Source organism: Citrobacter sp. Res13-Sevr-PEB04-36, assembly GCF_015672735.1.
Classification (GTDB): domain Bacteria; phylum Pseudomonadota; class Gammaproteobacteria; order Enterobacterales; family Enterobacteriaceae; genus Citrobacter.
The window spans coordinates 1-57,671 of the sequence record NZ_JADABY010000003.1; the positions used below are offsets into that span (position 1 = coordinate 1).

A 57,671-nucleotide genomic window follows, 5' to 3' on the forward strand; every position below is an offset into this window, starting at 1 on the left:
AAAATTATTCAATGGTGCTGACCAATATGAAGAAATTAACCCCACTGTAGGTTTTAATGCACGATTAAGCGGATCTTTTTTAATTTTTGCATTATAGGAATTTAGTTGTTTTTCGTAATTTTTGTTCGGAAAAAGAAATCACTATCTGGATATTTTTTCGCTTATTCGTCCAGTGTTTTTTAGCCGATTCGCAAATGTATACAACATTACTCCTATTTAATTTGGTAAATTCTTTCGAAATGGTTAGTTTATTATTATCAGCGTCATATAAGCTTTTTTGTGCATGTGCCAGTTCAAAAGGTCGTTGACCACAAGTGTAAATACCTAGCATCAGTAAAGACTTTAAATCTTGTTCTAATTCAAAGGGAGACTCTTTAAAAATTAAGTCAATTTTTCTTATTTCAGCGAATGATAGATAACGTTCTCCAGGTTTACTCGCATTCATTTTTTGAATGTTAGTTGTTGGATTATGAGGGATGTTAAATTCGATTCCATTTGCTACAGATGTTCCTAGTGGATCATTGTCAGCAACTATTCCATAAGCGAACACTGCATGAAGTTTTTTTCTTATCTTATCAGCTTGTGCCAGAAAACCATTTTTAGCCCAACTTTGAAGCCATTGCGTGACTTGTGCTGGTGTGATTTCGTTTGCTGTTTCATTTCCAGTTATCAACTTTCGTTTGATTAGTTGATCCAGCAATATTTTGTATTCGTTAACAGTGCTTCTATGTCCCTCTCTTTCTTTGTATGCGATAAAAGCCGCAAATAGCTCTCTTAATGTCCCATAGCTCATTTTCTTAACGAAATTTTCAGTTCTTACTTTGTGCGTCATGCCTGCTAACTCAGCATAGCGCTGGCTGGCCTGATCAAGCGTGTAGTGAGGCCAATCTCCCAATGTTTTAAATTTACGTTTACCGTCTAACTGGAAGCGATAGACAAAAGATTTACGCCCTGATGGAAAAACCTTGATCCCGAGTCGCCCTGTTCCGCGAGTCCCATCATTTCTAAAAACGTAGTAAGATTGGTCAGTAGCTTTAAGGTTTTTTATAACGCTATCGTTTAACCGCATGTTGTTTCTCCTTTGCATAACGATTGCATACAATCTGCATAACAGCGGGTGATGTTGTGGGTGCTGTTACTATAAAATCGTATGCACGTATTTGAGATTTCACAATCTGTTAAATCAACTATAAAATCATAGTGTTATGATTGAGTTGCGATTAAATTACAGTCAATAATTTTGAACGATGTAGGCCTTATCCGGCCTACAAAATCTGCGCCATCAGGCAATAACAAACTATACGGTCAGCGATTCAACCACTTCAATCCAGCCATGCTCGGTGGCAATATCCTGATCGTTAAGCCAACGACGTAGCATATTCAGTGCCATCATCGCGCAAATCTCCTGACGTACCGGCAGGCTGTAGCGATTAGCGCTAAGTCGCACGCGCAACGCGTGTGTACCTTCAGGCGTTGCCAGCGCAAAGTTAATATGTTCGTTTTCGAACCCCGATACCGCCAGTGCCAGCTCGGCATAATGTTTGCCGCGTCGCTCGGTTATCCAGTGCGCGGTTTGCGCCAGCGTCTCTTCCTGAGAAGGCACCACTTCACTGGCTAACAGCGGGGCGTTGACGCGAGAAAGCTGGAGGGCAACCAGGCCCGCGGTAAATTGTTCACTGAGCGTCAGGCTGTATTGCCGTTCCTGCAACGTGCGTGCAATTTGCGCGGGCAGCCCTTCCGTGCCTTCAAAAATCATATTCTGCCCGGCAACCCGCTTCACTTCCGGCCAGAGCGCCAACATCGCTTCACGTTGGGAATCCGGCCCAGTCAACTTCAACTCGATAATCGGCATTGATGAGCGATACCCCATCGTGACCCCGGCAGGCAAGGGCAGCGGATCCAGACTTTGCGCCAGCTCGCTTTCAGAACGGCCAAAGGTGGTTAGTCGCAGGCATAGCGGAGGTTGGGAGAGTGAGAATCGCTCCCGCAAGCGCGGCAGGATCTCATGCTCGATCATCACTTTAAACTCTGACGGAACGCCCGGCGTAAAGAACATCAAACAGCGGTTGAGCTTCACGGCGAATCCGCAGGCGGTACCCACTGGGTTATTGATAAACTCGGCGCTGGCAGGTAATTCAGCCTGCTTACGGTTACTCGGTGCCATAATACGACCGCGTTCGCGGAAGTAATGCTCCATCTGAGCAAGCCATGCCTCGTGCAGCACCAGCCCTTCGCCTTTTGCCGTTGCCGCAGCCAGCGCGCTCAAATCATCGCTGGTTGGCCCTAAGCCACCATTCACAATCAATACATCGGCATGTTCGCTGCGTTCGCGCAAAATGGCGACCAGGTCGTCGAGATTGTCGCCCACCGTGTTGCGACGCGTTAACGGTAATCCCTGATTGAAGAAAAAATCAGCCAGCCAGGCGGCATTGGTGTCGACGATCTGGCCGTGCAACACTTCATCCCCGGTGGATAGCATCTCCACGTTTAACATTGTGTTCTCCTGCTTATGCAATGAAAACACTATAACGCAATGGCGGGGGAACATGGAGGATGGAAAGAAAATGAGAAGTAAAAACAGGCGCAGCAGAACGCCGCGCCAGGGACATCAGAAGCTGGCATTAACCCCAACGTATGGGCCATCAGCAATCGCGTTGTCACGGTTGCCATCTTTACCCGCCAGGTTCAGGTAGCGATAACCGGCTTCGATGCTCAGCGGACGAATAATGGTCAGACGCGCGCCAGCATTGGCTTCTTCATAGCTATCAATGCCGCTGGAAAGCGAATCCGGAGAGTAGTAGTACTCACCAAACAGACGGAAGCTGTCACCAATCGGCCACTGTAAACCGCCACCAACCGCCGCCGCATAGCCTTCATCGCCATCGTTTGGATTCGTGTAAACGCCTTTACCGCCAACGGTAGCCAACATAGGACCAATCGGGATATTCAAGCCCAGGCCAAGCCCGGCAACATCACCATCGTCATCGTTATGCATCCAGTTGCCACTAACAGCCAAACCAGAGGACTCGGTACCCATGCCAAATCCAAGATTGGTATAATCTTCACCGGCCTGGCCGCTGATGCTTATCGCGTTAGCCGACGCACTAACAAACAGCATTCCGGCAAGACCCAATAAAATACTTTTTTTCATTTTCTATCCTTTCCAGCAAGAAACTAAACATAGCCCCAAAACCGCTGGATTGTACTGCCTGATGGCGAGGAATCAATGAGCTAAAAAAGCGATGCAATAACATATTGTAACCAGATACTACTCAGAATGTTTAGTAAAGGTTAAGTTAACGGCCAATTTACGCCGCAGCAAGGGCCTGAGGCAGATTTTCCGTCATCGCATTTATTTAATCCCTCTTCTCCTTTAAATCGGCAATCACGCATTTTTTCTGCCCCTGGTAACAGGTAAGATGAGTATAAGATGGACTCACTGAACAGACCCACTAAGGAACAGGCTGATGCGTCAAAGAACGATTGTTTGCCCATTAATTCAAAATGAAGGGTGTTATTTACTGTGTAAAATGGCCGACGATCGCGGCGTGTTCCCCGGCCAGTGGGCGCTTTCAGGCGGCGGCGTTGAACCCGGTGAGCGTATCGAAGAGGCCTTGCGTCGGGAAGTGCGTGAAGAGTTAGGCGAGCAGCTGGTGCTCACAGAGATTACTCCGTGGACCTTTAGCGATGATATTCGCACCAAAACCTATGCTGATGGTCGCCAGGAAGATATCTACATGATTTATCTTATCTTCGATTGTGTTTCAGCCAATCGCGCGGTGCAGATTAACGAAGAGTTCCAGGACTTCGCCTGGGTTAAACCGCAAGATCTCGCCCATTACGATTTGAACGTCGCCACACGCAAAACGTTAAAACTGAAAGGACTACTGTAGTTTTTGTCACGATGAAATTGGCTGTATGTGTACCGGCATTGCTTAATTTTTTAATAAAAGGAAGCCATGCCGGCATGGGCATTGCGAAAAAACAAAATAAAAAACATTTAATATTCAATTCCATAGATATAAAACCCAACAAACATCACATTATTTTCCAACCTTAAACTCTTAAGGATAAATTAACCTTCAATCATTAACCTTTGCAGCCTGATGATGTAATTAACGACGACCCTGTTTATTACCAAAATAAATATGCGACGACGTTTAATGGCTTGAAGGAATAATGATGTCTGACTTTTTGCCTTTCTCTCGCCCAGCCTTCGGTGCTGAAGAGCTTACCGCCGTCAAGGCCGTTCTGGACTCTGGCTGGATAACTACCGGCCCTAAAAATCAGCAACTGGAAGAGGCATTCTGTCGGCTGGCGGGAAACCAACATGCCATTGCTGTCTGCTCTGCTACAGCCGGTATGCATATCACGCTGATGGCGCTGGGGTTGGGCCAGGGTGATGAGGTTATCACCCCATCGATGACATGGGTTTCCACTCTCAACATGATTGTCCTGCTGGGTGCGACGCCAGTGATGATCGATATCGACCGTGATACGCTGATGGTCACCCCCGCACAGATTGAAGCCGCGATAACCCCGCGTACCAAAGCTATCATTCCGGTGCATTATGCAGGCGCCCCAGCCGATCTTGATGCAATTTATGCTATCGGCGAACGTTATGGCATCCCGGTCATCGAAGACGCCGCCCACGCGGTGGGAACCTTATACAAGGGCCGTCATGTTGGCGCGCGCGGTACGGCAATTTTCTCCTTTCACGCCATCAAAAATATCACCTGCGCGGAAGGGGGTCTGATTGTTACCGACAACAGCGCGCTCGCCCAACATCTGCGTAGCCTGAAATTCCACGGTCTGGGCGTGGATGCCTATGACCGGCAAACCTTTGGTCGTGCACCGCAGGCGGAAGTTATAACCCCGGGGTACAAGTACAATCTGACCGACATCAATGCCGCTATCGCCCTGACGCAACTGGATAAACTCGCATCATTGAATACGCGTCGCGCTGAAATTGCGCACCACTATCAGCACGCGCTGGCCGACACACCTTTTCAGCCACTGAGCTTGCCGCAATGGTCGCACGTTCACGCCTGGCATCTGTTTATTATTCGTGTTGACGAGGCGCTCTGCGGCTTGAGCCGGGATGCCTTAATGGAAGCACTGAAGGCTAACGGTATCGGTACGGGTCTGCATTTTCGCGCGGCGCACACGCAAAAGTATTATCGCGAACGCTTCCCCGCCCTGTCGCTCCCCAACACAGAATGGAATAGCGCACGCATCTGTTCGCTGCCGTTATTTCCCGACATGACCGACGACGACACCCAACGCGTCATCACGGCACTTCACCAGATAGCAGGATAATGACCATGTTTGAAGCCACGCCGATCAAAAAAGTCTCGGTGGTCATTCCCGTTTATAACGAACAGGAAAGCTTGCCAGAGTTAATCAGACGTACCTGTGCCGCCTGCGAAAAACTGGGGAAAGACTATGAAATCCTGCTTATTGATGACGGCAGCAGCGATGACTCCGCACAGTTGATGATGGAAGCCTCACAGGCTCGCAGCAGCCACATTGTCTCTATTCTGCTGAACCGAAATTACGGGCAACACTCGGCGATTATGGCCGGTTTCAGCCACGTCACTGGCGATTTGATCATCACACTGGATGCAGACTTGCAGAACCCACCAGAAGAGATCCCACGTCTGGTCGCCACCGCAGATCAGGGCTTCGACGTGGTCGGAACGGTACGCCAGAACCGGCGGGATAGTCTCTTTCGTAAGACCGCATCAAAGATGATCAACCATTTGATTCAACGTACCACCGGCAAAGCAATGGGGGATTATGGCTGCATGCTGCGCGCCTATCGCCGGCATATCGTCGATGCCATGCTGCATTGCCAGGAGCGCAGCACCTTCATTCCCATTCTGGCCAATATCTTTGCCCGTCGCGCGACGGAAATCCCGGTGCACCATGCAGAACGTGAATTTGGCGACTCTAAGTATAGTTTTATGCGTCTGATTAACCTGATGTATGACCTGGTGACCTGCCTGACCACCACGCCGCTGCGCATGCTGAGCCTGCTGGGTAGCGTGATTGCCGCAACGGGTTTCACCCTGTCCGTCCTGCTGGTCGTGCTTCGCCTGACGCTAGGTCCGCAGTGGGCTGCTGAAGGGGTATTTATGCTGTTTGCCGTGCTGTTTACGTTTATCGGCGCACAGTTCATTGGTATGGGTTTACTCGGCGAATATATCGGTCGCATCTATAACGATGTCCGCGCCCGCCCCCGCTACTTTGTTCAACACGTTATTCGTCCACACACTACGCAGTCAACCGAGGAAAACCACGCATGAAAGCTGTCGTATTTGCTTATCACGATATGGGATGTCAGGGGATTCAAGCTTTGCTGGATGCGGGTTATGACATCACTGCTATTTTCACACACACCGATAACCCAAGTGAAAAAGCGTTTTTTGGCTCCGTTTCCCGGCTTGCCGCCAGCGCAGGGATCCCGGTCTACGCCCCGGACAACGTCAATCATCCGCTGTGGGTTGAGCGTATCAGCCAGTTCGCCCCTGATGTCATTTTTTCGTTCTATTATCGCCATTTACTCAGCGATGAGATTCTTAGCCTCGCCCCTGTGGGCGCATTTAATCTGCACGGCTCGCTGCTGCCGAAATATCGCGGTCGCGCCCCGCTGAACTGGGTCCTGGTCAATGGCGAAAAGGAAACGGGGGTCACGCTTCACCGCATGGTCAAACGTGCTGATGCCGGTGCCATTATTGCCCAGCAGCGTGTTGCTATTTCACCCGATGATGTGGCGTTAACATTGCATCATAAACTGTGCCAGACTGCCCGCCATGTTCTGGAACAGGCGCTGCCCACCATCAAAACGGGTAACATTCAAGAAATGCCACAACAGGAAACCGATGCCACCTGCTTCGGTCGCCGCACGCCGGACGACAGCTTCCTCGACTGGAGCTCTCCTGCGGCGCAGTTGCATAATCAGGTACGTGCGGTCTCCGATCCCTGGCCCGGCGCGTTTAGCTATGCAGGAACACAAAAATTTACCGTCTGGTCATCACGCCCATGTACGAATACCATCGGCGCACAACCGGGCACCGTGATAAGCGCATCGCCATTGCAAATAGCCTGTGCCGATGGCGCACTTGAAATCATTACCGGGCAAGCGGGCGATGGCATTGCCATGCAAAGTTCACAGCTGGCGCAGGTTCTGGGTCTGGTCGTGGGGTCTCGCCTGAACGGCCACCCGGTATGCGCCAGCAAACGTCGCACGCGTGTCCTGATCCTCGGCGTGAACGGTTTCATCGGTAACCACCTGACCGAACGTCTGCTGCAGGAAGATAACTACGAGGTTTATGGGCTGGATATCGGCAGCGATGCGATTGGACGATTCTTGCAACACCCTCGCTTCCATTTTGTCGAAGGCGACATCAGTATTCATTCTGAATGGATTGAATACCATGTAAAAAAATGCGACGTCGTACTGCCGCTGGTGGCGATTGCCACGCCAATTGAATATACCCGCAACCCGCTGCGCGTCTTTGAGCTCGATTTCGAAGAAAACCTGAAAATCATTCGCTACTGCGTGAAATACCGCAAGCGCATCATTTTCCCGTCAACGTCCGAAGTGTACGGCATGTGTAGCGATAAGGTCTTTGATGAAGACAGCTCAAACCTTACCGTCGGCCCGGTCAATAAGCCGCGTTGGATCTATTCCGTTTCTAAGCAGCTGCTGGATCGCGTTATTTGGGCATATGGCGAAAAAGAAGGACTGCGCTTCACGCTGTTCCGTCCGTTTAACTGGATGGGACCACGCCTCGACAGCCTGAATGCTGCCCGTATCGGGAGCTCACGCGCCATTACTCAGTTGATACTCAATCTGGTGGAAGGGTCGCCCATTAAGCTGATTGAAGGCGGTAAGCAGAAGCGTTGCTTTACTGATATTCGTGACGGCATTGAAGCACTGTTCCGCATCATAGAAAACGCCGGTGGACGCTGCGACGGCGAGATTATCAACATCGGTAACCCGGATAACGAGGCCAGCATCCAGGAACTGGCAGAAATGCTGCTGAGCTGCTTTGAAAAACATCCACTGCGCCAGCACTTTCCGCCGTTCGCCGGTTTCCGTGACGTTGAAAGCAGCAGCTACTATGGTAAAGGTTATCAGGACGTTGAACACCGTAAACCGAGTATTGGTAATGCCCGACGCTGCCTGAACTGGGAGCCGACCATCAACATGCAGGAAACGGTAGAAGAGACGCTCGATTTCTTCTTACGCAGCGTGGACATCACGGAACATGCCTCATGACTCACGTTGGCTTGCGCATTGATGTCGATACCTTCAGGGGGACGAGCGAAGGCGTGCCCCGCCTGCTGGAGACATTAAACCGACATAACGTTCGGGCAAGTTTTTTCTTTAGCGTTGGACCTGACAACATGGGACGCCATCTCTGGCGTCTGGTGAAACCGCAATTTTTGTGGAAGATGCTGCGCTCAAACGCCGCCTCCCTCTATGGATGGGATATTTTACTGGCCGGTACCGCGTGGCCAGGAAAAGAAATAGGCCAGGCAAATGCCGCCATTATTGCGCAAGCCGCCCGGGTTCACGAAACCGGCCTGCACGCCTGGGATCACCATGCCTGGCAGGCGCGAAGTGGCAACTGGAATGACAAACAACTGATTGATGATATTTCACAGGGTATTACCGCGCTCGAGACCATCACCGGACGCCCCGTCACCTGCTCTGCCGTTGCCGGCTGGCGAGCCGATGAACGCGTCGTCCACGCAAAAGAAGCCTTTAACCTGCGCTACAACAGCGACTGTCGTGGCACTTCAATATTCCGCCCGCTGCTTGCGACGGGGAAAGCCGGCACGCCGCAGATTCCCGTCACCTTACCAACCTGGGATGAAGTTATTGGCCGGGAAGTACAGGCTGTCGACTTCAATGCCTGGATCCTGTCCCACATGCTGATGAACACAGGAACCCCGGTGTACACCATTCATGCGGAAGTTGAAGGGATCGCCTGTCATCACGATTTTGACGACTTGCTGACTCGAGCCGCTGATGCAGGCATTACGTTTTGCCCGCTCGGTGAACTTCTGCCGGACGATATCAGTACGCTGCCGACAGGCCAGGTCGTTCGCGGCAAAATACCCGGCAGAGAGGGATGGCTCGGCTGTCAGTACCCGTGGAGTGCGCCACGATGAGATATCTACGTTATACCGTGGCGTTTATCGCTTTTATTGTGCTGTATTATATTTTTCCCATCAATAGCCGCCTGCTGTGGCAGCCTGACGAAACGCGCTATGCTGAAATTAGCCGGGAAATGCTCAACTCGGGCAACTGGGTAGTCCCGCACTTTTTAGGATTACGCTATTTTGAAAAACCCGTTGCCGGGTACTGGCTGAACAGTCTTGGGCAATGGCTGTTTGGTGCCACCAATTTTGGCGTCAGGGCGGGCGCTATTTTTGCCACGCTCCTCACTGCGCTACTGGTGGCCTGGCTTGCCCTGCAACTATGGCGAGATAAGCAGACTGCGATACTCTCTTCGCTTATATTTTTAACGTTTTTTTCAGTCTACAGCATCGGCACCTACGCGGTACTCGACCCGATCATCGCGCTATGGTTGATGGCAGGTATGTGCTGTTTTTGGCAAGGTATGCAGGCCACCACGAAAACCGGCAAAATCATCGCATTTTTGCTGTTGGGACTGACCTGCGGCATGGGGGTGATGACCAAAGGTTTTCTCGCCCTTGCGGTCCCGGTTCTCAGCGTGCTGCCGTGGGTATTTGTACAAAAACGCTGGAAAGATCTCTTTATCTACGGCTGGCTGGCAGTGATCGGCTGTATTGCCATCGTCCTGCCGTGGGGAATCGCTATTGCACAACGCGAGCCTGACTTCTGGCGTTACTTTTTCTGGGTCGAACATATTCAGCGCTTCGCGCAGGCGGATGCCCAACATAAAGCCCCGCTCTGGTACTACCTGCCCGTCCTTATCGCAGGCAGTTTGCCCTGGCTTGGTCTTCTTCCTGGCGCGCTGCGAACGGGCTGGCGTGAACGGGATATCCCGCGTAGCGCGCTATATCTGCTGGGCTGGATTGTCATGCCGATTCTGTTTTTCAGCATCGCCAAAGGAAAACTACCCACCTATATACTTTCCTGCTTCGCGCCGTTGGCTCTCCTCACCGCGCGTTTCGGCCTGCAGGCGGCTGAGAAAGGTTCTGTTGCCCTGCGCGTTAATGGCGGGATCAACATCCTCTTTGGGGTGTTCGGCATTGTCGGCACCTTCGTTGTTTCTACGCTGGGGCCGTTGTCGTCCCCTGTCTGGACGCATATTGAAACCTATAAGGTTTTTCATTCGTGGGGCATCTTTCTCATCTGGACTTTTTTTGGCTGGTATACACTCACCAATAGCGAAAAAACGTGGAAATATGCCGCATTGTGCCCGCTGGGTCTGGCGCTGTTGTTTGGATACGCGGTACCCGACAGGGTCATGGAAGCGAAACAACCGCAGTTTTTTGTTGAGATGACAAAAGAGTCAATACAATCAAGTCGTTACGTGCTTGCAGACAACGTTGGCGTCGCCGCGGGCCTCGCCTGGAGCCTGAAACGCGATGACATCATCCTGTACGGGCAAATGGGCGAGCTAAAATATGGCCTGAATTATCCCGATGCCCGTGGCCGTTTTGTCAGTCAGACTGACTTTCCCGACTGGTTAGCACAACATCGTCAGGAGGGTATTATTACGCTGGTGCTGTCGATTGATAAGAACGAAGATATTAATCAACTTGCCATTCCACCCGCAGATTACGTTGATAATCAGGGGCGTCTGGTCTTGATTCAGTACCGGCCCAAATGATCTGGCTGGCGTTAGTCCTCGCCAGTCTGCTCAGCGTAGGCGGGCAACTGTGCCAGAAGCAGGCCACCCGCCCGATGCCTGTCCGCGCGCGCAAACGCCACATTGCGTGGTGGATTAGCCTTGCTCTGGCAAGCCTTGGGGGGGCGATGCTGTTATGGCTGGTGGTATTGCAGAACATCCCGGTTGGCCTGGCCTATCCGATGCTGAGCCTTAACTTTGTCTGGGTCACGCTGGCCGCCTGGAAAATCTGGCAAGAGCCCGTCACGAAGCGCCACTGGCTGGGCGTGGGGCTGATTATCACCGGTATCTTTATTCTTGGGGGCGCGGTGTAATGGGGATATTCTGGGGGCTGTGTAGCGTCATTATCACCTCTGTTGCCCAGTTAAGTCTGGGCTATGCGATGAATAACCTGCCGCCGATGCTGCATCCGTTGCGATTTATGGAGGTGCTATCTTCTGCAAACGTCGGGGCGTTAACGCTGTACGCAGGGCTGGCGGGATATTTACTCTCGGTTATCTGCTGGCACCAGGCCCTGCACCGACTGGCACTGAGCAAGGCCTACGCCTTGCTCAGTCTGAGCTACGTGCTGGTGTGGCTCGCCTCAATGTTCTTACCTGGCTGGCAGGGAACATTTTCATGGCAGGCGCTCATCGGCGTGCTGTGCATTATGGCAGGTCTTATGACGATTTTTCTCGGACCCAGTCCAGCAACGCGCGGCGAGAAACCTTAATGCCGCCATTTTTCAGCTCTGGCGGTAATTCCAGCCAGCGCACCGGCTGCTGAAAACGGGCCAGCTTATCTTTCACCCATTCAGCAAGGTTGGCATCATCCGCACGGGCATCGTATTCAACGACCGCCACCGGACGATGACCAAACTCATGGTCTTCCAGTGGAACAACAAAAGCTTGCAGCACCTGTGGATGCGCGGCGATCACGCGTTCCACCTCTTCTGGCTGAATACCTTCCCCGCCGCTAAAGAACAGGTTGTCCATGCGACCGACAATCGTGAGCTTACCGTCGTTTAACATGCCGCGATCGCGGGTAGCAAACCAGCCCTCGCCATTAACCAGCGGAATAAGCTGTCCGTTACGCCAGTAACCTGATGCCATGCTGGCAGCGCGCAGCCAGACTTCGTCCTCCACGATTTTGATCTCTCTACCCGGCAAGGCGGAACCGACATCGCCCAGGCCATCGGCTTCTTTAGCGCAAACCGTGGAAGCAAACTCCGTCAGCCCGTAACCGCACCAACAGCGAATCCCTTGCTCGCGCGCCTGCTCAGTCAGCTCAACCGGGATGGCCGCGCCCCCGAGCAGTACCGCTTTCAACGTGACCGGCGCGTTGTTAACCAGCAAACGCCAAAGCTGCGTCGGCACCAGCGAGGCATGGGTACAGCCCGCCAGCATCTTTTCCAGCGGTTGTTTGTCGCGCACGGTCATGCGCGCACCGGCCAATAACCAGCGCCACAAAATACCCTGACCGGAAACATGAAACAGCGGCAGCGAGAGCAGCCAGTCATCTTCTGTACCAAACGGTATTAAAGACAACACTCCCTGCGCGCTCGCCAAATGAGCCTGACAGGTATGTACCGCTGCCTTGGGCAACCCGGTTGAACCCGATGTGAGCGTCATTGAACTCAAACGCAGAGGCAGCCAGTCGGCGGCATATTCGCCAGACGATTGTTGGATCTGCAGCGGCATCAGCCCCGGAAAGGAGCTTTCGCCTTGCAGATCCAGCGAAAAACGCAGCGTTAAATCAGGGATCAACGCATCCAGCAGTAGCCGCGGCAGCTGCGGATTCACCGGTAGCACTCGCGCCCCACTCTGCAACAACGCCAGCCAGGTAAGCGTTGACGAAGGGGTATTCCAGGCACGCAGCAGCACGCCGTCGCCCTCTTTCACCCCCTGAGCGGCAAACCCCGTGGCCAGCGCGTCGACGCGCGCACAGAGCTCGCGCCAGTTCAGCACCTCATCATTGAGGCGTAACGCTGGCGCCTCTGCCCGAACCTGCCGCCAGTGACGCCACGGCCAGTCGGTAAACGTCGTCGCCAGGCCCGATAAGCGAGTGTTATCGGGCATGTCCTGCACGGTCATAGCAGTTGTTCCAGCGCGTCCACGTCGATACACGGCAAGGTACTACCAGGCCAGCTTCGAACCTGCTGGCACTGCATCAGGCTCAGCGTATCCAGACCCGGTATGGTCTGCGGTGTCAGCCAGGCGGCAATCCGCGCGAGTTGGGTTAACCCCAGGCTCGACTCAATAGACGAACTGATCACCGCAGTGAGTCCGAGCGCATGCGCGGCAGCAACCTGCTCGCGAACCTTGTCCAGACTGCCGGTGAGCGTAGGCTTGATGATCACCGCACTTACGCCTTCTTCCGCCATAAAGGTAAAGTCGGATTCACGCAGACTTTCATCCCATGCAATGGCAATCCCGGTTTCCCGCGCAAAGGCGCGAGAATCATCACGGGTTTTGCACGGCTCTTCGAGGAAGGCAATGCGCCCGCGATAATCCGGATTGACGTATTTCGCAAACTGCTGTGCCTTCAGTGGTGTCCAGGCGCGGTTAGCATCAAGACGTAAATGCAGATCGGGGATCGCCTCCAGCAGCAGGTTGGCCACCATGCCGTCACGTACAGCTTCATACAGGCCAACTTTGATCTTCGCGACTTTTTCACCCGGCATGTCCGCCAGTTGCAGCACCAGATCGTCAGGATCTCCAGTACACAGCGGCGCGGCGCGATAATTCGCCGCCTCCGGCAATGTCCCTTCAAGCTCGGCGAGTGCACAACTTGTCCCAAAGGCCACCGAAGGCAGCTGTGGTAAAGAGGAATCCCCCTGCAGCCAGCCGTTTACCCAGGCCAACAGAGCCGTTTGCGCCTCTTCCCAGGTTTCCTGGCTGAAGCCCGGCAAGGGGGAGATCTCTCCCCATCCTTCACGCTCACCGTCACGAAGACAAACATACAGCCCGTCACGCGTTTTTAACCGCCTGTCACGCAAAATCACCCCCGCGTCCATGGGGATCTGCCAGCGGTATACCTGCGCGCTACGCATTACGGATTCCGTTTGAATTTGCTGAAGTCAGGCTGACGTTTCTGGTTGAACGCGTTACGGCCTTCCTGACCTTCTTCTGTCATGTAGAACAGCATGGTGGCGTTACCGGCCAGTTCCTGCAGACCCGCCTGACCATCGCAGTCGGCGTTCAGCGCCGCTTTCAGGCAGCGCAGCGCCATTGGGCTATTTTGCAGCATTTCACGACACCAGCGCACGGTCTCTTTTTCCAGATCCGCCAGCGGAACTACGGTGTTGACCAGGCCCATATCCAATGCCTGTTTCGCATCGTACTGACGGCACAGGAACCAGATTTCACGCGCTTTTTTCTGACCGACGATACGGGCCATATAAGACGCACCCCAACCGCCGTCAAAGGAACCCACTTTCGGGCCCGTCTGACCAAAGATGGCGTTTTCAGCCGCGATAGTCAGGTCACACATCATGTGCAGCACGTGGCCGCCACCAATGGAATAACCCGCAACCATCGCTACAACCGGCTTCGGACAGGTACGGATCTGGCGCTGGAAGTCCAGCACGTTCAGGTGATGTACGCCGGAGTCATCCTGGTATCCGCCGTAGTCGCCGCGTACTTTCTGATCGCCGCCCGCACAGAATGCTTTGTCGCCAGCACCGGTCAGGATAATCACGCCGATATTGTCGTCATAGCGCGCATCAGACATCGCCTGAATCATCTCTTTGACGGTAACAGGACGGAAAGCATTGCGTACCTGCGGACGATTGATGGTGATTTTTGCGATACCGTCGGTGGATTTTTCATAGCGAATGTCGGTATAGCCTTCAGAGCAATCGAGCCATTCTACCGGTGCGTAAAGCATTGTTTCATCAGGATAGATCATAAAATGTCCTTTAGTCAGCGACGCAGAATCTGAGCCAGACAGTCTACCACGCCCGCGGGATTGTCCCGGTGCGCGTTGTGTCCGGCGTGAGGAATCACATGGTTCGGTACAGACATTTCCGTCGCCAGAGCGCGGAATTTATCGTCACGTTCACCACATAAATAATAAAACGGAAATGTGCGCGTGGTGAGCGGCGCACGTAAATCGGGTTGACCCGCCAGCGAGGTGGCCTCCAGCATGGCGGCAAGCGTAACGCCATTGTTCTGGCTACGCAGCTCAACCAGCGCCTGGCGTTGCACAGGGCTTAGCGAGGCGAAAACCGGCTGTTGATACCAGTCGTTAAAAACATCCCGTAACGGTTCGTGGCGAAAACGTGCGGCCCAGCGACTGTCACCAAGGCGACGTTGCGTGCGCTCGTCTTCACTTTGCAGCCCCGGATGCCCGCCTTCGACCACCAGGCCGCAAAGCCCTGACATCCCCTGGCAAGCCGCCATCATCGCCACTCTGCCACCAAGAGAATATCCCACCAGCCAGTAGTTAAGTATGTTGTAACTAAATAAAGTGTTACGCAGCAATTCGCTGACATCATCAAATCCGCTGACGTGAATATCCGCAGAACCGCCGTGTCCGGGCAAATCAATATACAGCCGTGAACAGTCCGCAAACTGCTCCCCGACCGACTGCCATTCCCGGCAATCGCCGGAGAAGCCGTGCAGGAAAACCAACCAGGGGGCATCCGCCTGGCCCGTGTTCACCTGCGCGTGCAGGATCATAGATGACTCACCTGCGCCAACAGTTGCTGCAGGGTTTGCGCCCCGTCAGTTTCATTAACCACCAGCTCAATCACCGTGGCGGCCGGAGTACGCCAGGCTCCCGCCAGCACGCGCTCCAGCTGTTCCCAGTTTTCCGGACGGTGATATTTTAGGTTAAACATCGCTGCCGCATGATCAAAATGGACGTTCTGCGGCATCAGATAGAACCGTTCACGCTCACTTTGCGGCGTCGGCAGCAGGGAGAAAATCTGCCCGCCGTTATTGTTCACCACAATCAGGACAAACGGTGCGGAGACCTGGCGCAATAAGGCCAGCGCATTCAGATCATACAGCGCCGATAAGTCACCGACGATGGCCAGCGTCGATTTCGCGCTGGCTCGCTGTACACCTGCCGCGGTTGACAGTAGACCGTCAATACCGCTGGCCCCGCGATTACTGTATACCGGGTACCCTGCCGGAAGCTGCGACAATGCGTCAATCAGACGTACCACCAGGCTGTTACCGACAAACAGCTGGCCCTGTTCAGGCAGATACTCGCGAATGCGGTGCGCCAGCTGCGCTTCACCAAACGCCTCGCGACGTGCTGCCACCGTCTGCCATGCTTGTTCCGCGAGGCGCGGAATATCGACGCACCAGGGCTGACGTTTCTCTGCCGGATGCAGATCCAGCCAGTCGCCAACCTTCGCGACTAACCTGCGCCCACGATGATGAGCGGGATCCAGCCGTCCTTCGATATTGTCGACAATCCAGTATTCTTGCGGGTTACAGGTGGCCTGCCATTGCAACAGACGTTTTCCGGTCAGGCTGCTGCCCAACTGCACCACAATCTGTGCCTGCTGTAATTCGGTCACCGCTTTCGCATTGCCCAACCACAGGTCGGCACACGGCAGCGGCTGTCCGGTTTGCGACAGCACATCGCCAATCAGCGGCCAGCCTAACGTCTGTGCCCACAGCGCGACTTTCTTACCCTCTTCCGCCGTCATGCGCCCGGCAATCACCACACCGCGCTTTTGCCGCCAGAAGAACCAGTCGCGCTGTTTGTCACTTTCCAGCCGACGCGCTTCGCGCAGCCAGGGCTTATCATCCTGCCACCAGTCACCCAGGCGCTGCTGCCACTCAATGCCCGTGTCGTCCATCTCGCCATACAGCGGCTCCGCAAACGGGCAGTTAATGTGTACCGCACCGCTGTGCAGTGAAGCCATGGCATTATCGAGGGTGGAAACCAGCCAACTGGCGGGAATGTCCTGCGTCGGACGCGGTAAAGAGAGCGTTTGCGATGGATGAGAAGCAAACATTCCCGGCTGACGAATCGCCTGATTCGCCCCGCAGTCGATAAGCTCAGGCGGTCTGTCCGCCGTGAGTAAAATCAGTTTTTCACCGGTCAGACCGGCTTCGATAAGCGCCGGATACAAATTCGCTACTGCCGTACCGGAGGTCACAATCACCGCCACCGGCTGCCGGCTGACCTTGGCCAGACCTAAAGCCAGATGCCCCAACCCGCGCTCGTCAAAGTGGGTATGGTGGATAAAGGCAGAATTTACCGCTGCGGCCAGCGTCAATGGCGTCGAACGAGAGCCAGGCGCAATGCAAACATGCCTGACGCCGTGGCGAGTGAGTGCTTCCAGTATGACCGCCGCCCAGCGTCGGTTAAATGCGCTTACTGACATAAGATTGTCCGGTATCAATATTGCGACACAGTATAAAGAATCGAATAAATGGATTTTTGATATGAGTCGATAATGTGTGACTCATTAGGCTTCCATCTGTAATAAAGTACGTAAACCCGCCGCTTTATTGTCTATTTCCTGCCATTCTTGTTCGGGATCAGAGCCGCGTACAATCCCGGCCCCGGCGTACAGACGCACCACGTTACCGCTAATTTTCGCTGAACGTAGCGACACGCAAAACTCGCTTTGCCGCAGGGAGAGATATCCCGCAGAGCCTGCATACCATTCCCGTTCAAAAGGTTCATTATGCTGGATGAATGCGCGCGCCCGTTCACGCGGAATGCCCGCCACTGCCGCGGTCGGCTGAAGCTGCATCAGGCAAAGTGTGTCATCCGGCTGATTCAGCGCCGTCCAGATACAGCGGCGCAGATGCTGTACTTTGCGCAGTCTGAGCACCTGCGGCGGCAGCACGTCGAGGGTTTGCGTACAGTTTTGCAGTCGCTGACAGATATCTTCCACCACCAGCATATTCTCACGCTGGTTTTTATCGTCCTTCATCAGCCACTCACCGAGCTGCCAGGCCCGGTGGTCGTCAGGATGATTAGCGACGGTTCCGGCCAGCGCCTCGGTACGCAGCGCCGTATCACGCCGTCGATACAGACGTTCAGGCGACGATCCCAAAAAAGCGCACTCGGCGGAAAACGCCATAAAGAAATGGTAGCAGTTAAGGTTTAAGCGACGACTGGAGGCCATCACCGACGCGGCGTTCACCGGCTGTGAGAACTGTAAATCGGTCGCCCGCGCCAGCACCACTTTGTCGAGCGCTTCCCCGGCAATGGTTTGGGTAGCAAGTTCAATCAGGCGCGTCCATCCCGCTTTATCTGGCCAGTGCTGTTCAGCGGTTAAATTCAGGCGCAGGGCGGGAAGCGGCTTCACGTTGGCAAGCGTTGAGAGAAATGCGCGCGCGTGGACGGCATCTTCTTGCAGCGACACGTCGCTATACAGGTGTAACCGTAAGGTCGCCACGCCTGCACAGCGCCGCCATTCCAGGCGAGGTAGCAGTAAATTGCCGCGCTGGGGTTCAAACGCATTCAGGCCCCAGATGCGTAGTTCAGGATGGTATTCATGCTGGCGTAAAAACTGCTGAGCGGCGACCAGCGAGGAAAACGTTGCCACGGCCCCCAGCACGGCGGCTTCTTCATCGCCGTTACGTTGTTGCCAGTAAAACTGCGGCCAGACGGATTGACTGGCCAGCCAGCCTAAAGCGTCGAAAGCATCATTCAGCGGGAAAGGGATGTCGTAAATACGAATGCCAGGTGCTGCCGGTATCTCTTGCGTCAAAAGGCGCATCAGATTTTCCAGCGCAGTAGTAATTGAATGCACGCAGACCTCTCCCTGTTAAAAACCTCTCATTATACGGGGTACTGACGAGAAAAAGCAGTACCCCCGTTTAGGGAGTACTGACAAATGCAATGAAGGTGTCGAATTTATCGCCGTGCTAACAATAAACCCATCACTAAACCGACCGTTGCACCCACGCCGATCCCGCGCCACGGTTTATCATGCACATAGTCATCTGCCCGGCAAACGGCCTTTTTCGCGCGATAATAATAGCTGTCCGAAGCGTGGCTGACGCGATTTCTCACCTCTTCTAACGCCTGCTCGGCTTTCGCTTTTAACGCCAGGTACTTCTGGTCAGCAGGATCGCCCGACGAGCGCAGTACTTCTTCCAGCGTTTCGCTGAGTAATTCCAGGTCATCATCAATACGTGATTCATAAGAATGAAAAGACATTATTTTCTCCCTTTCTATTTACGTACCCGCTAACTATAGACGACCTGAGCTGTTTACGCTTGATGTCCCTCACGCGCCATGCCGATGTGCGGAATGCCATCTTCATCATAGATATCCGTCACCGGAACGAAACCAAAGCGCGCGTAGAACGGTTGCAGATGCGCCTGCGCGCCCAGATACAACGCCTTGTGCGGCCAGTGCTGAGCACAGGATTCAAGCGTCTGCGTCATCAACTGCTGTCCCAGTTTTTCCCCGCGTAACGCAGCGCTGACAATCACCCGGCCAATAACCACCGGTTCAAGATCGTCGTCGCTTTTCAGAATCCTCGCATACGCTACCAGTTGCTCATTATGCCACCCCAGAAGGTGTCGGTTTTCACCCGTCAGGTCATCGCCGTCCACATCCTGATACGGGCACTGTTGCTCAACAACAAATACCGCACAGCGTAACTGAAGAATGGCATACAGTTGCTGGACGGTCAGTTCTGTATGGTGGAGATCTTGCCAGTGAATCATTGTCTGCCCCTTGGTTGTGATAACCTGAACACCCTGCCTTATTAATGGCGAAAAGTGTAATACAAAGATGGAATTAATTTTTTTAGGCACGTCTGCGGGTGTTCCCACGCGCTCCCGCAATGTAACGGCAATATTACTCAATCTGCAACATCCTACGCAGGCGGGATTGTGGCTTTTTGATTGCGGCGAAGGAACGCAGCACCAGATGCTGACCACGCCGTTCAATCCGGGAAAACTCGAACGTATTTTTATCAGCCATCTGCATGGCGATCACCTTTTTGGCCTGCCTGGACTGTTGTGCAGCCGCTCGATGGCCGGAAACGTCCAGCCGTTGACGCTGTACGGGCCAAAAGGGTTACGGGAATTTACCGAGACCGCATTACGCCTGAGCGGCTCCTGGACCGATTATCCGCTGGAGATTGTGGAAATTACCGCCGGAGAAATTCTCGACGACGGTCTGCGTAAAGTGACGGCTTTCGCGCTGGCGCATCCGCTCGAATGCTACGGTTTTCGCGTTGAGGAACATGACAAACCCGGTGCGCTTGACGCCAGCGCGCTAAAGGCAGCCGGCGTTAAGCCAGGACCGTGGTTCCAGGATCTCAAAGCCGGTAATACCGTCGTGCTGGAAGATGGCCGTTCCCTTAACGGTGCTGATTTTCTCGCCCCGGCAATACCGGGCAAATCCGTGGCGATATTTGGCGATACCGCGCCGTGCGTCGCCGCCCTCGAACTGGCAAAAGGTGTGGATGTGATGGTACATGAAACCACGCTGGACGCCTCGATGGAAGAAAAGGCCAACAGTCGGGGACACAGCTCCACCCGTCAGGCCGCGATGCTGGCGCGAGAGGCAGGCGTCGGCCGATTGATTATGACCCACGTCAGCTCGCGTTATGATGAAAAAGGCTGCCAACGTTTGCTCGAAGAGTGTCGGGCGCTGTTTCCGGCAACTGAACTGGCGCACGATTTCGCCATTTTCACGGTTTAACGCTCTATTTTTCCGCCTCAGTGCCGATAACAGTGAAAAGGCTGGCGTTCACACTGAGGACAGGATGAATAATATTCAGAAAGACATTGATGACAGGACAAACCTAACCCTGTCTAACCGCTTTGAACTGCTGCTGTTTCGCCTCGGCACATCGCTGGATGAGCAGAAATCAGAGCTATTTGGCATCAACGTATTTAAGCTGCGCGAGATTGTCCCGATGCCCGCATTTACGCGTCCGGCGGGAATGAAAGCCCCGCTGCTGGGCATGGTGAATATTCGCGATCAGGTGATCCCGGTGATCGACCTGCCCGCCGTTGCCGGATGCAAGCCCGAGACCGGACTGAATATCCTGTTGATCACCGAATACGCCCGCAGCGTGCAGGCGTTTGCAGTAGAGTCAGTGGAAAACATTATGCGCCTCGACTGGCAGCAGGTGCATACCGCTGAGAAAGCCGTCAACGGTCGCTATATCACCAGCATCGCCTGCCTGGATGACAACAAAGAGACCAACAACCTGGCGCTGGTTCTCGACGTCGAACAGATCCTGTATGACATTGTGCCGTCAAACCACGATCTGCGCGCCGCCCACCTGGAGACCAGTAAATTCAATATCACCCCAGGTGCCGTGGCAATTGTGGCAGAAGACTCCAAGGTCGCCCGCGCGATGCTGGAAAAAGGGCTTAACGCCATGAACATTCCGCACCAGATGCATGTCACCGGCAAAGATGCGTGGGAAAAAATTCAGCAGCTGTCCCTGGAAGCGCAGGCGGAAGGCAAGCCCATCAGCGAGAAAATTGCGCTGGTGCTTACCGATCTGGAAATGCCGGAGATGGACGGTTTTACGCTGACCCGCAAGATTAAGACCGATGAACGCCTGAAGAAGATCCCGGTCGTCATCCACTCATCCCTTTCCGGCAGCGCCAATGAAGATCACGTGCGCAGAGTGAAGGCCGATGGCTACGTGGCGAAGTTCGAGATCAACGAGCTGTCTTCCGTAATCCAGGAAGTGATGGAGCGCGCGGCGAAAGACATTAATGGGCCACTGGTGAGCCGCCAGATTTCAGCCTGACTGAACTCTGCACATAAAAAAACCCGCCGCGGCGGGTTTTTTCGTTTCAGCGTTTCGCTTACATCAGCGGCGTCGCTAACTGCACGATGCTGATCAGCGGTTGCGGGTAGATACCCAGCACCAGCACCAGCAGCGCAGAGATCAACACCACGATACCGCCCGCGCTGTACTGCCAGTTAGATGGTGCATCGCGGTTCAGTTGCTGCGGTGCGCTCAGGTACAGGCTCACGGCAACGCGCAGGTAGTAGTACAAACCAATCGCGGAACCGACCACCACGGCGGCAACCAGCCACCACAGGTTAGCCTGCACACCGACGGCCAGTACGTAGAACTTACCGATAAAGCCCAGCGTCATCGGGATACCCGCCAGAGACAGCATCATCACCGTCATCACTGCCGCGAGGATCGGACGATGCCAGAACAGACCACGGTAGGAGAACAGTGAATCCGCATCCGGACCACGATAAGGGCTGGACATCAGGCTGACCACACCGAACGCGCCGAGGCTGCTGAACAGATAACCAGCCAGGTACACGCCTACCGCTTCCATCGACATCTCGCCACTTTGCAGGGCAATCAGCGCCACCAGCAGGTAGCCGAGGTGAGAGATAGACGAATAACCAAGCAGACGCTTGATGTTGGTCTGGCTCAGCGCCATCAGGTTACCGAAGATGATAGAGGCAAAGGCAATCACGCCCAGCACAATACGTACCGCTTCGCTGTCGCCAACCGGCGCGTACAGGAACAGACGCATCACCACGCCGAAGATAGCGATTTTGCTCGCCGTCGCCAGGAAGGTGGACACCGGAGCCGGTGCACCCTGGTAGACGTCTGGCGTCCACAGGTGGAACGGCACCAGAGAGAGCTTAAAGCCCAGACCGACGATCATCATCCCGAAGCCTGCCAGCAGCAGCGGTTCGTTCAGCATACCGTCGCCGAGGCTCTTACCGAGTGCCACGAACGACAGGTTGCCGGACTGCGCGTACACCAGCGCCATACCGAACAGCAGGAATGAAGACGCTGCGGCAGACAGAATGGTGTATTTGATACTGGCTTCCAGCGAGCGTTTCTGACGAAACGCATAGCCCACCAGACCAAACAGCGGCAGAGAGATCAGTTCGATACCGAGGAACAACGCCGCCAGATGGTTAGCGTTAGCCAGCAGAATCCCGCCCAGCGCGGCAATCAACACCAGCAGGTAGAACTCTTCCCGGTTGTCGTCATAGCCTTCCAGCCATGGGTAGGCAAAGGTACAGGTAGCAAGGCTCGCCAGCAGGACCATCCCGGTGTAGAGCATCGCGAAACCGTCAACCCGCATCAGCGGGGTGACGTCCATGGCGCCTGCCTGGCCAACAAACCAGAGCGAAACCAGCGCGGCGTTAAGCCCAATGACCGACAGCGTGGCATTGAGGAAGTGATTGCGTCGCCACGCAATGGAGAGCATCACAACCACCACCGTCAAGCCGACGATCAGCAGCGGTAGCAGCGCAATCAGGTGTTGTGGAGTTATTGTCATGGCGATTTACGGCCTTGTAGTAGTAACGGAATTAACAAACCACTGCTGGATGTTGCTCATCGCAGAATGCGAGGTATCCAGAATCGGCTGCGGATAGAAGCCAAGCAGTACCAGAAGCACGACCAGCAACAGGATGATAAACAGCTCACGCAGCGACATCCCTGGCAGTTCAACACTGGCAATCTGGCTTTTCGCTTTACCGAAGTAAGCGCGATGCAGCATCGCCAGCGAGTAAACAGAGGCAAACACCAGACCGAAGGTCGAGATCACGGTAATGACCGGAACCACCTGGTAGCTGCCGAACAGAATCATAAATTCGCCAACGAAGTTACCGGTTCCCGGCATACCCAGCGTACAGACCGCGAAGAACATCGACAGCGCAGGCAACCATTTCATTTTGCCCCACAGGCCGCCCATCATACGCATATCACGCGTATGCAGACGTTCGTACAGCTGACCACACAGAATGAACAGACCGGCTGCAGACAGACCGTGCGCAATCATCTGGATAACCGCACCCTGGTACGCCAGCTGGCTGCCGGTGTAGATGGCAATCAACACGAAGCCCATGTGCGAGACGGAGGTGTAGGCAATCAGACGCTTGATATCATACTGATTAAAGGCCATCCACGCGCCGTAGAAAATACCGATAACACCCAGCCACATAGCGATAGGTGCGAACTCCGCAGACGCGTTCGGGAACAGCGGCAGGGAGAAGCGCAGCAGACCGTAGGCCGCGGTTTTCAGCAAAATCCCCGCCAGGTCAACGGAACCTGCGGTCGGTGCCTGGGAGTGCGCGTCTGGCAGCCAGCCGTGCAACGGAACCACCGGCATTTTCACCGCGAAAGCGATGAAGAAGCCCAGCATCAGCAGATATTCCACGCCGTGGGACATCGGGGTGTTCAGCAGTTCTTCATAGTTGAAGGTCCAGACACCGGTGGCTTTGTAGTGCACAAATACCAGCGCCAGGATGGCAATCAACATCACCAGACCACTCGCCTGGGTATAAATGAAGAACTTGGTGGCCGCCGTGATACGCGTTTTACCGTCGGACGCTTTATGCCCCCACAGCGCGATCAGGAAGTACATCGGCACCAGCATCATTTCCCAGAAGAAGAAGAACAGGAACATGTCGATGGCCAGGAACACGCCGATAACGCCGCCGAGGATCCACATCAGGTTCAGGTGGAAGAAGCCCTGGTACTTTTCAATTTCATTCCAGGAACACAGCACCGCCAGAACACCGAGCAGACCGGTCAGCACCACCATCAGCAGCGACAGACCGTCGATAGCTAAATGAATAGAGATGCCAAAGCGCGGGATCCACGGCATGACGAACTCAGACTGCCACTGCGGAATACCAGCGGATTGCGTCAGTGAATAGCCGCCCTGCAACCACAGTTGCAGGCCAAGCGCCAGCGTCAGTCCCATGGTAATCAGCGCGATCCAGCGCGGTACCTTCACGCCAAAGCGTTCAGTCTGCCAGCACAGGAAACCACCGATAAAGGGGATTAATATCAACCAAGGTAATAACATAGCTAAGTATGTCCCTTATATTTATTCCTGCTCAGGCTATCTCACTCGTCAGCCCAAATCCCGGCAGTGCTCGCAATCCTCACGTACTTCAGTACGCTCCGGTTGCTCTGCGCTGGCGGTATTCGGTCTGACTTCGCCGATGACGCCTGTACTTCAGGAACAGATTTTCAACAAATTCTAAAAATTATTTTTGGGTTTGTAGGCCGGATAAGCGCAGCGCCATCCGGCAGTCGTTCAACCGGCCAACAAACTCAACGCAGTACCATCAGCAGTGCCAGCACGACAACCGCACCGATGCTCATTGATGCGACATACCAGCGCAGATACCCGTTCTCACTGAGCAGCAGACCTTTGCCTGCAAAGCGGGAGAGGATCGCCGGAATGTTCATCATTGCGTTCATCGGGTCGCGTTTCAGCAGCCAGGCAACGCCAAGGAACGGCTTCACGAACACTTTGTCGTACAGCCAGTCAAAGCCCCAGGCGTTATACCACCAGGTGCCCAGCAGACGGCCCGGCGCACTGTTGGCAATCGAGGTCACAAGCGTACGTTTACCCAGCCACAGCCATGCTGCAATCAGGATCCCCGCAATCGCGACGATGCCAGAGGTAATTTCCAGCGTCATCACGCTACCATGCGGCAGTTCGGTAGTCGCCGGAAGCACGCCATGCAACGGAGGCACAATCAGCGCGCCAACGAAGGTGGACAGGATCATCAACACAATCAGCGGCAGATGGTGGGTAATCCCCTTCCCTGCGTGCGCGTGAATTTGTTCTTTACCGTGGAACACGATGAAAATCATACGGAAGGTGTACAGAGAGGTCATAAACGCACCGACCAAACCTGCCACCATCAGATTGATATGACCGTTCGCCATCGCACCGGCCAGAATCTCATCCTTACTGAAGAAGCCTGCGGTAATCAGCGGCAGAGCCGACAACGCCGCGCCGCCAACCAGGAAGCTGAGATAAACCAGTGGGATTGACTTACGCAAGCCGCCCATTTTGAAGATGTTCTGTTCGTGGTGGCAGGCCAGGATCACCGAACCCGATGCCAGGAACAGCAGCGCTTTAAAGAAGGCGTGCGTCATCAAGTGGAAAATCGCCGCATCCCAGGCCTGAACGCCCAGCGCCAGGAACATGTAGCCAATCTGGCTCATGGTGGAATACGCGAGAACGCGTTTGATGTCGGTCTGTACCAGCGCAGCGAAGCCTGCCAGCACCAGCGTGATCGCCCCGATAATCCCCACCAGGTGCAGGATTTCCGGCGTCAGCAGGAACAGGCCGTGGGTACGCGCAATCAGGTAGACACCAGCAGTAACCATCGTTGCGGCGTGGATCAGCGCGGAGACAGGCGTCGGGCCGGCCATCGCATCAGCAAGCCACGTCTGCAACGGCAACTGCGCCGATTTACCGACCGCACCGCCCAGCAGCATCAGGGTTGCCCACATCAGCATGTCATTGCCCGCGGCAAAGTGCGCCGGTGCCAGTTCAACCATTTCACGGAAGTTCAGCGTGCCCAGCTCGTTGTAGAGAATGAACAGCGCGAACGCCAGGAATACGTCGCCGACACGGGTAACCACGAAAGCTTTCATTGCCGCAGCGCCATTCTTCGGATCGGTATAGTAGAACCCGATCAGCAGATAGGAGCACAGGCCCACGCCTTCCCAGCCGAGGTACATCAGCAGCAGGTTGTCCGCCAGTACCAGAATCACCATGCTGGCGATAAACAGGTTGGTGTAGGCGAAGAAGCGGGAGTAGCCCTCTTCGCCGCGCATGTACCAGGAGGCGAACATGTGGATCAGGAAACCAACGCCGGTCACCACTGAGAGCATGGTCAGCGACAGGCCGTCCAGCACCAGATTAAAACCAATGTTAAAGTTGCCAACAGACATCCACGTCCACAGCGGAACGCTAAACGCCTGTTTACCGTTAGCGAAGAAATCGACGCCAACAAACGCGGTGACCAGCGCCGCCAGGCCAATCGACCCGACACCCACGGTAGCGGACAGATTTTCTGACCAACGACCGCGAGAGAACGCCAGTAATACAAAGCCAAGAAATGGCAGAATAATGGTTAACGCAAGCATGTTCATCCACGCATCTCACTTACTGAATCGATGTTCAGGTTCTGGCGGCGGCGATGAAGTTGCAGCAACAGCGCAAGTCCAATGCTCGCTTCCGCAGCCGCAAGGCTGATGGCGAGAATGTACATCACCTGACCATCGGTCTGGCCCCAGTAGCTTCCGGCGACCACAAAGGCCAGCGCAGAGGCGTTAATCATGATTTCCAGCCCAATCAGCATAAACAGCAGATTGCGGCGGATAACCAGACCGGTTAAGCCCAGTACGAATAAGACAGCCGCGAGGATCAGTCCATGTTGTAAGGGGATCATGCGTGCTCCTCCGTTTTTCTTTTCGCGCGGTCATCCGTGCGGTTGCTCAGCACTTCGCCAGAACGTTCTTCGCGACCGACGTGGAAGGCCACAACCAGACCCGCCAGCAGCAGCATTGACGCCAGCTCAACCGCCAGGACATAAGGTCCGAACAGCGAGATACCGACCGCTTTCGCGCTAATTGGCGTTCCGTCGATGCCCTGATCGTTAACGCCGAGAATCGCGTAGACAATCACCGCCAGCATGATGGCCGACAGAATCGCCGGACCAATCCACACTTGCGGTCTCAGCCACTGACGTTCCTGTTCGATTTCAGCACCGCCCAGGTTAAGCATCATGACCACGAACACGAACAGCACCATGATGGCACCCGCGTACACGATAATTTCCAGCGCACCGGCGAAGTAAGCGCCCAGCGAGAAAAACACCCCAGAAATCGCCAGCAGCGAAATAATCAGGTACAGCAGTGCGTGTACCGGATTAGTGTGGGTGATGACCCGCAAGGTTGCGAGAATGGCTATCAGGCCACAGATATAAAAAGCGAACTCCATTGCCCCTCTCCTTACGGTAACAGGCTCTTGACGTCGATAGGCTTGGCTTCGTTCTCTGCTTCGCCCTTATCTTTGCCGTCGATTGCCATACCTGCCATCCGGTAGAAGTTATATTCCGGATATTTACCCGGACCGGAGATCAGCAGATCCTCTTTCTCGTAAACCAGATCCTGGCGCTTATACTCACCCAGTTCGAAATCCGGAGTAAGCTGAATGGCCGTTGTCGGACAGGCTTCTTCGCACATACCGCAAAAAATGCAGCGTGAGAAGTTGATGCGGAAAAACTCCGGATACCAGCGACCATCTTTAGTCTCTGCTTTTTGCAGAGAGATGCAGCCGACCGGACAGGCTACCGCACACAGGTTACAAGCAACGCAGCGCTCTTCGCCGTCCGGGTCGCGCGTCAGTACGATACGACCACGAAAACGGGGCGGTAGATAGACCGGCTCTTCCGGGTACATCTGCGTTTCGCGTTTGGCGAACGCATGCAGGCCGATCATCCAGATACTACGAAGCTGGGTGCCTGCGCCTACAAGTAATTCTTTTAAGGTCATGGTCTTTGTGTCCCTTATTGCGCCTGCCACAGAATGACAGCCGCCGTTACCAGCAAATTGACGAGCGTCAGCGGCAGACAAACTTTCCAGCCGAAGGACATTACCTGGTCATAACGAGGACGCGGTAACGACGCACGAATCAAAATGAACATCATCATAAAGAACGCGGTTTTCAGCGCGAACCAGACGAATGGCGGTAAGAACGGGCCATGCCAGCCACCGAAGAACAGGGTAACCATCAACGCAGAAATGGTGACGATACCGATGTACTCCCCCACGAAGAACAGACCGAATTTCATCCCGGAATATTCAATATGGTAACCATCGGCCAGTTCCTGCTCGGCTTCCGGTTGGTCAAACGGGTGACGGTGACAGACCGCGACGCCCGCGATGGCAAAGGTGACAAAACCAAAGAACTGCGGAATAACGTTCCAGATGTCGGCCTGGTTATTGACGATGTCGGTCATGTTAAATGAACCGGCCTGCGCCACCACGCCCATCAGGGAAAGTCCGAGGAACACTTCATAGCTCAGGGTCTGCGCAGACGCACGCATTGCCCCCAACAGTGAGTATTTGTTGTTGCTCGACCAACCGGCGAACAGCACCGCGTACACCGCCAGACCAGCCATCATCAGGAAGAACAGGATCCCGATGTTAAGGTCAGCGACCACCCAGTTCGGACTGACCGGCACAATGGCGAAGGCCAGCAGCAGCGAGGTGAAAGCGATCATCGGTGCCAGCGTAAAGATGACGCGATCCGAGAATTTCGGGATCCAGTCTTCTTTAAAGAACATCTTGATCATGTCCGCAACCAGCTGGAGCGAACCGCCCCAGCCTACACGGTTTGGCCCGTAACGGTTCTGGAACAGACCCAGCAGACGACGTTCGCCAAAGCTCATGAATGCCCCGCAGGTGACCACCACCAGCAGGATCACTACCGCTTTGAGAATGCTCAGCAGGATCTCAATCAGATCGGGTGTAATCCAACTCATTGTTGTGCCTCCTGCAGATCCTCAAGACGCGCACCTGCCAGAACCGGCGCGATACCCGGCATACCCATCGGCAAACCAACCTGCCCCGCCGTTAACCCTTCTGCGATTTCAACCGGCAGCGTGACCGTATTGCCGTCGTAACTAAAGGAAACGTGCGTGCCGGTATTGACGCCCAACTTCGCAGCATCTGCCGGGTTGAGTTTAATGTACGGCTGCGGCATGCGGGTCTGAATGACCGGCGCGCGCTGGGACATTTCGTCGCTACCAAACAGATGATAGTACGGCGCGATACGCCACTGACCATCCTGCGCCTGGAAGCTCGCCGGAACGGTAGTGAAGTAGTCAAGACCGCCTTCAGAGGCTTCAATCAGACGCACGCCCGGATCGCCATGGCGCAGTTTGCCGCCCACTTCATCCTGGAACTTGTTCCACGCTTGTGGGGAGTTCCAGCCTGGTGCCCAGGCAAACGGAATTTGTGAACGCGGCGCAGACGGCTGGTTGTTCCCTTCCATCGAGAAGGCAAACATAGTGTCTTTGTCCTGCGGTTGACGCGGTTCATGCACGCTGATGTTGGCACGCATGGCGGTACGACCGCTGTAACGATGCGGCTCACGTGCCAGTTTCTGCCCACGAATACGGAAGCTCGCGTCCGGCGCGGCATCTTTAATACCAGCCAGTTGCGGCAGCGCGGCTATGGCGGCGTCGATGACGTGATCGAGCTGCGTCCAGTCCACTTCACGGCTCTGCACGGTGCTGTGCAGCGAATGCAGCCAGCGCCAGCTTTCCAGCATCACAATGCTGCTGTCGTAGTAGCTTGGGTCATACACCTGGAAGAAACGCTGTGCGCGGCCTTCGTTGTTGATGACCGTACCGTCGCTTTCTGCAAAACTTGCTGCAGAAAGAACCAGATGGGCATTGTCCATAATCGCGGTACGCTGATGGTCAACGACCAGTACCAGCGGTGCTTTCGCCAGGGCAGCGTTAACGCGAGTGGCGGACGCATGGCGATGCAGGTCATTTTCCAGCACCACTACGGCGTCAGCACGACCTGTTTCCAGTTCGGTCAGCGCATCATCAAGCGAACCGCCGCCAATCATGCCGAGGCCCATGCTGTTAACAGAGCGGGCAATCATGGTGATGCCAACATCTGCGCCACGACCTTTCAGCGCCTTCGCCACGTTGGCAGCGGCCTGAATCACTTCAGCGCTACCGGCGTTGGTACCAGAAATAATCAACGGTTTCTTCGCACCAGCCAGGGCCTGAACGATGACGTCGATTTTGTTCTGCAGGTCGCGGTCGATACCGTCAACCGCCGGGGCGGTGTTATCCAGCGCGTGGGCAATTGCGAAACCTAAACGCGCCTGATCTTCAACCGGAGCACGGTAGGTCCATGCCGCGATATCATCCAGACGGGTGTTATCCACGTTGGTCACGAACAGCGGGTGCTTGGCACGTTGGCCGATGTTGAGGATCGCGGCAATCTGCCAGTCAGCCACTTTCTGCGCTGCTGCCATTTCGCGTGCTTTACCTTTCACCGCCTGACGTACAGCCAGCGCAACGCGCGCGCCGGTCTGGGTGACATCTTCGCCCAGTACCAGTACCGCATCGTAAGATTCAATCTCGCGCAGCGCCGGGGTATGAATACCGCCGTCACGCAGCACGCTCAGCGCCAGTTGCAGACGTTCCAGTTCGCCTTGAGCGATACCGGTATAGAAGTTTTCCGCACCCACCAGTTCGCGCAGCGCAAAGTTGCTTTCAACGCTGGCGCGCGGGGAACCGATGCCGATCACTTTCTTCGACTGACGCAGAATATCAGCCGCGCCCTGCATTGCCTGCTCGGCGTTGAGGGTGATCAGATCGTCGCCACGACGCTGAACCGGCTGACGCGGACGGTCTTTCAGGTTCACGTAACCATAGCCAAAACGACCACGGTCGCAGAGGAAGTAGTGGTTAACGGTACCGTTATAACGGTTTTCGATACGACGCAGTTCACCGTAACGCTCTCCCGGGCTGGTGTTACAGCCAATGGAACACTGCTGGCAGATGCTCGGCGCAAACTGCATGTCCCATTTACGGTTATAACGCTCGGAGTGCGTTTTATCGGTGAACACACCGGTCGGACAGATTTCTACCAGGTTACCGGAGAATTCGCTTTCCAGCACGCCGTCTTCCGGGCGACCAAAGTAGACGTTGTCATGTGCGCCATAGACGCCCAGATCTGCGCCATCAGCGTAATCTTTGTAGTAGCGAACGCAGCGATAACAGGCGATGCAGCGGTTCATTTCGTGAGAGATGAACGGCCCCAGGTCCTGGTTGCGGTGGGTGCGCTTGGTAAAGCGGTAGCGACGGAAGCTATGACCCGTCATCACGGTCATATCCTGAAGGTGGCAGTTACCGCCCTCTTCGCAGACCGGACAGTCGTGTGGGTGGTTAGTCATCAACCACTCCACCACGCTTTCACGGAACTGTTTCGCTTCTTCGTCATCGATAGAAATAAAGGTGCCTTCGGTAGCCGGTGTCATACAAGACATCACCAGGCGACCACGCGTATCTTCCGCGTTTTGATATTGCTTCACCGCACACTGGCGGCAAGCACCGACGCTTCCCAGCGCCGGGTGCCAGCAAAAGTACGGAATATCAAGGCCGAGGGACAGACAAGCTTCTAGCAGGTTGTCTGCACCATTAACCTCATATTCTTTGCCGTCTACATGAATCGTAGCCATAGTCAGCATGCTTCCAGTTGGCTTAGTCAGTGACTAAGCGTTAATCGAATTTCTTTTCCGCTTTATCCTTCAAGCTGCCTCGGCATTGGCTTCCCTCGCTCCTCCCAGTCACTTACTTTAGTAAGCTCAGGGGTTCTCTCGGTTGCCGCCTTGACGCATCTTGAATGCTTTCGCGTAAAACGTTTACCAGCGCTCTTTCAGCAGGTTCGGCTGAATACCACCAATCGCATGGGTATTGCTGAAGGTCTGCTTGATGCCAGCTTCGAATTCTTCGCGGAAATATTTAATGGCGCTCTGCAGCGGTTCGACCGCACCCGGTGCGTGTGCACAGAAGGTTTTACCCGGACCGAGGAAACGACACAGTTGCTCAAGTGTCTCGATATCCCCAGGCTGGCCTTCGCCACGCTCCAGCGCACGCAGAATTTTTACGCTCCACGGCAAACCATCACGGCACGGTGTACACCAGCCGCAGGACTCGCGGGCAAAGAACTCTTCGAGGTTACGCACCAGCGGCACCATGCCAATCTCGTGATCGACCGCCATCGCCAGCGCGGTACCCAGACGGCTACCGGCTTTACCGATGCTTTCGAACTCCATCGGCAGGTCAAGGTGCGCTTCGGTCAGGAAGTCAGTCCCCGCACCGCCCGGCTGCCAGGCTTTGAACTTCAGTCCATCACGCATGCCGCCCGCGTAATCTTCGAGGATTTCACGCGCGGTGGTGCCAAACGGCAGCTCCCACAGTCCCGGATTCTTCACGCGACCAGAGAAACCCATCAGCTTGGTACCGGCGTCTTTGCTCTTCGAAATATTCTGGTACCACTCCACACCGTTGGCGAGGATAGCCGGTACGTTACACAGAGTTTCGACGTTGTTTACGCAGGTCGGCTTACCCCAGGCGCCAGAGCTTGCCGGGAACGGCGGCTTGGAGCGCGGGTTAGCACGACGACCTTCGAGGGAGTTGATCAGTGCGGTTTCTTCACCGCAGATGTAACGCCCTGCCCCGGTGTGCACAAACAGTTCGAAGTCGAAACCGGTGCCCATGATATTTTTGCCAAGCAGACCCGCTTCGGTCGCTTCAGCAATGGCGCGACGCAGATTGACCGCCGCTTCAATGTATTCACCGCGCAGGAAGATGTAACCGCGGTACGCTTTCAGCGCAAACGCGGAGATCAGCATGCCTTCCACCAGCAGGTGCGGCAGCTGTTCCATCAACAGACGGTCTTTATAGGTGCCCGGCTCCATTTCATCGGCGTTACACAGCAGGTAACGGATGTTCATGGATTCGTCTTTCGGCATCAGGCTCCACTTCAGTCCCGTGGAAAAGCCCGCGCCGCCGCGCCCTTTCAGGCCGGCGTCTTTTACCTGATTGACGATTTCGTCCGGTGACAGCCCGGTCAGGGCCTTACGCGCACCTTCGTAACCGTTCTTGCTACGGTATTCATCCAGCCATATTGGCTGGTTGTCATCGCGCAGACGCCAGGTCAGCGGATGCGTTTCGGGAGTACGGATAATGTCTTTCATTTATACCGCTCCAGCAGTTCGGGAATGCCTTCCGGGGTCAGATGAGCATGCGTGTCTTCATCGATCATCATGTTCGGCCCCTTGTCGCAGTTCCCCAGGCAACAGGTCGGCAGCAGCGTAAAGCGACCGTCAAAGGTCGTCTGCCCCGGCTTGATGTTGAGTTTTTTCTCAAGCGCAGCCTGGATCCCCTGATAGCCGTTGATATGGCACACCACGCTATCGCAGTAGCGGATCACGTGGCGACCGACCGGCTGGCGGAAGATCTGGCTGTAAAACGTGGCAACACCTTCAACGTCGCTTGCCGGGATACCCAGCACATCAGCGATCGCATAGATCGCCCCATCCGGCACCCAGCCACGCTGTTTCTGAACGATTTTCAGCGCTTCAATGGACGCCGCACGCGGGTCTTCGTAGTGGTGCTTCTCGTGCTCAATCGCTTCACGCTCAGCCGCACTCAGCTCAAAAGCCTCAGTTTGTGGTTGTTGATTCTCGTGCATAATTAGCGGTCCACATCTGACATAACAAAATCGATACTACCCAGATGGACGATAAGGTCGGACACCAGGCTGCCACGTACCGCTACCGGGATCTGCTGCAAATGCGCATAGCTCGGCGTACGGATACGAGTACGGTAACTCATGGTGCTGCCATCGCTGGTCAGGTAGTAACTGTTGATACCCTTGGTCGCTTCCACCATCTGGAAGGATTCTTGCGCCGGCATAACCGGGCCCCACGACACTTGCAGGAAGTGGGTGATCAGGGTTTCGATATGCTGTAGCGTGCGCTCTTTCGGCGGCGGCGTGGTCAGCGGGTGATCCGCTTTGAACGGGCCTTCCGGCATGTTGTTGAGGCACTGCTCAAGGATGCGCAGACTCTGGCGCAGCTCTTCAACCTTCAGCATCACACGGGTGTAGCAGTCGGAAACACCACCGCCCACCGGGATTTCGAAGTCGAAGTTTTCATAGCCTGAGTACGGACGTGACTTACGCACGTCGAAATCAATACCGGTTGCACGCAATGCAGCACCGGTACAACCCCAATCCAGCGCTTCTTTCTTACCGTAAGCGGCAACGCCCTGCGAACGGCCTTTCAGGATGGTGTTGCGCAGCGCAGCTTTCTCGTAGGAATCCAGACGCTTTGGCATCCAGTCGAGGAAATCACGCAGCAGCTTGTCCCAACCGCGCGGCAGGTCGTGCGCAACGCCGCCGATACGGAACCAGGCCGGGTGCATACGGAAACCGGTGATCGCTTCAACCACGTCATAGATTTTCTGACGGTCGGTAAAGGCGAAGAACACGGGGGTCATCGCGCCGACGTCCTGAATGAACGTAGAGATATACAGCAGGTGGCTGTTGATACGGAAAAGTTCAGAAAGCATTACGCGGATCACGTTGACACGATCCGGTACGGTAATGCCCGCCAGCTTTTCTACCGCCAGCACGTACGGCATTTCGTTCACGCAGCCGCCGAGGTATTCGATACGGTCGGTGTACGGAATGTAGCTGTGCCAGGACTGACGTTCACCCATCTTTTCGGCGCCACGATGGTGGTAGCCGATGTCAGGCACACAGTCGACGATCTCTTCGCCGTCAAGCTGAAGAACAATACGGAATGCACCGTGAGAAGACGGGTGGTTCGGACCGAGGTTGAGGAACATAAAGTCCTCGTTTTCGGTACCGCGTTGCATGCCCCAGTCTTCAGGTTTGAAGGTCAGTGATTCCATTTCCAGATCCTGCTTGGCTTTGGTCAGCTCAAACGGATCGAATTCGGTCGCACGCGCCGGGTAATCTTTACGCAGCGGATGGCCTTCCCAGGTATGCGGCATCAGCAGACGCGTCAGGTGCGGGTGGCCTTCGATATCAATACCAAACATTTCCCAGGTTTCACGCTCATACCAGTTGGCGTTAGGGAACAGTTTGGTGAACGTCGGCACGCGCAGATCGTTTTCAGACAATGCCACCTTGAGCATGATATCGCGATTGCGTTCAATGGAGATCAGGTGATAGAAAACGGAAAAATCCGCGGCAGGTAACCCTTCGCGGTGCGTACGCAGACGTTCGTCCATACCGTGTAAGTCAAACAGCATGACGTAAGGTTTCGGCAATCTCTTTAAGAAATCACCCACTTCCAGGAGTTGTTCACGCTTGACCCAAACAACGGGTACCCCGGTGCGAGTCGCCTGAACGGTAAAGGCATCCGGCCCAAAACGGTTGCGCAGTTCGCCAATGACCGGGTCATCGAGATGATCCCGTGTTTGCCAGGCAGCGTCTTGCGCGGTTAAGTCGGTCATATTGTTCACCATTGCAAATGGTCCGTGGTAGTCAGCAGTGCTTCGCGCTGTTTATCCACTTCATCTTTCAAGCTGTCTCGGTGTTGGCTGCCTTCCCTCACCCCAGTTACTTACTTATGTAAGCGCCAGGGGATTCGCTCAGTTGCCGCCTTGATACACCTTGAATGATTTTGTGTATGTCTAATAGTTCACGAAGCGAAGTGTTGCTGCCGACAGGCGCAAATTAAATCTCGTCCGGTGAGCGAAGATTCGTGACAGCAATACGTTCGCCACGCTTACGCTCGCGCTCTGACTGCATATTGGCGCGATAAACACCCTGATCACCAACCACCCAGGAGAGCGGACGGCGTTCTTTGCCAATGGAGTCTTGCAGCAGCATCAGCGCCTGCATGTAAGCTTCCGGACGCGGCGGGCATCCCGGGATGTACACATCGACCGGAATAAACTTATCAACGCCCTGTACGACGGAGTAAATATCGTACATACCGCCGGAATTAGCGCATGCGCCCATGGAAATAACCCACTTAGGTTCCAGCATCTGATCGTACAGACGCTGAATAACCGGGGCCATTTTGGTAAAGCAGGTGCCGGCCACGACCATCAGGTCTGCCTGGCGCGGAGATGCACGCAGTACTTCTGCACCAAAACGGGCCACGTCATGTACGGCAGTGAACGAGGTCACCATCTCAACGTAGCAGCAGGAAAGGCCAAAGTTGTATGGCCAAATTGAGTTTTTACGGCCCCAGTTAACCATGTCATGCAGTTTGCCCATGAACACGTTTTTGTTAACTTCTTGCTCCAGGGGGTCGGTTACGATCTCCTGTTTTTGCAGGGGGTAACGGTCGTTCTCACCGTTAGGATCTATGCGGGTGAGCGTATAATCCATCTTAATGCCTCGCGGTTAGCGTTGACGATTAGCGATACTGTTCGTTTCCGGGTTCATACGCTCGCGGCGTGAACGCGCGGGCGTCCAGTCCAGCGCGCCAATACGCACCAGATAAACCAGACCTGCCAGTAACACAAAAATAAAAATTGCAGCTTCCACAAAGCCAATCCAGCCGCTTTCACGGATAGACGTCGACCATGCGAAAAGATACAGCGCTTCAACGTCGAAGATAACGAAGAACATGGCTACCAGATAAAACTTGGCAGACAGGCGCAAGCGGGCGGTGCCGACCGAGTCGATACCTGATTCAAACGGCACGTTTTTAGATCTCGCGCGCGCGCGACCACCTAAAAACCAGCCGCCGACGAGCATCAGGCAGCACAGGCCAATGGCAACAATAAGAAAGATAGCGAATGCCCAGTGATGAGCGATGATTTCAGTGGATGTTGACATACTCATTGCTTACTCATCAAAAGTAGCGCCAAATTCTCTGCTCTTTACGGCAGATGAACGCCACATCGATTCATGGGGAGGAATAAAAAAAACCTTACAATCACTGTAGAAAACGATTTATACAGCCAATTGATGGGGTTTTTTACTCCTTTCTATAACCTTTTGTCAACTTTAACAAAAGTTTCCTCACATTATTTTACACCAATTCAATTTCATTAACATAAAGTGCTATTTAGCCTGATTCCGATTGAGTCATCAGTCAATTTTAATGTTGTTGAATCGTGTCCGTAGTGAAGTAAAAAAGATAATACACCTCTATTTTGACAGGAATTCGTGCAGATGCCTCCCCCTAAATGTGAGTATTTTCTTGATCTGTGACACGCTTTTGTTAATCCACCATAAAAAACAGCAACAATTTCTCTAGTTTTTTAACATGAAAATAAATCACCCTTATGCTGTTTATTTTCTGTGCGATCTACGTGCTGTTTTTTTACCCGCTGATTTTATTCACTTTTCATTCACAAAATGACGTTAATCTGCGTAATTCGTATAAAAAAAGAGCCACTGAAAGCTTTTTCATCTTTAGTGGCTCTTTTTTGCACTTACATTTTAAAATGATTATTTGTGACTCGTTACTCAAAATCACCTTCAACGATCAGCGAATCATCTCCCCCTTCAGGGGTAAACTGATTGTATTGCCAGGGGTTTTGGTAACTCTCCATCGACCTAAAAATAACCTGAGCTAACTCGTTTTGCGTGCTGGAATCACAGCACAGCAGGTACTCAGTTTCTGGCAATGGTGGCAAACCGTCCACCGAGCCTAATACGCGCAAGTCCGGGCTCATCATTTCTACCGGACGGGCCGTGACGCCCAAGCCCGCTTTTACTGCAGCCCGAACTGCGGGCAATGTTGAAGCCACATAGGCCAGACGCCACGGGATCTGCGCGGCGTTTAGCGTAGACAGCACGATATCGCGAAACGGGCTGGGATCGTCCAGCAGGACCAGCGGTACGGGTTCCCCTTTCTGCAATATATATTCGGCCGCGCAATACCAGTGCGTCGGTGAGGTGCGCAGATTCAGGCACTCAAAATCACCAGGGCGGTTGGTGGTCACCACCAAATCCACCTCTTGCGACTTCAGCATATCGACCATAAAAGCGTTACGCTTAACTCTTACGTCCAGCGCAAGCTTCGGATAAACCGAACTGATGCGGTTGAGTAAAAACGGCAGTATCGTATCGGCGGATTCATCAGAAGCGCCAATAGTTAACACTCCCTGAAGATTATTGAACATTAATGATGAGCAAGCCTCATCATTGAAGCGCAAAATTTTTCTGGCGTAACCCAACAGCTGAATACCATGTTCCGTCAGCAGTTTGTTACGTCCGTGGCGCGCGAACAACTCTTTCCCGACAAGTTGCTCGAGGCGTTGCATTTGCTGGCTCACCGCAGACTGAGTGCGACATACCGCAGCAGCCGCCGCCGCCGCGAAGGTATTCAGATCGGCAACAGCAACAAACGTTCTCAGCAGATCGAGATCGAGGTTAATTATCGGACGATTTGCATTTATCATAAATTTTCACTTACTCGCGGGTCATTCCGGGTTAATGCTGTGCATTCAGAAACAAACAATTCCATTTGAAATGAGCCTCCCTCGCAGTTTCACTTAGTGTAACTAAGTGAAAATAAGGATGTATTGAGCGTAACAACTGAAACACCCATCTTACTTCGCTATATAATACGCCGCGTCACTAATCGGAATATAGCAAAGAGAAAGCGCCATTTTTTAGCTACAGGCTGATTTTCACTAATGGAAAACATGTAAATTTTGTAAATATGAGAAATAGTTAACAAACACTAATTTACACATTAAAAGCTAACTTTTCAGCATGTTATGAACTGAGTGTCAGCATTAGAATTATCAAACAACATACACTACTTACCATTTCATGGGACTTATCTTAACCCAAAACCACTATATTTATAAGTGTTATCGCGAATAATCTGATGCAAAATGGTGTTATGTCTGGTCCGTCGTTTTCGTATTATTAACGCATTGAATGGATACTGTTTAAATATTAAATAATAATTAATTAAAACCCTCACCATTCATTAATTATGCTTAACAATAGATTCACACTGCAAGCCCGACAGATCATGCCGATAACAGACTGTAAGGATAAGTGTTCCGTATTTTAGAATTACGCTTTCCACCGCCATAAGCTGATTGTTTTCGCAGCTGACCCATAACTATTTCTTACCAGACAAACAACCAGGATACAGCCAATTGAATGGAATATATAACCACATTATATAATTTTATTAGAATAAAATTCTAATAAATGATAATTAAGCACTCTTTTTCGGTTAATTGTAGCTTTGTGATCCATCAAAATCTTCTGCTAAAGACCCTTCAAAACGCACCGTCGTAAGAGTACATTGTTCTGTGCTGACTTCCACGGCAGGGAGTGGCATTCACAGCTAAAAAGGTCAAGGTTCATGTCCCCTATTGAAAAATCCAGCAAATTAGAAAATGTCTGTTATGACATTCGAGGCCCAGTTCTGAAGGAAGCAAAGCGTCTGGAAGAAGAAGGCAATAAGGTTCTGAAACTTAACATCGGCAACCCAGCGCCATTCGGGTTTGAAGCACCCGATGAAATTCTGGTTGATGTGATCCGTAATTTGCCCACAGCGCAAGGATATTGCGACTCAAAAGGTCTTTATTCCGCCCGCAAAGCGATAATGCAGCATTACCAGGCTCGTGGGATGCGCGACGTTACCGTGGAAGACATTTATATTGGTAACGGTGTTTCCGAGTTAATTGTTCAGGCAATGCAGGCGTTGCTGAATAGCGGGGACGAAATGCTGGTGCCTGCGCCTGATTATCCGCTGTGGACGGCGGCAGTATCGCTTTCCAGTGGTAAGGCTGTGCACTACCTGTGTGATGAATCCTCTGACTGGTTCCCGGACCTCGACGATATTCGTGCCAAAATTACCCCACGCACGCGTGGGATCGTCATCATCAACCCCAACAACCCTACCGGCGCCGTCTATTCCAAAGAGCTGCTGATGGAGATTGTTGAGATTGCGCGTCAGCATAATCTTATTATCTTTGCTGACGAGATTTACGACAAAATTCTTTATGATGACGCAGAGCATCATTCTATTGCCCCGCTGGCACCAGATCTGCTGACCATCACCTTCAACGGTCTGTCAAAAACGTATCGTGTTGCGGGTTTCCGCCAGGGCTGGATGGTACTGAACGGACCAAAGAAACACGCCAAAGGGTATATTGAAGGTCTGGAGATGTTGGCCTCTATGCGTTTGTGCGCCAACGTTCCGGCGCAGCATGCCATCCAAACCGCACTGGGCGGATACCAAAGCATTAGTGAATTCATCATGCCTGGCGGACGCCTGTATGAACAGCGCAACCGTGCCTGGGAATTACTCAACGACATTCCCGGCGTTTCATGCGTGAAGCCGCGCGGCGCGCTGTACATGTTCCCGAAAATTGATGCCAAGCGCTTCAATATTCATGACGACCAGAAAATGGTGCTCGACTTCCTGTTACAGGAAAAAGTGCTGCTGGTGCAGGGTACAGCATTCAACTGGCCATGGCCGGATCACTTCCGTATCGTGACGCTGCCGCGTATTGATGATATCGAAATGTCGCTAAGCAAATTTGAGCGCTTCCTGTCTGGCTATCACCAGCTGTAAGTCGAAAATCAGCAACCGGAATACGCTAAATAATTCGAGTTGCAGGAAGGCGGCGACGCAATGAATCCCCAGGAGCTTACAAGAGTAAGTGACTGGGGTGAATGAGGAAAGCCAACGCGCATGCAAATTGAATTATGACGAGTATTTGCATCTGACAGCCTTCTCTGCGCAAAATGACTCTTAGGTTGCCATCATATAAGGGTCGTTATGAAGCAGAGCCATTTTTTTGCCCACCTCTCCCGTCTGAAACTCATTAACCGCTGGCCGCTGATGCGCAACGTGCGCACCGAAAACGTATCTGAACACAGTCTGCAAGTCGCGATGGTTGCGCATGCGCTGGCGGCAATTAAGAACCGCAAGTTTGGCGGTCAGGTTAACGCTGAACGCATTGCCCTGCTGGCGATGTATCACGATGCCTCCGAAGTGCTGACCGGCGACCTCCCTACTCCAGTGAAATACTTCAACTCGCAAATCGCCCAGGAATATAAAGCTATTGAGAAAATTGCCCAGCAGAAACTGGTCGACATGGTGCCTGATGAACTGCGCGATATTTTTGCACCGTTAATTGATGAACACGCCAGCAGCGATGAAGAGCGAGCGATTGTCAAACAAGCCGATGCGCTTTGCGCCTATCTGAAGTGCCTTGAAGAACTTTCGGCCGGAAATAATGAGTTTCTGTTGGCGAAAACGCGGCTGGAAAAAACGCTGGAATCACGTCGCAGTGAAGAGATGGACTATTTTTTAGACGTTTTTGTACCGAGTTTCCACCTCTCGCTGGATGAAATTAGCCAGGACTCGCCATTGTAAGTTTGCGGCGACGTTGCCTTTGTAGGCCGGATAAGACGTTTACGTCGCCATCCGGCATCGTGCGTCATCATGCCTGATGGCGCTACGCTTGTCCGGCCTACAAGACCCGCGCAGCGACGCCGGGGAAGCATTAGAATGGGAACAGCATCGGGATCATCACGATGCACACGGCCATGACAATCACCGTAAACGGCACGCCAATTTTCACAAAGTCGCTAAAGCTGTAGTTGCCCGGTCCCAGCACCAGTGTGTTAACCGGTGAAGATACCGGTGTCATAAAGGCTGCCGATGCCGCCATCGCAATCGCCATCGCAAAAGGATACGGTGAAACCCCCATCGACTTTGCCGCCGCTAACGCAATTGGCGCCATCAGCACCGCCGTCGCGGTATTAGAAATAAATAACCCGATGGTGGCGCACAGTACGAACAGGCAGCCCAGCATCATGTACGGGCCATATCCCCCACCGACATCCATCAATCCCTTCACCACCAGATCGACACCGCCCGTTTTTTGCAGGGCCAGCGCGAAGGGCATCATCCCGACGATCAAAATAATGCTCGGCCAGTGGATGGCTTTATACGCACTTTCGGCATCAATACAGCGGAATTTGCCCATCAGCAGGCAGGCGATAATCGCGGCAACGGTGTTGGGGATTTCATCGGTCAGCATCAACGCAACCATCAGAACCAGGCAGAAAATCGCATGCGGAGCCTGGCTGTGCGCCGGAGATGCTTCACTGACCTCAACGGGCATATTCAGCACCACAAAATCGCGCCCCTTTTTGCCAAGTGCAGAGATCAGTTTCCAGTTACCCACCACCAGAATAATATCCCCCATCAGCAGCGGCTCATTGACGACCGCTCCGGCCAGTGCCGCGCCATCGCGCTTTAATCCGACCACGTTAAGCCCATAGCGTGTACGAAATCCGATTTCCCGCACCGTTTTACCGATCAACTCCGATTCCGGGATCAGAGAAATTTCCGCCATCCCCACATCCAGCGCCTGTTCGGAGAAATATTCACCGCGCAGCACCATCGGCTCCAGCAGTTGTTCACTACAAAACTCTCGCAGATCTACATCAGCGGTGGACATATCAATCAGCAAAACATCGCGGGCACGAAATTCAGAAACCCCATTAACGTCAACAATGACGCGACGAAAACGGCGCCAGCGCTCAACGCCAATGACGTTCGCCCCGTAGCGTTCACGCAGTTTTAAATCATCCAGACGTTGACCAATCATCGGTGAGCCCGGGCGAATAGCCAACCGGCGAGCGCGCCCCGTGAGGCGATATTCTTTAATCAAATCGCGAAAAGTCCGGCGCTTCCATCCATCGCCCTGCTGACCGGCATCATCTCCCTTCAGCATAAAGCGCATCAGCAGCATATAAATAATGCCGAGCACCAGCACAACCAGTCCCAGTGGCGTCACGCTGAAGAAGCTGAAACCGTTAAGCCCTTCGCGAAGGAGTTCACTATTGACGACGAGGTTAGGCGGCGTGGCCACCAGCGTCATCATACCGCTGATCAACCCGGCAAAACTGAGCGGCATCATCAGACGTGAAGGTGAGGTCTGCATACGCATGGAGACGCTTAAGACAACCGGAATAAAGATGGCGACAACGCCGGTAGAACTCATAAATGCGCCGAGTCCGGCGACGGTAATCATCAGCAGCACCAGCATTTTCACTTCGCTGCTGCCGGCCACCTTCACCAGCCAGGCCCCCATCACGGTCGCGACCCCGGTTCGCACCAGGCCGTCGCCAATAATAAACAGGGCGGCTATCAAAATAACGTTAGGATCGCTGAAACCGGAAAAGGCCTCAGAAATGCTCAGTGTTCCACTCAGAACAAAGGCAACAATGACCAGCAAAGCGACCGCATCCATACGCACTCTGCCCGTCGCAAACAAAACCACGGCAATCGCCAGCAATGAGAGAACCCAGATCAATTCACCGTTCACAACATATCCTTGTTAAATGAGAGGGATGGACCGATTCTGCCATAAAAAAGCCCCAACAATCTGGGGCTAAATCATGATCAGGTATTTCTTACAACGACCACATTTCCGTTGGGTTGTTTGGTCACAGAAATATGCTCCAGACTGGTCAGTGAAAAATCGACCTCATCCAGACGCGGCGTGTCTACCGGGGCGTTCACGGCAATGACATGACACCCAGCAGCCAGACCAGAGAGCACTCCGGCTGGTGCATCCTCAACAACGGCACATTCTTGCGGGGCAAGGCCCAGCAGCTGTGCGCCTAACAGATAGGCGTCAGGCTCCGGCTTACCTCTTTTTACCCGCTCGGCAGTAACAAATACTTCCGGGGCTGGCAGACCCGCAACACGATGACGCGCCCGCGCCACCGGCATTGACCCCGAGGTGACGATCGCCCACGGGATCCCGGCCTTATTGAGGTGATTGAGCAGATCAACAGCCCCAGGAAGCGCAACGATCCCTGCGGTCTCCGTTGCCTCTATTTGTTCCAGTCGCGTAAACTCCGCGGCAATCTCCGCCTCTGACTTACCCACCATAAAGTGTCGCAGGGAGGTTATTGCCTGCTTGCCGTGAATAAAGCCCAGCACCTCATCGTGGTCGAGCCCAAAACGATCGGCCCAGTTGCACCATGCTCGTTCTACTGCTGGTAAGGAATCGACAAGCGTTCCATCCAGATCAAACAGAAAGCCTTTGCACTGCACGCTCGCCCCCTCAGGCATTAATGATTTGGTTAATTTCATTCGCGCTCAGGTGATACTGACGCGGGCAGGAGTGCCAGACACTCAACATACGCTGATATTTTTCCCACATCGGCGTCTGGGCGTTAAAGCCATGCGTACCGGCATCAAAATGAGTATAACGCCCTTCCACATTGACCATAAAACGCACGTAACCCAGGAAGCGGGCTTCCGTTGCGGCATCAAAACCCAAAAATGTGACGCGGCGCTCATCAATGGCCTGGGCGTCTTTAAGGTTAGTCCAGGAAACGTGTAATGCGTGATACATCTCCATGATGTCGATAATCGTGCGGCAGGTTTCTTCCGTCAGCTCACCAAACTCACGATCGAGCTCTCGCATCTGCAAGCCATAACCGCGTTCAATAATCGTCTGTAAACGACGATAACGCTCGGCGTTGGTTGGATCGAGCATGGTCATCATTTTGTACTGGTTAGACAAAATAAGACGTTGAGCGTTGGTCATTTCCATTTGGGACTCCTGTATCACTACTGCTGCGATGAAAAAAAAGAAGGCATCTTGTGCCTTCTTTTATATGCGTAATCAGGGGTCAATTACAAATCATCGAGGAAAGTTTTATCCAGTTGTTTGAAGGCACGCTTAAGCGTGTCAGCTAGCGCCTGATAATCCGGCTTCCCTTCTACCGGTGCCAGTGCTTGCCCGGCTTCTTGTAATTTTCCCCGTACTTCATAGAACCAGTTGAGAATCGAGGGCGGCAGCGGCGTAACGGAACGTTTACCTAACCACCACATGCCCTGCATCGGCAGACTGAGCGCAAACAGCGCGGTTGCTACGGCCGGTCCCAGTTGTCCACCCAGCGCGATTTGCCAGCACAGAGTAAAGACAGCGATGGGCGGCATAAAACGAGTCGCGTAACGCGTCATGCGGATCACACGATTCTCAACAAATACTGGCGCCAGGCGCTTTTCCATCGGCCACGTCTTAGCGTAGTGTTGCCCCCGGCGAAACAAACTGAAAAAATTTACGGAGCGATTATCCGGTGTCGACATGGCGGTTACCTCAACTTCACATATAAAATTTAAAAAATTTGTGCAAAACAACAACTGCAAGGGACGTCGTTCAAAACATTTTGTCTTCGATACCCACAATCAGGTATCCTGTGTCGGCCTGTAAGGCCTTTAGTCCAAAATCATTGAGTCGTCAAATTGGCATACAGTATGCCATTGGCTGAAAAATACGCAAAATGACATAGACTCAAAGGTATTTATTCCATCATGCCCAAAAAGACAACGGCGCATGATGTTAATCATAAACGTCGGTGTCATCATGCGCTACGCTCTTTGACTCCATGACGTTTTTTTAGCCACGTATCATAAATAGGTACTTCCATGTCGAGTAAGTTAGTACTGGTTCTGAACTGCGGTAGCTCCTCACTGAAATTTGCCATCATCGATGCAGTAAACGGTGAAGAATACCTTTCTGGTTTAGCCGAATGTTTCCATCTTCCAGAAGCACGTATCAAGTGGAAAATGGACGGCGGTAAACAAGAAGCGGCTTTAGGTGCAGGCGCCGCTCACAGTGAAGCGCTGAACTTCATCGTTAACACTATTCTGGCACAAAAACCGGAATTGTCCGCGCAATTGACTGCGATCGGTCACCGTATCGTACACGGCGGCGAGAAGTATACCAGCTCCGTGGTTATCGATGATTCCGTTATTCAGGGCATCAAAGATTCTGCCTCTTTCGCACCGCTGCACAACCCGGCTCACCTGATCGGTATTGCAGAAGCGCTGAAATCCTTCCCTAATCTGAAAGACAAAAACGTGGCCGTATTTGACACCGCGTTCCATCAGACTATGCCGGAAGAATCTTACCTCTACGCTCTGCCGTACAGCCTGTACAGAGAGCACGGTGTTCGTCGCTATGGCGCACACGGCACCAGCCACTTCTTCGTCACTCAAGAAGCAGCAAAAATGCTGAACAAACCGGTTGATGAACTGAACATCATCACTTGCCACCTGGGCAACGGTGGTTCTGTGTCTGCTATCCGTAACGGTAAATGTGTTGATACCTCTATGGGGCTGACCCCGCTGGAAGGTCTGGTGATGGGTACGCGTTCCGGTGACATCGACCCGGCGATTATCTTCCACCTTCACGACACCCTGGGCATGAGCGTTGACCAGATCAACAAAATGCTGACCAAAGAGTCTGGTCTGCTGGGTCTGACCGAAGTCACCAGCGACTGCCGCTATGTTGAAGACAACTACGAGACCAAAGAAGACGCTAAACGTGCAATGGACGTTTACTGCCACCGTCTGGCGAAATACATCGGTTCTTACACTGCACTGATGGACGGTCGTCTGGATGCCGTCGTCTTCACCGGTGGTATCGGTGAAAACGCCGCGATGGTTCGTGAACTGTCTCTGGGCAAACTGGGCGTTCTGGGCTTTGAAGTTGACCACGAACGTAACCTGGCCGCGCGTTTCGGCAAATCTGGTTTCATCAACAAAGAAGGTACCCGTCCTGCGGTGGTTATCCCAACCAACGAAGAACTGGTTATCGCGCAAGACGCGAGCCGTCTGACTGCCTGATTTCACACCGCCAGCCTAGCTGGCGGTGCTGTTTTGTAACCCGCCTGATGTCGGCGGTAACGAAAGAGGATAAACCGTGTCCCGTATTATTATGCTGATCCCTACCGGAACCAGCGTCGGTCTGACCAGCGTCAGTCTTGGCGTGATCCGTGCAATGGAACGTAAAGGCGTAAGTCTGAGCGTCTTTAAGCCGATCGCTCAACCGCGTGCTGGTGGCGATGCGCCAGACCAGACTACCGCGATTGTCCGCGCAAACTCGTCTCTGCCAGCCGCTGAGCCGCTGAAGATGAGCCACGTTGAATCTCTGCTCTCCAGCAATCAGAAAGATGTGCTGATGGAAGAGATCATCGCGAACTACCACGCGAACACCAAAGATGCAGAAGTGGTGCTGGTTGAAGGCCTGGTCCCAACCCGTAAGCACCAGTTCGCTCAGTCTCTGAACTACGAAATTGCGAAAACGCTGAACGCGGAAATCGTCTTCGTAATGTCTCAGGGCACTGACACCCCGGAACAGCTGAACGAGCGTATTGAACTGACTCGCAGCAGCTTCGGCGGCGCTAAAAACACCAACATCACCGGCGTAATCGTTAATAAACTGAACGCACCGGTTGATGAACAAGGCCGTACTCGCCCGGATCTGTCTGAGATTTTTGACGACTCTTCCAAAGCGAAAGTGGTTAAAGTTGACCCGGCTAAACTGCAAGAATCCAGCCCGCTGCCGGTTCTGGGCGCGGTGCCGTGGAGCTTTGATCTGATCGCCACTCGTGCAATCGATATGGCGCGTCACCTGAACGCCACCATCGTTAACGAAGGCGATATCAATACCCGTCGCGTGAAGTCTGTGACTTTCTGCGCACGCAGCATTCCGCACATGCTCGAACACTTCCGTGCTGGTTCTCTGCTGGTGACATCTGCCGATCGTCCTGACGTGCTGGTTGCAGCATGCCTGGCGGCAATGAACGGCGTAGAAATCGGCGCCCTGCTGCTGACTGGCGGCTACGAAATGGACGCGCGCATCACCAAACTGTGCGAACGCGCATTTGAAACTGGCCTGCCAGTATTCATGGTGAACACCAATACCTGGCAGACCTCTCTGAGCCTGCAGAGCTTCAACCTGGAAGTCCCGGTTGACGATCACGAGCGCATTGAGAAAGTTCAGGAATACGTGGCTAACTACATCAACGCTGATTGGGTTGAATCCCTGACCGCGACCTCTGAGCGCAGCCGTCGTCTGTCTCCGCCAGCGTTCCGCTACCAGCTGACCGAGCTGGCGCGTAAAGCAGGCAAACGCGTAGTTCTGCCAGAAGGCGACGAACCGCGTACTGTTAAAGCGGCAGCCATCTGTGCTGAACGCGGTATCGCGACCTGCGTCCTGCTGGGTAACCCGGATGAAATCACCCGCGTTGCGGCGTCTCAGGGCGTTGAACTGGGCGCTGGCGTAGAAATCGTTGACCCGGATGTGGTTCGCGAAAGCTATGTGGCTCGCCTGGTCGAACTGCGTAAAAACAAAGGTATGACCGAAACCGTTGCCCGCGAACAGCTGGAAGATAACGTGGTTCTCGGCACCCTGATGCTGGAACAGGACGACGTTGATGGCCTGGTTTCCGGTGCCGTTCACACCACCGCAAACACCATTCGTCCGCCGCTGCAGCTGATCAAAACAGCACCGGGCAGCTCTCTGGTGTCTTCCGTGTTCTTCATGCTGCTACCGGATCAGGTTTACGTTTACGGCGACTGCGCGATCAACCCGGATCCGACTGCAGAACAGCTGGCGGAAATTGCTATCCAGTCTGCTGATTCCGCGATTGCCTTCGGTATCGAACCACGCGTGGCGATGCTCTCCTACTCCACCGGCACCTCTGGTGCAGGTAGTGATGTAGAGAAAGTGCGCGAAGCAACGCGTCTGGCTCAGGAAAAACGTCCTGACCTGATGATCGATGGCCCGCTGCAGTACGATGCCGCCGTTATGGCTGACGTTGCGAAATCCAAAGCACCGAACTCTCCGGTTGCAGGTCGCGCTACCGTGTTCATCTTCCCGGATCTGAACACCGGTAACACCACCTACAAAGCGGTACAGCGTTCTGCCGACCTGATCTCCATTGGGCCGATGCTGCAGGGTATGCGCAAGCCGGTGAACGACCTATCTCGTGGCGCGCTGGTAGACGATATCGTCTACACCATCGCACTGACCGCGATCCAGTCTTCCCAGCAGCAGCAGTAATCTGCCGGGTGTGCCGGATGCACTTATCCGGCAACACCTTTGCTTATCAAACCGGAAATAGCTGATATTTCCGGTTTTTTTGTATCTTTTTTTCCTCGTGGCATATTCTGAAACATTTACCAGGATGCGCTGCATCAATGAATAACTATTCTCCTGTTTGCATACTTACCCTCTTTTGCATTGCAACAGGGATAGTCTTTCATGTCAGCAGTAACAGAATCACGGCCAGCCAGAAAATGGGCGATGCCCGACACGCTGGTCATTATTTTTTTCGTCGCCATTTTAACCAGCCTGGCGACCTGGGTCGTTCCCGTCGGGATGTTCGACAGCCAGGAAGTGCAGTATCAGGTTGATGGGCAAACCAAAACCCGTAAGGTGGTCGATCCCCACTCTTTTCGTATTCTGACCAACGATGCCGGAGAAGAGCAGTATCATCGGGTGAAATTTTTTACCACTGGCGATGAAAGCCCCGGGTTGATGAACTTTCCGTTCGAGGGATTAACCTCCGGCTCTAAATTCGGTACTGCCGTTGGCATCATTATGTTTATGCTGGTGATTGGCGGCGCGTTTGGCATCGTTATGCGCACCGGAACCATTGATAACGGCATCCTGGCACTGATCCGCCATACCCGGGGTAACGAGGTCTTGTTCATCCCGGTACTGTTTATTCTCTTCTCATTGGGCGGCGCGGTATTTGGTATGGGGGAAGAGGCGGTCGCCTTTGCCATTATCATCGCCCCGCTAATGGTGCGCTTAGGCTACGACAGCATTACCACCGTGCTGGTAACCTACATTGCCACCCAAATAGGCTTTGCCAGTTCATGGATGAATCCGTTCTGTGTGGTTGTCGCACAGGGCATTGCGGGCGTCCCGGTGCTCTCCGGCTCCGGTTTACGTATCGTGGTGTGGGTTATTGCTACGATGATTGGCCTGACTTTTACGCTGGCCTACGCTTCACGCATCAAGAAAAACCCCCTGCTGTCCCGCGTTCATGAATCAGACCGTTTTTTCCGCGAACAACAGGACGAGGTGGTAGAGCGACGCTTCACGCTGGGTGACTGGCTGGTACTTTTCGTACTCACTGCGGTAATGATCTGGGTGGTCTGGGGTGTTATCGTCAACGCATGGTTCATTCCTGAAATCGCCAGCCAGTTCTTCACCATGGGTTTGGTGATTGGCATTATCGGCGTCATCTTCCGGCTCAACGGGATGACGGTCAACATCATGGCGTCCTCATTTACTGAGGGCGCACGCATGATGATTGCCCCTGCCCTGCTGGTCGGTTTTGCCAAGGGGATATTACTGCTGGTTGGTAATGGAGAGGCAGGCGATGCGAGTGTGCTGAATACCCTGCTGCACAGCATCGCCAACGGCATTAGCGGCCTGGACAATGCCATCGCGGCATGGTTTATGCTGCTGTTCCAGGCAGTATTTAATTTCTTTGTCACTTCCGGTTCGGGTCAGGCCGCACTGACCATGCCACTGTTAGCACCGCTGGGCGATCTGGTCGGCGTAAATCGTCAGGTGACCGTGCTGGCCTTCCAGTTTGGCGACGGATTCAGCCACATTATCTATCCAACATCAGCATCATTAATGGCGACGTTAGGCGTTTGCCGGGTAGACTTCCGCAACTGGCTGAAGGTAGGAGCCACGCTGCTGGGCCTGCTGTTTATTATGTCCAGCGTAGTGGTGATTGGTGCGCAAATAATGGGTTATCACTAATTTTAACAATGCCGGATGGCGATGCAAACACATCACCATCCGGCAACTATACACAGCGTTAAAATAAAGATTTCGCTGCGTCAACGATCGCCTTAGCGGTAAGTCCATATTCCTCTTGTAAGAAATCCTGCGTACCCACCTGACCGTAGCGCTCCTTCACCCCCACTCGACGCATGGGTACCGGGCAGTTTTCTACCAACACTTCTGCCACCGCTGAGCCCAGTCCGTTATGGATACTGTGGTTTTCGCAGGTGACAATACGCCCGGTTTTCTCGGCGTAGTTTTTTACCAGCATTCGGTCGATAGGCTTTAGGGTAAACATATCAATCACCGCCGCGCTAACTCCTTCCTGTTCCAACTGACGTGCCGCTTCCAGCGCTTCCGCCACCATAATGCCGTTAGCAATCAGCGTAATATCTTCGCCTTCGCGCAGTACGTTCCCCTTGCCGATGGTAAACGTTGAGCCCGGCGCATACACGCTCGGCGCCTGTTTACGAATCGTACGTACCCAGTAGAAACCATCAAGATCGACAAGCTGGCGCAGAATATCATCGAACATCACCGCATCGGTCACCTCCAGCACCACCGAGTTCGCCAGACCGCGCACAATACCCATATCTTCAAATGACATATGGGTTCCGCCATTATGGCAAGCGGTAACTCCGGCATCCGAGGCGATCACTTTGACGTTGTTGCGCTGATAATCCAGCGACATAAAGAGCTGGTCAAAGCAGCGACGGCTGGCAAAAGCGGTAAAGGTATGAACAAACGGTTTGCGTCCGGCCAAGGCCAGCCCGGCCGCGGTGCCAATCACGTTTGCCTCCATAATGCCGCAGTTGATCACGTGCTGCGGATACTTCCGCGCCACGCCGTCCATCGCCATTGAGCTCATCAGGTCCGCTTCCAGGGCAATAATTGGGCTGCCTGCTTCAACCTGTTGCGTGATGAATCCGGCGTACACCTTACGCATCTCCACGCTATCTTTTTGTCCTGCGGGTGCAACCTTAATCATGTGCGGCCTCCAGTTGGCGAATCGTCTCGTTCAGCGCCGTTTTCATTTCATCCGTCAGGCGCAGGTGGTGGTTATTACTGAGCTGCTCGAGATACGGCACACCCTGCCCTTTAATGCTGTCGAGGATCACCACTCGCGGGAGTGCATCTTCAGGCGGGATCGGTTGAACTGCCGCCAATAATGCGGAAATGTCATCACCTTTAACGGTAACGGCATCAAAACCAAAAGCACGGAATTTATCTTCCAGATTGAAAGCGCAGATAATTTCGTCCAGCTTGCCGTCAAGCTGTAGCTTGTTCCAGTCAACAAACACGGTCAGATTATTCAGACGATGATGAGCAATAAACTGAAAGGCTTCCCAGCACTGGCCTTCATTCAACTCGCCATCACCTACGATACAGAATACGCGATTCGTGCGTCCCGCCAGCTTATGCGACAACGCCATACCGCCAGCGATAGAAATTCCCTGCCCCAGCGATCCGGTAGTCGCATCCACACCGCGTGTTTTCAGGCGGTCCGGATGACTCGGCAGACGCGTACCGTTATGGTTGAGCGTGCTGAGCTCTTCTATTGGAAAATAGCCCTTGATGGCTAACGTACTGTACAGCGCCGGCCCAGCATGGCCTTTCGACAGCACAAAATAATCGCGCTCCGGCCAGTCTGGATCGGCGGGGTCAATTTTCATCACTGCGCCATAGAGCACCGCCAGCGTTTCCACCACCGACATGCTGCCGCCATAGTGACCGAATCCCAGGTTCGTCAGCGACTTAAGGGTTGCAACGCGAATATCGCGCGCCAGTTGGGTCACTTCTTTCGTATTCATGATTTGGCTCCACTGTTCTCCTGCGCGCTACCGCCCGCAGATTTCTTTTTCGCAAAGATGTTGTACGCCACCAACACAGCGAACAACGCTACGACAAGACCCGTAATGGCAAACGGCGACATGTAGCGCGCCAGGTTATCAAGCACAATACCTACCGCGCCGAAATCGGCATCAGAGAAAGTGGTATTGGCAAAACCAATCGCCCCGAGTACCGGTAGCAGCAGCACTGGCAGGAAGGTAATCAGCAGGCCGTTAGCAAAAGCGCCAATCATCGCGCCACGACGCCCGCCGGTGGCATTACCGAACACCCCGGCAGTCGCTCCGGTAAAAAAGTGCGGCACCACGCCAGGTAGAATCAGCACCCACTTAAATTGCCCACAGAGGAACAGCCCGACCAGACCACCGAGGAAACTAAACAGGAAGCCAATCAGCACCGCATTAGGCGCGTAAGGATAAACAACTGGACAATCCAGCGCAGGACGCGCATTTGGCACCAGCTTTTCCGAGAAGCCAGTAAAAGCCGGGACGATTTCCGCCAGAATCAGACGTACCCCTTGTAGGATAATGAATACCCCAGCGGCGAAAGTAATCGCCATAATGATGGCATATACCAGATAGTTCTGGCCGCCGCTGTAGGTGCTTTCAACATACTCACGCCCCGCACTCACTGCCATAATCAGGTAGATGATCATCATGGTCAGCGAGATGGATATTGAGCTATCGCGTAGGAAACTCAGATTCTTTGGCAGATTCATCTCTTCAGTCGAGCGTGAACCTTTACCGCAGACGCTGCCAATCCAGCCTGAGAGTACATAGCCCAGCGTGCCAAAATGGCCGAAGGCGATATCATCAGTACCGGTAATCCGCTTCATATAGCGCTGCGCCAGCGCCGGAAAGAACGCCATCACCAGGCCGAGGATCAGCGAGCCGGTGAACACCAGCCCGACGCCTTCGAAGCCTGCCACAGTGAGAATCACGCCGATCATACAAGCCATGTAGAAGGTGTGATGCCCGGTCAGGAAGATGTATTTCAGGCGCGTAAAGCGGGCAACCAAAATATTCGCCACCATGCCAAACGCCATAATCAACGCGGTCGAAGCACCATATTTTTCCAGAGCAATAGAAACAATCGCCTCGTTATTAGGAATAATCCCCTGAATATTAAAGGCGTGTTCAAACATTCCCCCTAGCGGGTTTAGCGAGCCAACTAATACCGTCGCACCGCCGCCCAGAACAATAAAACCCAGAATAGTTTTTATGGTTCCTTTCATCACATCGGAAAATGATTTTTTTTGCGCCACCAGACCAATTAATGCAATTAATCCCACCAGCACCGAGGGCACTTTAAGAATATCAACAACAAAATTCAGCGTTTCAAGGATAAACATATCCGCCTCGCTATAAAGAGTTATTGTTTGGCGAACCACGCGCGCAACTGCGCTTCGAGTTCATTAATGTCGATGATGTTGGTGATCACCACCAGCTGGCTTTCCGGCACGCTGGCACTGGCGGCAATATCTTTTGCCATCACAAATAAATCTGCCGCGCCTGGCGTTGCCGATGAGAGATCGGAGTGCTCCACTTCAGCCTCAATTCCAAGCTTTTTAAGCACTTTTTTAATATTCATCTCAACCATAAAACTACTGCCCAGGCCTGAACCACAAATTGCCATAATTTTCATTATTATCACCTTTTTAGGTAGAGTACGTCCGCATCACGCTGGTAAGTGATGTGTTATAAATCGGGTTGTCGAATTAACTCAGAATCGTGCGACTATCGTTTTTATCTCCTCGAGAGTTTTCGCCTGATGTAATTTATCCATATCTTCATCACTGGAAAATAATTCAGCCAGCGCGGAGATCATTTCGATATGGCTGTGCTTATCCGGGGCTGCAAGCATAATAATAATATCTACCGGGTCGAACTCTCGAGAACCAAACGACACTCCCTGTTCCAGCTTCAGTAGCGATAAACCTAAGCCTTTCGCCCCCTCCTCCGGACGCGCATGCGGCATTGCCAATCCCGGCGCCAGCACATAATACGGCCCCAGTCTATGGTGCTGCTCGACGATCGCCGTCACATACTCAGGCGCGATAACGCCAGACTCAAGCAACGGCCTGGCGCAGATTTCAAGTGCCTGTGGCCAGGTTTCAACTCCCTTCTGAAGCGTAATGGTTGCATCAGAGATCCATGTTGTGAGCATTTTATCCCTCGTTATCAGCAAAAGATGAGCAAACTTTATTCAAGCTGACCATAGTTAACTGCGAGAAAGATCACAAAGATAGCGCTACCAACAGATAACATTCAAATTTGTGATAGCGCTATCAATTCATCATCATCTTATGAAAACGCAAAAAAAGTAGGCATTTAAGGCGTATACTCCCTGACACGTGAAGTGATGGATGATGATAAAAGCGTCTGTTCAACAGGATTGTGTATGTCTCTAACCCGAAAACGGCGTAGTACCGGTAAAGTGACGATCGCCGATGTTGCTCAGCTTGCTGGGGTGGGCACGATGACCGTCTCACGCGCACTGCGCACACCGGAGCAAGTTTCCGATAAATTGCGTGAAAAAATTGAAGCGGCGGTGCAGGAACTGGGATATATGCCCAACCTTGCCGCCAGCGCGCTGGCCTCTGCCTCCTCAAGAACCATAGCGATGGTAGTGCCAAATCTTGCCGAGTCAGGATGCTCTGCGATGTTTGCCGGACTTCAGCAAGTCTTACAACCTGCAGGCTATCAAATCATGCTCGCGGAATCGCAACACAGGCCGGAGCAGGAAGAAAAGCTGCTGGAAACGCTGCTGGCATCCAATATTGCTGCGGCTATTTTGCTCAGCGCCGAGCATACCGATACCGTACGCCACTGGCTCACGAATGCCTCCATTCCGGTGATGGAAATGGGAGCAATACGCACCGACCCGCTGGATATGAATATTGGAATCGACAACGTTGCTGCGATGTTTGAACTCACCGAACTGCTCATTAAACGCGGCTACCAGAATATTGGCTTGCTATGCGCAAATCAGGAGCAGTGGATTTTTAAACAGCATCTACAGGGCTGGTACAAGGCAATGCTGCGGTATCATTTGTCGCCAAACAGGGTGATTAATGCTGCGCTTCCACCAAATTTTTCTACTGGTAGCTCGCAGTTGCCCGAGTTTTTACTGGCCTGGCCAGAACTGGACGCATTGGTTTGTGTCTCAGATGAGTTAGCCTGTGGAGTATTGTATGAATGCCAGCGTCGGCGCATCAAAGTGCCTGACGATCTGGCCGTCGTGGGATTTGGCGACAGCGATGTGAGCAGAGTTTGCCAGCCTCCTTTAACGACCATGGCTGTTCCACATCGTAAAATTGGTGTTGAAGCAGGGCGCGCGTTGTTGGAACGACTAAATGACGGCGGCTGGTGCGATCGGAAGCCGATCGCCTCCAGCCTGTGCTTACGCGAAAGTTGCTGAAGTTTACTCAGCCTCTTCCTGTTTTTCGGCTTTCGCACTTTCATTCTTGGCGTTGCGGGTCATCCACAGCGCCAGCGCTTTCAGCGAGTCTGGGGTGAACTCATCACAGCGCGCGGTAATTTCTTCCGGCGTTAGCCAGCAGACTTCGCTAATTTCTTCTTCCTGCAGCGCGAACGGACCATGGGAAACGCAGCTAAACAGCCCACCCCATACTCGGCAGTGTTGATCTTCAAAATAAAACTGACCGTGTTCAGCAAACGGTACGCCCGCAATGCCCAACTCTTCTTCCGCTTCGCGGCGGGCGGATTCAAGCATTTGCTCATCCGCCTGAACGACGCCACCCGCGGTGGCATCCAGCATGCCGGGCAAAAAATCTTTCGTCTCGGTGCGGCGCTGAACCAGAATTTTGCCCATACCATCATGTACGACAATATACGTTGCACGATGACGTAGGCGTTGCGCCCGCATTTGTTCCCGGCTGGACTGTGCGATGACTTCGTTGTCTTCATTCACAATATCCACCCATTCCGTACTTGCCAAACGACGCTGTTCCACCATCAGGAAACCTTCTTTTTTCTAGCGCTCTTACGGCGCGTTTACGTTTGTGGGGTAAATTACGGATTAATCTCGACCTGCGCAATGATACTTTGATCATTGAGTGCCATTACGCTGAGAACATTATCATCCAGAATCCCGTAACTTGCCGTAAAACCCCCTTTCGGAATACTGACCGAGCCGGGGTTAAAGTGATAAATATCGCCACGCTTCTCGGCAACCGGTAGATGCGTATGCCCATAAATCAGCACATCACCAGCGTTAAGCGCCGGACAATTTTCCGGGCCATAAAGATGTCCATGCGTCAAAAAGAGCCGCTGATTCTCCGTCAGAACCTGCTGCCATGGCGCAGTTATTGGAAAATGCAGGAGCATCTGATCCACTTCGCTATCGCAATTGCCGCGCACCGCAATAATACGTGACGCCAGCGCGTTCAAGCGGTCGGCAACCTCCGCTGGCGCATAGCCTTCTGGCAACGCATTACGCGGCCCGTGGTTTAAAACATCACCCAATATCACCAGCCATCGCGCCCCACTTTGGGTAAACAACTCAAGCACGCGATCTGTGGCTGGCAACGACCCATGAATGTCCGATGCGAACATCAGTTTCATCACTCACTCCTCGTCGTAAAATACCCTTTAATGATACTGGATTATCGCTCGATTATCAGCAGGAACGCTTCGCTGAAAGCGCGATAAAACGTTGTACCGAAGCCCGCTGCCACTGGAAGGTAGCGTAGTCGGTTAACGCCTGTGGAACGTCATCTCCGTTTAGCACCAGACGATTAAGCATTAGCGCTAAATCACAATCGGCGATACACCATTCGCCAAATAAATTTTGTTTTCCGTGGGCAAGCAAACTGCCCGCCATGGAGAACAGTTTTTCCGCGCTGGCTTTACCTGCTTCACTCAACGGACCTTTCTTCACTCCGGCAAACACGACATCCGTGGAACGCTCTTCGCGAATAGGCATCAGGTCGCTGCGGATCCAGGCCTGAACCTGGCGGGCACGCGCGCGTTTTTGCACATCGTGCGGGTAGATGCGTTCCCACTGCGGCGGCGCGAATGTCTCCTCCAGGAACTCGGCAATCGCCGATGATTCGCTCAATTC

At 53.4% G+C, this 57,671-nt stretch carries 53 protein-coding genes (1 of these 53 running past the window's edge); 16 read left to right on the plus strand and 37 right to left on the minus strand.

Going from position 1 to position 57,671, the window contains the following annotated elements:
* Positions 1 to 91 precede the first annotated feature (91 nt).
* From IMQ48_RS00090 to IMQ48_RS00100, 3 genes are all read right to left on the minus strand, one after another.
* The gene (locus IMQ48_RS00090) at positions 92 to 1,069 is read right to left on the minus strand and encodes an Arm DNA-binding domain-containing protein (RefSeq protein WP_196207418.1); all 978 of its coding nucleotides are present in this window, start codon (positions 1,067 to 1,069) and stop codon (positions 92 to 94) included.
* A 228-nt stretch (positions 1,070 to 1,297) separates the two neighbouring features.
* Positions 1,298 to 2,494 carry a nicotinamide mononucleotide deamidase-related protein YfaY gene (locus IMQ48_RS00095; RefSeq protein WP_196207419.1) on the minus strand — a complete coding sequence of 399 codons (1,197 nt, stop codon included), beginning with the start codon at positions 2,492 to 2,494 and terminating at the stop codon, positions 1,298 to 1,300.
* A gap of 114 nt (positions 2,495 to 2,608) precedes the next feature.
* Positions 2,609 to 3,151: a YfaZ family protein gene (locus IMQ48_RS00100; protein WP_196207420.1), complete on the minus strand. Its 543-nt coding sequence runs from the start codon at positions 3,149 to 3,151 to the stop codon at positions 2,609 to 2,611.
* Positions 3,152 to 3,467: 316 nt separating this feature from the next.
* Here IMQ48_RS00100 and nudI point away from each other — a divergent pair, with 316 nt between their 5' ends.
* The 8 genes from nudI to arnF all read left to right on the plus strand — a co-directional run bounded on the left by nudI (position 3,468) and on the right by arnF (position 11,568).
* Positions 3,468 to 3,893, plus strand: coding sequence for a nucleoside triphosphatase NudI (nudI, locus tag IMQ48_RS00105; protein ID WP_196207421.1), 426 nt, complete (start codon positions 3,468 to 3,470; stop codon positions 3,891 to 3,893).
* Between the two features lie 289 nt (positions 3,894 to 4,182).
* Entirely contained in the window at positions 4,183 to 5,319 is a 1,137-nt protein-coding gene (gene arnB / locus IMQ48_RS00110; protein WP_196207422.1) for a UDP-4-amino-4-deoxy-L-arabinose aminotransferase, read from the plus strand.
* Between the two features lie 5 nt (positions 5,320 to 5,324).
* Positions 5,325 to 6,308, plus strand: coding sequence for an undecaprenyl-phosphate 4-deoxy-4-formamido-L-arabinose transferase (gene arnC, locus IMQ48_RS00115; RefSeq protein WP_196207423.1), 984 nt, complete (start codon positions 5,325 to 5,327; stop codon positions 6,306 to 6,308).
* A complete protein-coding gene (gene arnA / locus IMQ48_RS00120; RefSeq protein WP_196207424.1) occupies positions 6,305 to 8,287 on the plus strand; it encodes a bifunctional UDP-4-amino-4-deoxy-L-arabinose formyltransferase/UDP-glucuronic acid oxidase ArnA in 1,983 nt (660 codons plus the stop codon). The genes arnC and arnA overlap by 4 nt, the downstream gene beginning before the upstream one ends.
* Complete coding sequence (arnD, locus tag IMQ48_RS00125) at positions 8,284 to 9,186, plus strand: 4-deoxy-4-formamido-L-arabinose-phosphoundecaprenol deformylase (RefSeq protein ID WP_196207425.1); 903 nt, start codon at positions 8,284 to 8,286, stop codon at positions 9,184 to 9,186. Before arnA ends, arnD begins: the two co-directional genes overlap by 4 nt.
* Positions 9,147 to 10,838, plus strand: a complete 1,692-nt coding sequence (gene arnT / locus IMQ48_RS00130; RefSeq protein WP_370551819.1) for a lipid IV(A) 4-amino-4-deoxy-L-arabinosyltransferase — start codon at positions 9,147 to 9,149, stop codon at positions 10,836 to 10,838. The genes arnD and arnT overlap by 40 nt, the downstream gene beginning before the upstream one ends.
* Positions 10,835 to 11,170: a 4-amino-4-deoxy-L-arabinose-phosphoundecaprenol flippase subunit ArnE gene (arnE, locus tag IMQ48_RS00135; RefSeq protein ID WP_196207427.1), complete on the plus strand. Its 336-nt coding sequence runs from the start codon at positions 10,835 to 10,837 to the stop codon at positions 11,168 to 11,170. Before arnT ends, arnE begins: the two co-directional genes overlap by 4 nt.
* On the plus strand, positions 11,170 to 11,568 hold the full coding sequence (gene arnF, locus IMQ48_RS00140) for a 4-amino-4-deoxy-L-arabinose-phosphoundecaprenol flippase subunit ArnF (protein ID WP_196207428.1): 399 nt from the start codon (positions 11,170 to 11,172) through the stop codon (positions 11,566 to 11,568). Before arnE ends, arnF begins: the two co-directional genes overlap by 1 nt.
* Here arnF and menE read toward each other — a convergent pair.
* The 8 genes from menE to IMQ48_RS00180 all read right to left on the minus strand — a co-directional run bounded on the left by menE (position 11,516) and on the right by IMQ48_RS00180 (position 19,492).
* Positions 11,516 to 12,928: an o-succinylbenzoate--CoA ligase gene (menE, locus tag IMQ48_RS00145; RefSeq protein ID WP_196207429.1), complete on the minus strand. Its 1,413-nt coding sequence runs from the start codon at positions 12,926 to 12,928 to the stop codon at positions 11,516 to 11,518. The two genes, arnF and menE, sit on opposite strands and share 53 nt — an antisense overlap.
* Entirely contained in the window at positions 12,925 to 13,887 is a 963-nt protein-coding gene (gene menC, locus IMQ48_RS00150; RefSeq protein WP_196207430.1) for an o-succinylbenzoate synthase, read from the minus strand. Before menC ends, menE begins: the two co-directional genes overlap by 4 nt.
* Positions 13,887 to 14,744, minus strand: a complete 858-nt coding sequence (menB, locus tag IMQ48_RS00155) for a 1,4-dihydroxy-2-naphthoyl-CoA synthase (RefSeq protein WP_096756386.1) — start codon at positions 14,742 to 14,744, stop codon at positions 13,887 to 13,889. The genes menC and menB overlap by 1 nt, the downstream gene beginning before the upstream one ends.
* 14 nt (positions 14,745 to 14,758) lie before the next feature.
* A complete protein-coding gene (gene menH / locus IMQ48_RS00160; RefSeq protein ID WP_196207431.1) occupies positions 14,759 to 15,517 on the minus strand; it encodes a 2-succinyl-6-hydroxy-2,4-cyclohexadiene-1-carboxylate synthase in 759 nt (252 codons plus the stop codon).
* A complete protein-coding gene (menD, locus tag IMQ48_RS00165; RefSeq protein WP_196207432.1) occupies positions 15,514 to 17,184 on the minus strand; it encodes a 2-succinyl-5-enolpyruvyl-6-hydroxy-3-cyclohexene-1-carboxylic-acid synthase in 1,671 nt (556 codons plus the stop codon). The genes menH and menD overlap by 4 nt, the downstream gene beginning before the upstream one ends.
* An 84-nt stretch (positions 17,185 to 17,268) precedes the next feature.
* A complete protein-coding gene (menF, locus tag IMQ48_RS00170; protein WP_196207433.1) occupies positions 17,269 to 18,567 on the minus strand; it encodes an isochorismate synthase MenF in 1,299 nt (432 codons plus the stop codon).
* A gap of 104 nt (positions 18,568 to 18,671) precedes the next feature.
* Positions 18,672 to 18,977 (minus strand): stress response protein ElaB, encoded by a 306-nt coding sequence (gene elaB / locus IMQ48_RS00175; RefSeq protein WP_196207434.1) that lies wholly within the window; start codon positions 18,975 to 18,977, stop codon positions 18,672 to 18,674.
* A gap of 53 nt (positions 18,978 to 19,030) precedes the next feature.
* Positions 19,031 to 19,492, minus strand: a complete 462-nt coding sequence (locus tag IMQ48_RS00180; protein WP_196207435.1) for a GNAT family N-acetyltransferase — start codon at positions 19,490 to 19,492, stop codon at positions 19,031 to 19,033.
* Positions 19,493 to 19,559: 67 nt separating this feature from the next.
* Between IMQ48_RS00180 and rbn the strand changes: the two genes are divergently transcribed.
* Positions 19,560 to 20,477, plus strand: coding sequence for a ribonuclease BN (gene rbn, locus IMQ48_RS00185; RefSeq protein ID WP_196207436.1), 918 nt, complete (start codon positions 19,560 to 19,562; stop codon positions 20,475 to 20,477).
* A 64-nt stretch (positions 20,478 to 20,541) separates the two neighbouring features.
* Positions 20,542 to 21,546: a chemotaxis protein gene (locus IMQ48_RS00190; RefSeq protein WP_196207437.1), complete on the plus strand. Its 1,005-nt coding sequence runs from the start codon at positions 20,542 to 20,544 to the stop codon at positions 21,544 to 21,546.
* Positions 21,547 to 21,604: 58 nt separating this feature from the next.
* Here IMQ48_RS00190 and nuoN read toward each other — a convergent pair whose 3' ends face one another.
* The 14 genes from nuoN to lrhA all read right to left on the minus strand — a co-directional run bounded on the left by nuoN (position 21,605) and on the right by lrhA (position 38,534).
* Entirely contained in the window at positions 21,605 to 23,062 is a 1,458-nt protein-coding gene (gene nuoN / locus IMQ48_RS00195) for an NADH-quinone oxidoreductase subunit NuoN (RefSeq protein ID WP_115257911.1), read from the minus strand.
* Between the two features lie 6 nt (positions 23,063 to 23,068).
* Positions 23,069 to 24,598: an NADH-quinone oxidoreductase subunit M gene (gene nuoM, locus IMQ48_RS00200; protein WP_117343410.1), complete on the minus strand. Its 1,530-nt coding sequence runs from the start codon at positions 24,596 to 24,598 to the stop codon at positions 23,069 to 23,071.
* Between the two features lie 251 nt (positions 24,599 to 24,849).
* Positions 24,850 to 26,691, minus strand: a complete 1,842-nt coding sequence (nuoL, locus tag IMQ48_RS00205) for an NADH-quinone oxidoreductase subunit L (RefSeq protein ID WP_196207438.1) — start codon at positions 26,689 to 26,691, stop codon at positions 24,850 to 24,852.
* On the minus strand, positions 26,688 to 26,990 hold the full coding sequence (gene nuoK / locus IMQ48_RS00210; protein WP_006683663.1) for an NADH-quinone oxidoreductase subunit NuoK: 303 nt from the start codon (positions 26,988 to 26,990) through the stop codon (positions 26,688 to 26,690). The genes nuoL and nuoK overlap by 4 nt, the downstream gene beginning before the upstream one ends.
* The gene (gene nuoJ, locus IMQ48_RS00215; RefSeq protein WP_096756375.1) at positions 26,987 to 27,541 is read right to left on the minus strand and encodes an NADH-quinone oxidoreductase subunit J; all 555 of its coding nucleotides are present in this window, start codon (positions 27,539 to 27,541) and stop codon (positions 26,987 to 26,989) included. The genes nuoK and nuoJ overlap by 4 nt, the downstream gene beginning before the upstream one ends.
* A gap of 11 nt (positions 27,542 to 27,552) precedes the next feature.
* On the minus strand, positions 27,553 to 28,095 hold the full coding sequence (nuoI, locus tag IMQ48_RS00220) for an NADH-quinone oxidoreductase subunit NuoI (protein WP_096756374.1): 543 nt from the start codon (positions 28,093 to 28,095) through the stop codon (positions 27,553 to 27,555).
* A 14-nt stretch (positions 28,096 to 28,109) separates the two neighbouring features.
* The gene (gene nuoH / locus IMQ48_RS00225; RefSeq protein WP_003028063.1) at positions 28,110 to 29,087 is read right to left on the minus strand and encodes an NADH-quinone oxidoreductase subunit NuoH; all 978 of its coding nucleotides are present in this window, start codon (positions 29,085 to 29,087) and stop codon (positions 28,110 to 28,112) included.
* Positions 29,084 to 31,810, minus strand: coding sequence for an NADH-quinone oxidoreductase subunit NuoG (gene nuoG / locus IMQ48_RS00230; protein WP_196207439.1), 2,727 nt, complete (start codon positions 31,808 to 31,810; stop codon positions 29,084 to 29,086). The genes nuoH and nuoG overlap by 4 nt, the downstream gene beginning before the upstream one ends.
* A gap of 183 nt (positions 31,811 to 31,993) precedes the next feature.
* Positions 31,994 to 33,331: an NADH-quinone oxidoreductase subunit NuoF gene (gene nuoF, locus IMQ48_RS00235; protein WP_096756373.1), complete on the minus strand. Its 1,338-nt coding sequence runs from the start codon at positions 33,329 to 33,331 to the stop codon at positions 31,994 to 31,996.
* Complete coding sequence (nuoE, locus tag IMQ48_RS00240; RefSeq protein ID WP_003028069.1) at positions 33,328 to 33,828, minus strand: NADH-quinone oxidoreductase subunit NuoE; 501 nt, start codon at positions 33,826 to 33,828, stop codon at positions 33,328 to 33,330. The genes nuoF and nuoE overlap by 4 nt, the downstream gene beginning before the upstream one ends.
* Positions 33,829 to 33,830: 2 nt before the next feature.
* Positions 33,831 to 35,633 carry an NADH-quinone oxidoreductase subunit C/D gene (gene nuoC / locus IMQ48_RS00245; protein WP_096756372.1) on the minus strand — a complete coding sequence of 601 codons (1,803 nt, stop codon included), beginning with the start codon at positions 35,631 to 35,633 and terminating at the stop codon, positions 33,831 to 33,833.
* 211 nt (positions 35,634 to 35,844) lie between these two features.
* Positions 35,845 to 36,507 carry an NADH-quinone oxidoreductase subunit NuoB gene (nuoB, locus tag IMQ48_RS00250; RefSeq protein ID WP_196207440.1) on the minus strand — a complete coding sequence of 221 codons (663 nt, stop codon included), beginning with the start codon at positions 36,505 to 36,507 and terminating at the stop codon, positions 35,845 to 35,847.
* A 15-nt stretch (positions 36,508 to 36,522) separates the two neighbouring features.
* The gene (gene nuoA / locus IMQ48_RS00255; protein ID WP_003028077.1) at positions 36,523 to 36,966 is read right to left on the minus strand and encodes an NADH-quinone oxidoreductase subunit NuoA; all 444 of its coding nucleotides are present in this window, start codon (positions 36,964 to 36,966) and stop codon (positions 36,523 to 36,525) included.
* Between the two features lie 626 nt (positions 36,967 to 37,592).
* The gene (gene lrhA / locus IMQ48_RS00260; protein ID WP_196207441.1) at positions 37,593 to 38,534 is read right to left on the minus strand and encodes a transcriptional regulator LrhA; all 942 of its coding nucleotides are present in this window, start codon (positions 38,532 to 38,534) and stop codon (positions 37,593 to 37,595) included.
* A gap of 926 nt (positions 38,535 to 39,460) precedes the next feature.
* On the opposite strand from lrhA, the gene alaA reads away from it, so the two are divergent.
* A complete protein-coding gene (alaA, locus tag IMQ48_RS00265; protein WP_135321183.1) occupies positions 39,461 to 40,678 on the plus strand; it encodes an alanine transaminase AlaA in 1,218 nt (405 codons plus the stop codon).
* A gap of 207 nt (positions 40,679 to 40,885) precedes the next feature.
* Positions 40,886 to 41,485, plus strand: a complete 600-nt coding sequence (gene yfbR, locus IMQ48_RS00270) for a 5'-deoxynucleotidase (protein ID WP_196207442.1) — start codon at positions 40,886 to 40,888, stop codon at positions 41,483 to 41,485.
* Positions 41,486 to 41,615: 130 nt separating this feature from the next.
* Here the strand turns inward: yfbR and IMQ48_RS00275 are convergent, their stop codons facing one another.
* From IMQ48_RS00275 to yfbV, 4 genes are all read right to left on the minus strand, one after another.
* Positions 41,616 to 43,448, minus strand: coding sequence for an SLC13 family permease (locus tag IMQ48_RS00275; protein ID WP_196207443.1), 1,833 nt, complete (start codon positions 43,446 to 43,448; stop codon positions 41,616 to 41,618).
* Positions 43,449 to 43,525: 77 nt separating this feature from the next.
* Positions 43,526 to 44,203 (minus strand): sugar phosphatase, encoded by a 678-nt coding sequence (locus tag IMQ48_RS00280; protein WP_196207494.1) that lies wholly within the window; start codon positions 44,201 to 44,203, stop codon positions 43,526 to 43,528.
* Positions 44,196 to 44,690 carry a YfbU family protein gene (locus IMQ48_RS00285; RefSeq protein WP_196207444.1) on the minus strand — a complete coding sequence of 165 codons (495 nt, stop codon included), beginning with the start codon at positions 44,688 to 44,690 and terminating at the stop codon, positions 44,196 to 44,198. Before IMQ48_RS00285 ends, IMQ48_RS00280 begins: the two co-directional genes overlap by 8 nt.
* An 83-nt stretch (positions 44,691 to 44,773) precedes the next feature.
* Positions 44,774 to 45,229: a terminus macrodomain insulation protein YfbV gene (yfbV, locus tag IMQ48_RS00290; protein WP_045445597.1), complete on the minus strand. Its 456-nt coding sequence runs from the start codon at positions 45,227 to 45,229 to the stop codon at positions 44,774 to 44,776.
* A 339-nt stretch (positions 45,230 to 45,568) separates the two neighbouring features.
* Between yfbV and ackA the strand changes: the two genes are divergently transcribed.
* From ackA to yfcC, 3 genes are all read left to right on the plus strand, one after another.
* Complete coding sequence (gene ackA / locus IMQ48_RS00295) at positions 45,569 to 46,771, plus strand: acetate kinase (RefSeq protein WP_181518017.1); 1,203 nt, start codon at positions 45,569 to 45,571, stop codon at positions 46,769 to 46,771.
* Positions 46,772 to 46,847: 76 nt separating this feature from the next.
* Positions 46,848 to 48,992 (plus strand): phosphate acetyltransferase, encoded by a 2,145-nt coding sequence (gene pta / locus IMQ48_RS00300; protein WP_196207445.1) that lies wholly within the window; start codon positions 46,848 to 46,850, stop codon positions 48,990 to 48,992.
* Between the two features lie 201 nt (positions 48,993 to 49,193).
* Positions 49,194 to 50,714, plus strand: a complete 1,521-nt coding sequence (gene yfcC, locus IMQ48_RS00305) for a putative basic amino acid antiporter YfcC (protein ID WP_196207446.1) — start codon at positions 49,194 to 49,196, stop codon at positions 50,712 to 50,714.
* Positions 50,715 to 50,772: 58 nt separating this feature from the next.
* Here the strand turns inward: yfcC and IMQ48_RS00310 are convergent, their stop codons facing one another.
* The 5 genes from IMQ48_RS00310 to IMQ48_RS00330 form a co-directional block, all read right to left on the minus strand.
* Entirely contained in the window at positions 50,773 to 51,726 is a 954-nt protein-coding gene (locus IMQ48_RS00310) for a transketolase family protein (RefSeq protein ID WP_196207447.1), read from the minus strand.
* The gene (locus IMQ48_RS00315) at positions 51,719 to 52,549 is read right to left on the minus strand and encodes a transketolase (protein WP_196207448.1); all 831 of its coding nucleotides are present in this window, start codon (positions 52,547 to 52,549) and stop codon (positions 51,719 to 51,721) included. Before IMQ48_RS00315 ends, IMQ48_RS00310 begins: the two co-directional genes overlap by 8 nt.
* A complete protein-coding gene (locus tag IMQ48_RS00320; protein ID WP_196207449.1) occupies positions 52,546 to 53,937 on the minus strand; it encodes a PTS ascorbate transporter subunit IIC in 1,392 nt (463 codons plus the stop codon). The genes IMQ48_RS00315 and IMQ48_RS00320 overlap by 4 nt, the downstream gene beginning before the upstream one ends.
* Positions 53,938 to 53,957: 20 nt before the next feature.
* On the minus strand, positions 53,958 to 54,230 hold the full coding sequence (locus IMQ48_RS00325) for a PTS sugar transporter subunit IIB (RefSeq protein WP_196207450.1): 273 nt from the start codon (positions 54,228 to 54,230) through the stop codon (positions 53,958 to 53,960).
* A 78-nt stretch (positions 54,231 to 54,308) separates the two neighbouring features.
* Positions 54,309 to 54,752 carry a PTS sugar transporter subunit IIA gene (locus tag IMQ48_RS00330; RefSeq protein WP_196207451.1) on the minus strand — a complete coding sequence of 148 codons (444 nt, stop codon included), beginning with the start codon at positions 54,750 to 54,752 and terminating at the stop codon, positions 54,309 to 54,311.
* Positions 54,753 to 54,986: 234 nt separating this feature from the next.
* Between IMQ48_RS00330 and IMQ48_RS00335 the strand changes: the two genes are divergently transcribed.
* Positions 54,987 to 56,006 carry a LacI family DNA-binding transcriptional regulator gene (locus IMQ48_RS00335; protein ID WP_196207452.1) on the plus strand — a complete coding sequence of 340 codons (1,020 nt, stop codon included), beginning with the start codon at positions 54,987 to 54,989 and terminating at the stop codon, positions 56,004 to 56,006.
* Between the two features lie 3 nt (positions 56,007 to 56,009).
* Here IMQ48_RS00335 and yfcD read toward each other — a convergent pair whose 3' ends face one another.
* The 3 genes in view from yfcD to yfcF are tightly spaced (at most 56 nt apart) and all read right to left on the minus strand, a layout consistent with a single transcriptional unit that may run on beyond the window.
* Entirely contained in the window at positions 56,010 to 56,564 is a 555-nt protein-coding gene (yfcD, locus tag IMQ48_RS00340) for an NUDIX hydrolase YfcD (RefSeq protein WP_196207453.1), read from the minus strand.
* A 56-nt stretch (positions 56,565 to 56,620) separates the two neighbouring features.
* Positions 56,621 to 57,172, minus strand: a complete 552-nt coding sequence (yfcE, locus tag IMQ48_RS00345) for a phosphodiesterase (protein ID WP_196207454.1) — start codon at positions 57,170 to 57,172, stop codon at positions 56,621 to 56,623.
* Between the two features lie 55 nt (positions 57,173 to 57,227).
* A protein-coding gene (gene yfcF / locus IMQ48_RS00350; protein ID WP_196207455.1) for a glutathione transferase crosses the window boundary here: on the minus strand, positions 57,228 to 57,671 show its 3' portion. It continues 201 nt past the right edge of the window; 444 of the gene's 645 nt are visible here — the last part of the coding sequence; its start codon lies beyond the right edge, outside the window; the stop codon is at positions 57,228 to 57,230.

What these genes read in the sequence shown, in the direction of transcription:
- IMQ48_RS00090 (WP_196207418.1), bottom strand. Translation starts at nt 1,069, where the DNA reads ATGCGGTTAAACGATAGCGTTATAAAAAACCTTAAAGCTACTGACCAA.
- IMQ48_RS00095 (WP_196207419.1), bottom strand. Translation starts at nt 2,494, where the DNA reads ATGTTAAACGTGGAGATGCTATCCACCGGGGATGAAGTGTTGCACGGC.
- IMQ48_RS00100 (WP_196207420.1), bottom strand. Translation starts at nt 3,151, where the DNA reads ATGAAAAAAAGTATTTTATTGGGTCTTGCCGGAATGCTGTTTGTTAGT.
- nudI (WP_196207421.1), top strand. Translation starts at nt 3,468, where the DNA reads ATGCGTCAAAGAACGATTGTTTGCCCATTAATTCAAAATGAAGGGTGT.
- arnB (WP_196207422.1), top strand. Translation starts at nt 4,183, where the DNA reads ATGTCTGACTTTTTGCCTTTCTCTCGCCCAGCCTTCGGTGCTGAAGAG.
- arnC (WP_196207423.1), top strand. Translation starts at nt 5,325, where the DNA reads ATGTTTGAAGCCACGCCGATCAAAAAAGTCTCGGTGGTCATTCCCGTT.
- arnA (WP_196207424.1), top strand. Translation starts at nt 6,305, where the DNA reads ATGAAAGCTGTCGTATTTGCTTATCACGATATGGGATGTCAGGGGATT.
- arnD (WP_196207425.1), top strand. Translation starts at nt 8,284, where the DNA reads ATGACTCACGTTGGCTTGCGCATTGATGTCGATACCTTCAGGGGGACG.
- arnT (WP_370551819.1), top strand. Translation starts at nt 9,147, where the DNA reads ATGGCTCGGCTGTCAGTACCCGTGGAGTGCGCCACGATGAGATATCTA.
- arnE (WP_196207427.1), top strand. Translation starts at nt 10,835, where the DNA reads ATGATCTGGCTGGCGTTAGTCCTCGCCAGTCTGCTCAGCGTAGGCGGG.
- arnF (WP_196207428.1), top strand. Translation starts at nt 11,170, where the DNA reads ATGGGGATATTCTGGGGGCTGTGTAGCGTCATTATCACCTCTGTTGCC.
- menE (WP_196207429.1), bottom strand. Translation starts at nt 12,928, where the DNA reads ATGACCGTGCAGGACATGCCCGATAACACTCGCTTATCGGGCCTGGCG.
- menC (WP_196207430.1), bottom strand. Translation starts at nt 13,887, where the DNA reads ATGCGTAGCGCGCAGGTATACCGCTGGCAGATCCCCATGGACGCGGGG.
- menB (WP_096756386.1), bottom strand. Translation starts at nt 14,744, where the DNA reads ATGATCTATCCTGATGAAACAATGCTTTACGCACCGGTAGAATGGCTC.
- menH (WP_196207431.1), bottom strand. Translation starts at nt 15,517, where the DNA reads ATGATCCTGCACGCGCAGGTGAACACGGGCCAGGCGGATGCCCCCTGG.
- menD (WP_196207432.1), bottom strand. Translation starts at nt 17,184, where the DNA reads ATGTCAGTAAGCGCATTTAACCGACGCTGGGCGGCGGTCATACTGGAA.
- elaB (WP_196207434.1), bottom strand. Translation starts at nt 18,977, where the DNA reads ATGTCTTTTCATTCTTATGAATCACGTATTGATGATGACCTGGAATTA.
- IMQ48_RS00180 (WP_196207435.1), bottom strand. Translation starts at nt 19,492, where the DNA reads ATGATTCACTGGCAAGATCTCCACCATACAGAACTGACCGTCCAGCAA.
- rbn (WP_196207436.1), top strand. Translation starts at nt 19,560, where the DNA reads ATGGAATTAATTTTTTTAGGCACGTCTGCGGGTGTTCCCACGCGCTCC.
- IMQ48_RS00190 (WP_196207437.1), top strand. Translation starts at nt 20,542, where the DNA reads ATGAATAATATTCAGAAAGACATTGATGACAGGACAAACCTAACCCTG.
- nuoN (WP_115257911.1), bottom strand. Translation starts at nt 23,062, where the DNA reads ATGACAATAACTCCACAACACCTGATTGCGCTGCTACCGCTGCTGATC.
- nuoM (WP_117343410.1), bottom strand. Translation starts at nt 24,598, where the DNA reads ATGTTATTACCTTGGTTGATATTAATCCCCTTTATCGGTGGTTTCCTG.
- nuoL (WP_196207438.1), bottom strand. Translation starts at nt 26,691, where the DNA reads ATGAACATGCTTGCGTTAACCATTATTCTGCCATTTCTTGGCTTTGTA.
- nuoK (WP_006683663.1), bottom strand. Translation starts at nt 26,990, where the DNA reads ATGATCCCCTTACAACATGGACTGATCCTCGCGGCTGTCTTATTCGTA.
- nuoJ (WP_096756375.1), bottom strand. Translation starts at nt 27,541, where the DNA reads ATGGAGTTCGCTTTTTATATCTGTGGCCTGATAGCCATTCTCGCAACC.
- nuoI (WP_096756374.1), bottom strand. Translation starts at nt 28,095, where the DNA reads ATGACCTTAAAAGAATTACTTGTAGGCGCAGGCACCCAGCTTCGTAGT.
- nuoH (WP_003028063.1), bottom strand. Translation starts at nt 29,087, where the DNA reads ATGAGTTGGATTACACCCGATCTGATTGAGATCCTGCTGAGCATTCTC.
- nuoG (WP_196207439.1), bottom strand. Translation starts at nt 31,810, where the DNA reads ATGGCTACGATTCATGTAGACGGCAAAGAATATGAGGTTAATGGTGCA.
- nuoF (WP_096756373.1), bottom strand. Translation starts at nt 33,331, where the DNA reads ATGAAAGACATTATCCGTACTCCCGAAACGCATCCGCTGACCTGGCGT.
- nuoE (WP_003028069.1), bottom strand. Translation starts at nt 33,828, where the DNA reads ATGCACGAGAATCAACAACCACAAACTGAGGCTTTTGAGCTGAGTGCG.
- nuoC (WP_096756372.1), bottom strand. Translation starts at nt 35,633, where the DNA reads ATGGTGAACAATATGACCGACTTAACCGCGCAAGACGCTGCCTGGCAA.
- nuoB (WP_196207440.1), bottom strand. Translation starts at nt 36,507, where the DNA reads ATGGATTATACGCTCACCCGCATAGATCCTAACGGTGAGAACGACCGT.
- nuoA (WP_003028077.1), bottom strand. Translation starts at nt 36,966, where the DNA reads ATGAGTATGTCAACATCCACTGAAATCATCGCTCATCACTGGGCATTC.
- lrhA (WP_196207441.1), bottom strand. Translation starts at nt 38,534, where the DNA reads ATGATAAATGCAAATCGTCCGATAATTAACCTCGATCTCGATCTGCTG.
- alaA (WP_135321183.1), top strand. Translation starts at nt 39,461, where the DNA reads ATGTCCCCTATTGAAAAATCCAGCAAATTAGAAAATGTCTGTTATGAC.
- yfbR (WP_196207442.1), top strand. Translation starts at nt 40,886, where the DNA reads ATGAAGCAGAGCCATTTTTTTGCCCACCTCTCCCGTCTGAAACTCATT.
- IMQ48_RS00280 (WP_196207494.1), bottom strand. Translation starts at nt 44,203, where the DNA reads ATGCCTGAGGGGGCGAGCGTGCAGTGCAAAGGCTTTCTGTTTGATCTG.
- IMQ48_RS00285 (WP_196207444.1), bottom strand. Translation starts at nt 44,690, where the DNA reads ATGGAAATGACCAACGCTCAACGTCTTATTTTGTCTAACCAGTACAAA.
- yfbV (WP_045445597.1), bottom strand. Translation starts at nt 45,229, where the DNA reads ATGTCGACACCGGATAATCGCTCCGTAAATTTTTTCAGTTTGTTTCGC.
- ackA (WP_181518017.1), top strand. Translation starts at nt 45,569, where the DNA reads ATGTCGAGTAAGTTAGTACTGGTTCTGAACTGCGGTAGCTCCTCACTG.
- yfcC (WP_196207446.1), top strand. Translation starts at nt 49,194, where the DNA reads ATGTCAGCAGTAACAGAATCACGGCCAGCCAGAAAATGGGCGATGCCC.
- IMQ48_RS00310 (WP_196207447.1), bottom strand. Translation starts at nt 51,726, where the DNA reads ATGATTAAGGTTGCACCCGCAGGACAAAAAGATAGCGTGGAGATGCGT.
- IMQ48_RS00315 (WP_196207448.1), bottom strand. Translation starts at nt 52,549, where the DNA reads ATGAATACGAAAGAAGTGACCCAACTGGCGCGCGATATTCGCGTTGCA.
- IMQ48_RS00320 (WP_196207449.1), bottom strand. Translation starts at nt 53,937, where the DNA reads ATGTTTATCCTTGAAACGCTGAATTTTGTTGTTGATATTCTTAAAGTG.
- IMQ48_RS00325 (WP_196207450.1), bottom strand. Translation starts at nt 54,230, where the DNA reads ATGAAAATTATGGCAATTTGTGGTTCAGGCCTGGGCAGTAGTTTTATG.
- IMQ48_RS00330 (WP_196207451.1), bottom strand. Translation starts at nt 54,752, where the DNA reads ATGCTCACAACATGGATCTCTGATGCAACCATTACGCTTCAGAAGGGA.
- IMQ48_RS00335 (WP_196207452.1), top strand. Translation starts at nt 54,987, where the DNA reads ATGTCTCTAACCCGAAAACGGCGTAGTACCGGTAAAGTGACGATCGCC.
- yfcD (WP_196207453.1), bottom strand. Translation starts at nt 56,564, where the DNA reads ATGGTGGAACAGCGTCGTTTGGCAAGTACGGAATGGGTGGATATTGTG.
- yfcE (WP_196207454.1), bottom strand. Translation starts at nt 57,172, where the DNA reads ATGAAACTGATGTTCGCATCGGACATTCATGGGTCGTTGCCAGCCACA.